The 57,671-nt window shown below is 40.1% G+C and carries 46 protein-coding genes and 1 pseudogene; 34 read left to right on the forward strand and 13 right to left on the reverse strand.

Features of this window, described 5'->3' with window-relative positions:
- Window positions 1-174 precede the first annotated feature (174 nt).
- Entirely contained in the window at window positions 175-1,554 is a 1,380-nt protein-coding gene (locus BLV99_RS07180; protein WP_092689194.1) for a WS/DGAT/MGAT family O-acyltransferase, read from the reverse strand.
- Window positions 1,555-1,733: 179 nt separating this feature from the next.
- Window positions 1,734-2,468 carry a phosphoadenylyl-sulfate reductase gene (locus BLV99_RS07185; RefSeq protein WP_092689199.1) on the reverse strand — a complete coding sequence of 245 codons (735 nt, stop codon included), beginning with the start codon at window positions 2,466-2,468 and terminating at the stop codon, window positions 1,734-1,736.
- A 200-nt stretch (window positions 2,469-2,668) separates the two neighbouring features.
- On the opposite strand from BLV99_RS07185, the gene thrH reads away from it, so the two are divergent.
- Entirely contained in the window at window positions 2,669-3,286 is a 618-nt protein-coding gene (gene thrH, locus BLV99_RS07190) for a bifunctional phosphoserine phosphatase/homoserine phosphotransferase ThrH (RefSeq protein ID WP_004648085.1), read from the forward strand.
- 74 nt (window positions 3,287-3,360) lie between these two features.
- Here the strand turns inward: thrH and BLV99_RS07195 are convergent.
- From BLV99_RS07195 to BLV99_RS07205, 3 genes and pseudogenes are all read right to left on the reverse strand, one after another.
- Window positions 3,361-4,593, reverse strand: a pseudogene (locus BLV99_RS07195) (OmpP1/FadL family transporter).
- 333 nt (window positions 4,594-4,926) lie between these two features.
- Window positions 4,927-6,177, reverse strand: coding sequence for an OmpP1/FadL family transporter (locus BLV99_RS07200; RefSeq protein ID WP_092689202.1), 1,251 nt, complete (start codon window positions 6,175-6,177; stop codon window positions 4,927-4,929).
- Between the two features lie 775 nt (window positions 6,178-6,952).
- Entirely contained in the window at window positions 6,953-7,576 is a 624-nt protein-coding gene (locus BLV99_RS07205) for a TetR/AcrR family transcriptional regulator (RefSeq protein WP_092689205.1), read from the reverse strand.
- 119 nt (window positions 7,577-7,695) lie between these two features.
- Here BLV99_RS07205 and BLV99_RS18625 point away from each other — a divergent pair, with 119 nt between their 5' ends.
- The 9 genes from BLV99_RS18625 (at window position 7,696) to BLV99_RS07245 (ending at window position 16,114) form a co-directional block, all read left to right on the forward strand.
- Window positions 7,696-8,028, forward strand: coding sequence for an NAD(P)H-dependent oxidoreductase (locus tag BLV99_RS18625; protein WP_280138271.1), 333 nt, complete (start codon window positions 7,696-7,698; stop codon window positions 8,026-8,028).
- Entirely contained in the window at window positions 7,994-8,347 is a 354-nt protein-coding gene (locus BLV99_RS18630; RefSeq protein WP_280138272.1) for an NAD(P)H-dependent oxidoreductase, read from the forward strand. Before BLV99_RS18625 ends, BLV99_RS18630 begins: the two co-directional genes overlap by 35 nt.
- A 251-nt stretch (window positions 8,348-8,598) precedes the next feature.
- The gene (locus tag BLV99_RS07215; RefSeq protein WP_092689207.1) at window positions 8,599-9,588 is read left to right on the forward strand and encodes an acyl-CoA desaturase; all 990 of its coding nucleotides are present in this window, start codon (window positions 8,599-8,601) and stop codon (window positions 9,586-9,588) included.
- A complete protein-coding gene (locus tag BLV99_RS07220) occupies window positions 9,585-10,871 on the forward strand; it encodes an NAD(P)/FAD-dependent oxidoreductase (protein WP_092689210.1) in 1,287 nt (428 codons plus the stop codon). The genes BLV99_RS07215 and BLV99_RS07220 overlap by 4 nt, the downstream gene beginning before the upstream one ends.
- Before the next feature lie 9 nt (window positions 10,872-10,880).
- Window positions 10,881-11,675, forward strand: a complete 795-nt coding sequence (locus BLV99_RS07225) for a DUF1365 domain-containing protein (RefSeq protein WP_092689213.1) — start codon at window positions 10,881-10,883, stop codon at window positions 11,673-11,675.
- The gene (locus tag BLV99_RS07230) at window positions 11,672-12,868 is read left to right on the forward strand and encodes an SAM-dependent methyltransferase (RefSeq protein WP_092689216.1); all 1,197 of its coding nucleotides are present in this window, start codon (window positions 11,672-11,674) and stop codon (window positions 12,866-12,868) included. Before BLV99_RS07225 ends, BLV99_RS07230 begins: the two co-directional genes overlap by 4 nt.
- Window positions 12,869-12,907: 39 nt before the next feature.
- Window positions 12,908-13,687 (forward strand): DUF1295 domain-containing protein, encoded by a 780-nt coding sequence (locus BLV99_RS07235; RefSeq protein ID WP_092689218.1) that lies wholly within the window; start codon window positions 12,908-12,910, stop codon window positions 13,685-13,687.
- Between the two features lie 8 nt (window positions 13,688-13,695).
- Window positions 13,696-14,745 (forward strand): SAM-dependent methyltransferase, encoded by a 1,050-nt coding sequence (locus tag BLV99_RS07240; RefSeq protein ID WP_092689223.1) that lies wholly within the window; start codon window positions 13,696-13,698, stop codon window positions 14,743-14,745.
- 46 nt (window positions 14,746-14,791) lie between these two features.
- Window positions 14,792-16,114 carry a sensor histidine kinase gene (locus BLV99_RS07245; protein ID WP_092689229.1) on the forward strand — a complete coding sequence of 441 codons (1,323 nt, stop codon included), beginning with the start codon at window positions 14,792-14,794 and terminating at the stop codon, window positions 16,112-16,114.
- A gap of 6 nt (window positions 16,115-16,120) precedes the next feature.
- Here BLV99_RS07245 and BLV99_RS07250 read toward each other — a convergent pair whose 3' ends face one another.
- From BLV99_RS07250 to BLV99_RS07260, 3 genes are read right to left on the reverse strand one after another with little or no spacing between them, the layout of a single operon-like run.
- Entirely contained in the window at window positions 16,121-16,816 is a 696-nt protein-coding gene (locus BLV99_RS07250; protein WP_092689232.1) for a response regulator transcription factor, read from the reverse strand.
- 18 nt (window positions 16,817-16,834) lie between these two features.
- Complete coding sequence (locus BLV99_RS07255; protein ID WP_086184816.1) at window positions 16,835-17,335, reverse strand: chalcone isomerase family protein; 501 nt, start codon at window positions 17,333-17,335, stop codon at window positions 16,835-16,837.
- A complete protein-coding gene (locus BLV99_RS07260; RefSeq protein WP_171259163.1) occupies window positions 17,305-17,877 on the reverse strand; it encodes a nuclear transport factor 2 family protein in 573 nt (190 codons plus the stop codon). The genes BLV99_RS07255 and BLV99_RS07260 overlap by 31 nt, the downstream gene beginning before the upstream one ends.
- Before the next feature lie 368 nt (window positions 17,878-18,245).
- Between BLV99_RS07260 and kdpA the strand changes: the two genes are divergently transcribed.
- The 5 genes from kdpA (at window position 18,246) to BLV99_RS07285 (ending at window position 26,331) form a co-directional block, all read left to right on the forward strand.
- Window positions 18,246-19,979 carry a potassium-transporting ATPase subunit KdpA gene (gene kdpA, locus BLV99_RS07265; RefSeq protein ID WP_092689238.1) on the forward strand — a complete coding sequence of 578 codons (1,734 nt, stop codon included), beginning with the start codon at window positions 18,246-18,248 and terminating at the stop codon, window positions 19,977-19,979.
- A 12-nt stretch (window positions 19,980-19,991) separates the two neighbouring features.
- Window positions 19,992-22,019 (forward strand): potassium-transporting ATPase subunit KdpB, encoded by a 2,028-nt coding sequence (gene kdpB / locus BLV99_RS07270; protein ID WP_092689241.1) that lies wholly within the window; start codon window positions 19,992-19,994, stop codon window positions 22,017-22,019.
- A 10-nt stretch (window positions 22,020-22,029) separates the two neighbouring features.
- Complete coding sequence (gene kdpC, locus BLV99_RS07275) at window positions 22,030-22,635, forward strand: potassium-transporting ATPase subunit KdpC (protein ID WP_092689248.1); 606 nt, start codon at window positions 22,030-22,032, stop codon at window positions 22,633-22,635.
- A gap of 270 nt (window positions 22,636-22,905) precedes the next feature.
- Window positions 22,906-25,590: a sensor histidine kinase gene (locus BLV99_RS07280; RefSeq protein WP_092689251.1), complete on the forward strand. Its 2,685-nt coding sequence runs from the start codon at window positions 22,906-22,908 to the stop codon at window positions 25,588-25,590.
- 6 nt (window positions 25,591-25,596) lie between these two features.
- Window positions 25,597-26,331 carry a response regulator gene (locus tag BLV99_RS07285; protein ID WP_092689462.1) on the forward strand — a complete coding sequence of 245 codons (735 nt, stop codon included), beginning with the start codon at window positions 25,597-25,599 and terminating at the stop codon, window positions 26,329-26,331.
- 151 nt (window positions 26,332-26,482) lie between these two features.
- Here BLV99_RS07285 and BLV99_RS07290 read toward each other — a convergent pair whose 3' ends face one another.
- On the reverse strand, window positions 26,483-26,905 hold the full coding sequence (locus BLV99_RS07290; RefSeq protein ID WP_004648109.1) for an Lrp/AsnC family transcriptional regulator: 423 nt from the start codon (window positions 26,903-26,905) through the stop codon (window positions 26,483-26,485).
- A 209-nt stretch (window positions 26,906-27,114) separates the two neighbouring features.
- On the opposite strand from BLV99_RS07290, the gene BLV99_RS07295 reads away from it, so the two are divergent.
- The 7 genes from BLV99_RS07295 (at window position 27,115) to BLV99_RS07325 (ending at window position 36,467) form a co-directional block, all read left to right on the forward strand.
- Window positions 27,115-28,386, forward strand: coding sequence for a Glu/Leu/Phe/Val family dehydrogenase (locus BLV99_RS07295; RefSeq protein WP_092689465.1), 1,272 nt, complete (start codon window positions 27,115-27,117; stop codon window positions 28,384-28,386).
- Between the two features lie 73 nt (window positions 28,387-28,459).
- Complete coding sequence (locus tag BLV99_RS07300; RefSeq protein ID WP_092689253.1) at window positions 28,460-29,680, forward strand: aspartate aminotransferase family protein; 1,221 nt, start codon at window positions 28,460-28,462, stop codon at window positions 29,678-29,680.
- A gap of 10 nt (window positions 29,681-29,690) precedes the next feature.
- Window positions 29,691-30,719, forward strand: coding sequence for an arginine N-succinyltransferase (gene astA / locus BLV99_RS07305; protein WP_086184809.1), 1,029 nt, complete (start codon window positions 29,691-29,693; stop codon window positions 30,717-30,719).
- Between the two features lie 2 nt (window positions 30,720-30,721).
- Window positions 30,722-32,191 (forward strand): succinylglutamate-semialdehyde dehydrogenase, encoded by a 1,470-nt coding sequence (gene astD, locus BLV99_RS07310; RefSeq protein WP_092689256.1) that lies wholly within the window; start codon window positions 30,722-30,724, stop codon window positions 32,189-32,191.
- 21 nt (window positions 32,192-32,212) lie between these two features.
- Window positions 32,213-33,553: an N-succinylarginine dihydrolase gene (astB, locus tag BLV99_RS07315; protein ID WP_092689259.1), complete on the forward strand. Its 1,341-nt coding sequence runs from the start codon at window positions 32,213-32,215 to the stop codon at window positions 33,551-33,553.
- 23 nt (window positions 33,554-33,576) lie between these two features.
- Window positions 33,577-34,551, forward strand: coding sequence for a succinylglutamate desuccinylase (astE, locus tag BLV99_RS07320; protein WP_092689262.1), 975 nt, complete (start codon window positions 33,577-33,579; stop codon window positions 34,549-34,551).
- 416 nt (window positions 34,552-34,967) lie between these two features.
- A complete protein-coding gene (locus BLV99_RS07325; protein ID WP_092689265.1) occupies window positions 34,968-36,467 on the forward strand; it encodes an amino acid permease in 1,500 nt (499 codons plus the stop codon).
- Between the two features lie 296 nt (window positions 36,468-36,763).
- On the opposite strand, the gene gorA is transcribed toward BLV99_RS07325, so the two are convergent.
- Window positions 36,764-38,116 carry a glutathione-disulfide reductase gene (gene gorA / locus BLV99_RS07330; protein WP_092689268.1) on the reverse strand — a complete coding sequence of 451 codons (1,353 nt, stop codon included), beginning with the start codon at window positions 38,114-38,116 and terminating at the stop codon, window positions 36,764-36,766.
- A 301-nt stretch (window positions 38,117-38,417) separates the two neighbouring features.
- Window positions 38,418-38,579 (reverse strand): hypothetical protein, encoded by a 162-nt coding sequence (locus tag BLV99_RS18205; protein ID WP_167356312.1) that lies wholly within the window; start codon window positions 38,577-38,579, stop codon window positions 38,418-38,420.
- 510 nt (window positions 38,580-39,089) lie between these two features.
- Here BLV99_RS18205 and BLV99_RS07335 point away from each other — a divergent pair.
- From BLV99_RS07335 to apbC, 6 genes are all read left to right on the forward strand, one after another.
- Entirely contained in the window at window positions 39,090-40,883 is a 1,794-nt protein-coding gene (locus BLV99_RS07335) for a sigma-54-dependent Fis family transcriptional regulator (protein ID WP_092689271.1), read from the forward strand.
- Between the two features lie 282 nt (window positions 40,884-41,165).
- Window positions 41,166-42,047, forward strand: a complete 882-nt coding sequence (locus BLV99_RS07340) for a transporter (protein WP_092689275.1) — start codon at window positions 41,166-41,168, stop codon at window positions 42,045-42,047.
- Window positions 42,048-42,147: 100 nt separating this feature from the next.
- Complete coding sequence (locus BLV99_RS07345) at window positions 42,148-43,602, forward strand: benzaldehyde dehydrogenase (RefSeq protein WP_092689277.1); 1,455 nt, start codon at window positions 42,148-42,150, stop codon at window positions 43,600-43,602.
- 33 nt (window positions 43,603-43,635) lie between these two features.
- On the forward strand, window positions 43,636-44,751 hold the full coding sequence (locus BLV99_RS07350; protein ID WP_092689280.1) for an NAD(P)-dependent alcohol dehydrogenase: 1,116 nt from the start codon (window positions 43,636-43,638) through the stop codon (window positions 44,749-44,751).
- Window positions 44,752-44,834: 83 nt separating this feature from the next.
- Window positions 44,835-45,209 (forward strand): cupin domain-containing protein, encoded by a 375-nt coding sequence (locus BLV99_RS07355; protein WP_086184799.1) that lies wholly within the window; start codon window positions 44,835-44,837, stop codon window positions 45,207-45,209.
- Between the two features lie 347 nt (window positions 45,210-45,556).
- A complete protein-coding gene (apbC, locus tag BLV99_RS07360) occupies window positions 45,557-46,858 on the forward strand; it encodes an iron-sulfur cluster carrier protein ApbC (RefSeq protein WP_092689283.1) in 1,302 nt (433 codons plus the stop codon).
- A 535-nt stretch (window positions 46,859-47,393) separates the two neighbouring features.
- Here the strand turns inward: apbC and BLV99_RS07365 are convergent.
- Entirely contained in the window at window positions 47,394-47,936 is a 543-nt protein-coding gene (locus BLV99_RS07365) for a DUF2062 domain-containing protein (protein WP_092689286.1), read from the reverse strand.
- A gap of 281 nt (window positions 47,937-48,217) precedes the next feature.
- Here BLV99_RS07365 and BLV99_RS07370 point away from each other — a divergent pair, with 281 nt between their 5' ends.
- From BLV99_RS07370 to BLV99_RS07395, 6 genes are all read left to right on the forward strand, one after another.
- The gene (locus tag BLV99_RS07370) at window positions 48,218-48,811 is read left to right on the forward strand and encodes a LysE family translocator (protein ID WP_086184796.1); all 594 of its coding nucleotides are present in this window, start codon (window positions 48,218-48,220) and stop codon (window positions 48,809-48,811) included.
- A 125-nt stretch (window positions 48,812-48,936) separates the two neighbouring features.
- Window positions 48,937-49,506 (forward strand): dCTP deaminase, encoded by a 570-nt coding sequence (gene dcd, locus BLV99_RS07375; RefSeq protein WP_004648130.1) that lies wholly within the window; start codon window positions 48,937-48,939, stop codon window positions 49,504-49,506.
- Window positions 49,507-49,752: 246 nt separating this feature from the next.
- A complete protein-coding gene (locus BLV99_RS07380) occupies window positions 49,753-51,213 on the forward strand; it encodes a hypothetical protein (RefSeq protein WP_092689289.1) in 1,461 nt (486 codons plus the stop codon).
- Window positions 51,214-51,222: 9 nt separating this feature from the next.
- Entirely contained in the window at window positions 51,223-51,900 is a 678-nt protein-coding gene (locus tag BLV99_RS07385; protein ID WP_086184794.1) for a hypothetical protein, read from the forward strand.
- A 30-nt stretch (window positions 51,901-51,930) separates the two neighbouring features.
- Window positions 51,931-54,210 carry a DUF6160 family protein gene (locus BLV99_RS07390; RefSeq protein ID WP_092689292.1) on the forward strand — a complete coding sequence of 760 codons (2,280 nt, stop codon included), beginning with the start codon at window positions 51,931-51,933 and terminating at the stop codon, window positions 54,208-54,210.
- 24 nt (window positions 54,211-54,234) lie between these two features.
- Window positions 54,235-55,563 (forward strand): hypothetical protein, encoded by a 1,329-nt coding sequence (locus tag BLV99_RS07395; protein WP_092689295.1) that lies wholly within the window; start codon window positions 54,235-54,237, stop codon window positions 55,561-55,563.
- Window positions 55,564-55,629: 66 nt separating this feature from the next.
- On the opposite strand, the gene BLV99_RS07400 is transcribed toward BLV99_RS07395, so the two are convergent.
- The gene (locus BLV99_RS07400; protein ID WP_092689298.1) at window positions 55,630-57,345 is read right to left on the reverse strand and encodes a proline--tRNA ligase; all 1,716 of its coding nucleotides are present in this window, start codon (window positions 57,343-57,345) and stop codon (window positions 55,630-55,632) included.
- Window positions 57,346-57,671 lie beyond the last annotated feature (326 nt).

Genomic DNA, 57,671 nt, shown 5'->3' on the forward strand with positions numbered 1-57,671 from the left:
GCAGGTTGGACATTTGATTTCTAGAGTTATTCGCATTTCTCTATTTTATCAAAATTCAACCTGCTTTGTTTCAGCATACTTTTTGAAACACCACCCGATGCCGAACTATTAAAAATTAAGGGGCTAATTTTAAGCCCCTTAATTTATTTCAGATTTATTTTTCAGAAATTGCGGTTAACTCACCGCCTGTAACTTTGGGTTTTCTTGACCTACGATTTGTTCAAATCGTTGAATTTCATCTTCTAAGTGCGCCAGTAAGTTTTGTATTTTAGGTAATGCATTTCGGCAGCCCGTTAAACCTACTTCCAATTTGTCTAAATAGCTGGTCATCGTGATATTGAGTGCTTGCCCATCTAAGACAATAGATGCAGGGTAGAGCGCATCTAGTTTTGCACCATTCCAATACAGCGGCTCGCGTGGTCCTGGTACATTAGAAATAACAATATTAAAAGCTTGGCGCTTAGGCATCATGCCTGAAACGATATTGAAGCCAGCTGCACCATAAACCAATGCACTATAGTTTAAAATCTGATTTGAGTTCATGCGCTTAAAACGCTGTTTTGCGTTTAGCACACTACGGCGAATAATTTGTAGGCGTTCTAATGGTGTTTCTTTATTGGTCCCCAAGTTGGCCAAAATCATGGTAATGCGATTGGATACCTCAGAATCATCATCACGAATCGATGCGGGAACCATTGCAATCAGTGGTTTTTTAGGTAAAGCCTGTTGAGTAATCAGGTACTCACGTAAAGCCCCTGAGCAAATAGCCAAGACCACATCATTAATGGTGACACCCAGTGCTTTAGCAATTTTGCTTAAGCGTTCCAGTTCAAACGATTGTGCTGCAAAACGACGAGAAGAACTTACTCGTTGATTTAAAATACTGCTAGGCGCTTGAAAGCTGGATACATAATCTGGATTTCGCCCCATATCTTTCATAATGGTTTGAGATAGCTCACGCAATACGGTAGGGGTGGCTTCAAATTGTTGTTTGATTCCGCCCATAATTTTTTTAAATCTGCTCGACGTTGGTTCTTTCAAGCGTTTAGCACGTGGGCCTTCAACACACCAAGGCGGCACAATACTTTTCGCGTCTGGATCCTGTGAGAGCGATTTTTCAACTAAACGCATGCCTGCAATGCCATCCACCATAGCATGGTGAATTTTAAAGTACATGGCAAAGCGATTACCCTCAATGCCTTCAATAATATTACAAGTCCAAAGTGGCTTGGCACGATCAATCAGGGCACTGTGTTCTTGTGAAATATAGGTTAATAATTCACGGATTCGACCGGGGTGTGGAAGTGCAATATGACGGAAATGATGGTCTAAATCGAATTCTTGGTCTTCATCCCAAAACAGACCATTGAGTTTATTATTAAAAGGTGGAACGGGAATTGATTTTGAACTACGAATATCTGCAACAAGATCTTGAATAAAGGTTTTAGGTGCATGATCGGGAATTTGGAATAGAAAGAGTCCACCAACATGCATCGGTTGCTGTCGCTTTTCTAGTGACAGGAAAATAAAATCAATTGGGTGTAAAGGACGCATAGCGTTGGATGCCTCACTGCAATTTTATTGGCTATTCATGTCTAAACTTTGAACAGGTTTGTTAGAATTATAAAAACCGTCTTTTTAGTATATCGCTTTTCAAATATAAAAAAACTTATTTCTGTATAATGATGAGTATAAGAAAAACCACTGATATACAGTGGTTTTTTTGAAAAAAGCTATTTTTTTAAGTTGCCGGAATGTAAGCCGCACTCTTTATGGGTTGCTTCTTCCCACCACCAGCGACCTTCACGTTCATGTTGATTTGGAAGGACGGGACGGGTACAAGGTTCACAGCCAATTGAGATGAAACCACGTTCATGCAGTGGATTATAAGGGATTTCCATCATACGAATATAGTTCCATACGTCAGCACTTGACCAGTTTGCCAAAGGATTATATTTGATCAGTTGCTTATTTGGACCTGAAAAGCCTGTATCGGCTTGAATGACTGGAATTTCATTGCGTGTGCCCGGGCTTTGATCTTTACGTTGACCTGTAATCCAGCCATCTAATGTGGCCAGTTTTTTACGTAGCGGTTTTACTTTACGAATACCACAACATTCTTGATGGCCATCTTCGAAAAAGCTAAAGAAACCTTTTTGTTTGACTAAGCTTTCGATGGCTTCAGATTCAGGAAAGCAAATTTCAATCTCAATATTATAGTGTTTACGCACCGTTTCGATAAATTGATAGGTTTCTGCATGTAAACGCCCCGTATCTAAACTAAAGACACGAAAGGGTTTACCGAGATGAGAGGCCATATCAATCAAAACGACATCTTCAGCACCTGAAAATGAAATGGCAATTTCACCTTCTTGGCTTAAAGCCAGTTCTAAAATCTCACTTGGGGATTTATCGGTATATTCAGATGCAAGGGCATCGACAAGGTCAATGGTAGGGATAATTGTCATGACAGTTCCTGGCTATAGGCTTGGACACTTAAAAACCTATATTAATTTAATTCACAATGATTTTAATAGCATTGAAATAATCTGCTTAGCAATAAAAAATAAATGCTTATGAATTAAATAGATTTAAAAAAACAGCACCTAAGAAATCATTTTTTAAGCTATGATAGCGCAAATTTTTTTCACTGGCATGAGGAGAACCCATGGAAATCGTATGTCTTGATCTTGAGGGTGTGTTAGTTCCTGAAATTTGGATTAACTTCGCAAAAAAAACCGGTATTAAAGCATTAGAAGCAACGACACGTGATATTCCAGACTACGATGTGTTGATGACTCAACGTTTGAATATCTTAAAAGAGCATGGATTAGGCTTAAATGATATTCAAGATGTCATTGCAGATATGGGACCTTTCCCGGGTGCAAAAGAGTTTGTGAAATGGGTCAGTACTCATTTTCAGCTGATTATTCTTTCAGATACATTTTATGAATTTGCTCATCCATTGATGAAACAGTTGGATTGGCCAACTATTTTTTGTCATAAATTAGAAACTGATGAAAATGGCATGATTGCAGCGTACAAACTTCGCCAACCGGATCAGAAACGTCAAGCGGTGAAAGCCTTGCATGGTTTGAACTTCCGTGTGATTGCTGCGGGTGATTCGTATAATGATACGACCATGCTGGGTGAGGCTGATCATGGTTTCTTATTTGATGCGCCTGAAAATGTGATTGCTGAATTTCCACAATTTCCATCTATTCAGGGTTATGAGGCATTAAAAGAAGCGATTCGTAATGCTTCTGTACGTGATATTCCAGCTTAATTTGATCACTAAGTTGTAATAGAGAAGGGCACCAATGGTGCCCTTTCTTATTTAATTTGAATCTTTTTAATTAATTAGAAACGGTAGCCGATTTTCATACCATAGGCAATTGCAGTGTTGTCTTCAAAACTTCCGACTACGGTGCCGCCAGTCTGCGCCTGAGCATCGCCTAGCCAAAGGTATCTTACACCCGCAGCAATAAAGTAGTTTTCTGCCGGGCTGTATTGGCCACCTAAGCCAACACTCCAGTAACCTTCAATTGGACCTAAAGTCGTTACTGGGTTACCTGCGCCAGAATCCCAGCCAACAGCAGCTGTACCAGACCATTTAGCGTTAAATTTATGGCCTAAACCTACTGTTGCAGACCATTGATCATCTGAATAATCAACAAGATTCTGCTGTTTTCCAGTTAATGCACCAGTCAACTGAGATAAATAAGCAGGTTTTACTGCAAACTGATCCCAATGTACCCAACGAATATTAGCAAAAGCTAATGTATTTTTTGCAACGCCTGATTGTAAGTCAATGTTGACTGACTGTGGCGTAGTAATTTCCGCTTTGTGATAAGTTGGAGTTACTGTTTTACCTAAAAATGCACTGGTGAATCCGGGAATATATAATGCACCATCTGTGCCGAAGCCAAAGGTTTCTGTTGTATCTAATTCATGTTTAATTTCAGAGCGATAAGTCACAGCGGCTTTTAAAGCAATTTCAGGGATAGAATATGCAAAACCTGCCAACCAGCCGTAAGCTTCGTTTTCTTTAAGGTCAATATCATAACCGCCAAGAACTTGTGGGCCTTTATACGCTGTGCCGCGTAGGGACACTTTTGCTTTTACGGTTTGATATACCGGTCCTGCATAAACATTCCAGTTTGCATTTGGCTGATACCCAATAAGTGCTGTAATGCTATTTGTTTTTACTTCAACAGAGGTGCCTTCCAATGCGCCTTTTTTAGGATTTAATGTGGCAAAAGCATTCGATTCAGATGCGTATTGAGAGTCAGCTCCAAATGGCTGATCATAAAGTAAACCTAAAGAAATTTGATCTGTTGCTTGAATTTTTATAGCAGCAGTAGGAAAGTAGTAGTCTTAGCCCATATCGCTGACAGATTTATTGCTTCCTCTAGGAGGAAGGTCTGTACCTTCAATTGTTGGGTCAATAATGGTGAAGCCTGCTTCAGCATAGTTTCCCGGTTGTAAAAAGGCTGAAATAGATTGTCCTGAACGATCAAGTCCAGCGGCAAATGTTGCTGTCGTCGGAATTAAACTAAGTAAAATTGCTGAATGAATCGCTGTAAGCTTCATGAATTCTTTTCCTTGAGCCGCTTAATCGTTATTTAAAAGTTACGGGAAAATAACATAAATAAAAAAAGAGTAAATGCTCAGCTCTGATTGGGAAATGAACTGTGTAATTCAAAAAATAAACTTGAATAGAGTAAAAGTACTAATAGTGATTTAGTATGTAAATGATTTATAAGTAAAAAAATAGAGTAATCATTTTAAAAAATGAAAGTAATATAAGGGGTTCTTTTTGATTAAATTTGAAACATATAGAAAGCTAAGTTAAAAAAACAATAGGCATAATGTAAAAAGACCATAGCAAACTATGGTCTTTTTTTAAATATTGAATGGCTTAAATTAGAATTTGTAGCCCATTTTTAGGCCGTACGCGATAGCATGGTTGTCTTCAAAATCAGCAATTGCATTTGCAGTGCCGAACATAGATGCAGGTTGTGCTGCTGCATCACCTAACCAGAAGTATTTTACACCACCAGCAATGAAAGTTTGTGGTGTTGGGCTGAATTGAGCACCTAAACCAACGTTCCAATAACCTTCAGTTGGACCTAATGTAGAAATAGGGTTGCCTGCACCAGAGTCCCAACCTACAGAGACATTACCAGCCCATTTATCATTTAGTTTGCGACCTACACCTACAGTTGCAGAAATTTGGTCATCTGTATAAGCAATTAAATCAAAGCCATTTGGTTGACCAAGAGATGGACCTGCAACACCACTAGCAACACCAAAAGCATAAGGGCGAATCGCGAAATCTTTCCAGTTTACCCAGCGTACATTTGCAAAAGCAACAGTATTTGCCATGATGCCAGTTTGTAAATCTAAATTAACAGATTGCGGTGTTGTGATATCTGTTGAGCCAGTTGCTGGTTTACCTGCTAGAGCTGGATTATTGATAATGCTAGGAACAGGATTGGCTGAAGGAATAGCACTTTCTTTAATATTAACAGAATGTTCGATTTCTGAACGGTATGTTAGGGAGGCTTTTAGGGCAATCTCTGGAATTTGGTAAGCAATACCTGCTAACCAACCAACAGCACCATCTTCATCAATATTAGCATTGTAACCACCAAAGGCGGTGGTAGTACCATATGCAGCACCACGCAACTTTACATCACCTTTAATGGTCTGGTAAGCCGCACCACCATAGATATTCCAATTTTCTGTTGGCTGGTAACCTAGAATAAGTGACAAATTTTGGGTTGTTACGTCAACTGCTGTGGCTTCGCCATTAGCATGAAATAATCCAGTTCCTGGACCAACTAATGGGTCGCTTACTGAGTATGTAGTATCTGCACCAAATGGTTGATCATAAATTAGGCCAACAGAAAAGTGGTCAGTTGCTTGAATTTTTAAAGCAGCACTTGGAAAGTAATAATCACCTGCCATGTCTGATAGTGTACCGTTACCAGAAGTAGCTCTCGCTTTACCTGAAACATTTGGGTCTAGTACAGAAATGCCTGCTTCAAAATAGTTACCTGGCTGTAAAAATGCTGCGATTGATTGACCTGAACGGTCTAAAGCTGCTGCGAATGCACCTGTCATTGGTACGGTTGCAAGGATAATGGCTGTGGTAAGTGTTTTTAATTTCATGCTGTATCTTTCCTTGAGGTACAAATTTTATTACTGAAATTGCTGTTATTTATGTTCAGTATTCATTTTTGGCAACATCGGTTTTTAAACCTGATATGATTTGTTACTCCATGTGACAAAAATAGCACAATAAAAAAAAGAGTAAATGCTCTAGAAAAACAAATAAGGATAAAAATTTATCTATTTAATATTTTTTGTTTAAAAAGTGTTAGTTTTTTTATCTTAAGTTATTGAAAATTAATTAAATAAATAAAATTTAATGCTGCTTGGTTTTGTTTTTTATTTGGTTATAAAATAATCGTTTATTGTGAGGAATAGAATGTTTATTTGTAGTTTTGATCACACTATTTAACAGTAAGTACCCTGCTGAGCTAACGATAATCTTTTAATAGATTAGATCCTGATGATTGTGGCCTTGCAGAGCAATGCTCCTCATGCAGTATCACACCATAGATATTCTCTTTTTTGCCCATTAACTGAACTGATATAAATCTGCAAATTAGGTGTTGATAGTCCTCGCTAGAATATGAAATTTTTGTACATAGCGGGCTACTTTCTACTCCAAAACAAGCGAATGCTGTCTGATTTGAATAGATTGAAATTTACTATAAATCGGGTAACACAGTATTCTGTAAATAGTTGGTTAGGTCCTAAAAACCTTGAGCAAAAAGATTTAAAAATTTAGAGGGATGAGGAGCCTTATTCCGTAAATTTCAGAATTTTTTAATAGTTTTGTCTAGCATCAAAAACTATATAGATTTGATGTCACTGCAACTTATTTCATAGCCGCGCTTATTGTTTCAATCCGATGATTTAAATTTTGAATAATGATATTGATATATTTTTCAACATCATCTTTAAAAATCATATATTGCAATGCTAAACCATAACTTAATGAAATTAACTCAGCGGTAATCGTCTCAATCTGATTTTGATCTACAGGTTGTGCTGCTGGAATGAGACAGATTAAAATTTTGGCTACTTCATCTTTATGTGTCTGCCAAACTTTTTGATATTCTAATGCAAAAGATTTATCACGCGCTGCATATAATTGAAGCTCAATTGATATTTTTAACCATTCAAAGTTATTAAAAAAATCGCTTAGCCAAACACGAAGTTTCTCAATCGAATAATCACTATTTAAGTCTTCTTTGGATATTATCGTTTGAAGTTGAAGATTTTCTTTCTCAAATTGCAGTCGCATTAATTCTAATAAAAAATCTTCTTTATTACTGAAATTTGAATAAAAAGCACCTTGAGTGTAGTTGGCATGTTTAGAAATATTTCTAATAGAAACAGCACCATAACCATGACTGGAAATTAAAGAAAATCCAGACTCAATAAGGGCTAGGCGAGTTTTAAGCTGTTTTTCATCACGTGATAGTTTTTCTGAATTCATGAAAGCAAAATAAATGAGATAACAATTGATATCTTAAATTTTATGAGATAAATTTGCTACTTATTTTTAAAATATCAGTTGTAATCTGAAAGATAAATCTTTTAATTTTAGAGATGATTATGAGCCATAGTCCATATAAACGAATAGTTGTCATCAATGGGCATCCTTCAAAAAGCAGTTTTAATGCTGCATTGGCAGATGCATATATAACTTCCGTAGCCAAGTACAACGTTCAGGTCGATTTGATTGAAGTAGGGCAATTGCATTTTGACCCTAATCTCAAAAATGGCTATGAAAAGAGAATGGAACTAGAGCCAGATTTAATTGAAGCTTGGAAAAAAATTGAGCTTGCTGATCATTTGGTCTGGGTTTTTCCTGTGTGGTGGGGTGGGCTGCCAGCAGTGACTAAAGGTTTTATTGATCGCGTATTTTTTACCGAGTACTGCCTTTAGCTATTATGAAAACAGTAATCGTATTAAAGGCCATTTAGTCAATAAAACAGCCAGAATAATTACAACATTGGATCAGCCAGGTTGGTTCTATAAATGGTATTTTACTGAACCGAGTACTCGGCAGCTGAAAAAAACAACCTTAGAGTTTTGTGGGGTAAAAAAGATTAAAACGGTGTATATCGGTTCTGTTCGCGGTTCAAGTGAACTGAAACGTGAAAAATGGTTAAGACAAATGGAAGTGTGTGCAAAGCAGGATTGCCATAATGCTCAAAGTTTTTACTTAAATAATAAGCCAGCAGCGAATAAATCAGGAAATTAAGACTGAGCTGTAAAAATGAATGCCTATTTGGAGTGTGTTAGCTTGCAGGAGTTTAGGCTATATGGCGAATGGCCAAATAGGCAATACAGTAAAGACTAAATAAATGATCTATATTTTTAACGCGCAATTGAGATCGTATCGATTTATTTCCATGACTGCGCTAAAAAAGCATCTGCTTCACATAAATTTCATGTCGACTCCATTAAACTCATTTAAACAAAATCTAATAATTTTGAAATTAGGATTAGCCGATGTTCAAAAGTCTTATGCGCTGGGTAGATAGTTGGTCTATAGCTGTTCAGGCAGAGACCATTTCATCTGAGAAAAAGAAAATTCAATGGCTGCGGATTTTCCCCTTTATTATTCTGCATATTGCTTGTCTTGGCGTATTTTGGGTGGGGGTCTCGTGGTTCGCAGTTGCCTTCATGCTGATTTTTTATTTGATTCGCATGTTCTCAATTACCGCATTTTTCCATCGTTATTTGTCACATAAGACTTTTCAGACTTCAAGGACGGTGCAATTTATTTTTGTGTTGCTTGGCACGATGAGCGCACAGCGTGGACCTTTGTGGTGGGCAGCGCATCATCGTTATCATCATCGATTTACTGATACAGAGCAAGATCCGCATTCATCTACTCATGGATTTTGGTACAGCCATGTAGGGTGGTTTTTAAATGAATATAACTTTGCCACACGCAAAGAAGTGATTAAAGATTGGTTGAAATATCCTGAACTTATTTGGCTTGACCGATTTAGCCTTATCGTTGTATTCATGACTGCGGGGGCAATTTATGCATTAGGAGAATGGTTGGCTATTGCCTATCCATTTCTTGCAACATCGGGTTTACAGTTGTTGGTCTGGGGGTTTGTCATTTCAACTGTATTACTGATTCATGCGACTTTGTGTATTAATTCACTTGCCCATCTCTACGGCAGTCGTGACTTTGAAACCCAAGATCAAAGCCGCAATAATTTATTTTTATCCATTATTACGTTAGGCGAAGGTTGGCATAACAACCATCATTTTTATGCAGGCAGTACACGCCAAGGCTTTTATTGGTGGCAAATTGATATCACTTATTACCTTTTAAAAATGATGTCTTGGTTTGGCTTGGTCTGGGGATTCAAGCCGATTCCAGCGCGGGTTTATGAGCTAAGTAAAATAGCGCAATCATCCGTAGCAGCAAAAAAATTAATTAAGACCAACACAAAGAATATTCAAACTGGGGAGTCTTCATGAAAATTGCCATTATTGGTTCGGGTATTTCTGGGTTATATGCGGCATGGAAACTTTCAAAGCAACATCAAGTGACTGTTTTTGAGAAAAATAATTATTTTGGCGGTCATACAGATACGCATGATCTAGAAATAGAGGGGCAGATGCTTGCCGTCGATAGTGGTTTTATCGTATTTAACGACTATAACTATCCACTTTTTAGCCAAATGCTTGCTGAACTTGGGGTCAACGCTCAAAGCAGTGATATGGGCTTTTCTGTGAATAATCAGGTCACGGGACTGCAATATAATCCATCGAAAAAAATATCATTACTGTGCCGACCACAGAATTTTTTGAAATCTAATTTTAGGGTAATGTTAGCCGATCTATTTAGATTTTATGCAGCAAATAAAGAAGTGATGGTCGATGATTGCGAGATCACATTAAGTATAGAAGATTATTTAGACCAAAATGGCTATTCAGAGGCCTTCCGCCAAGAGCATTTATATCCGATGTGCGGTGCACTCTGGTCATGCCCAATTGAGCAAGTGGGACAAATTCCTTATAAATTTGTGGTCAGTTTTTTTCAGCACCATCGAATGTTACAGCTCAAAGACCGACCACAATGGCAAACAGTCAAAGGCGGTTCTGCTCGCTATGTTCAAGCCATTCAGCAACAGTCACCCAACATTGTGTTTAAGCAACTTGCGGTCACCAGCGTATCACGGTTATCCGATCAGGTGATTGTTCAAACAGAGGTGGATACACAGCAGTTTGACTGGGTGATTTTTGCCAACCACGCCGATGATAGTTTAAAAAATTTAGCGGATGCGACAGCGCTTGAGCAAGATGTACTGGCAAACTTTTCTTATCAAGATAACCGAATGGTGGTACATAGCGACCTGAGTATCATGCCGAAACATAAGTCTCAATGGGCGAGCTGGCATGTGCATGTCACTAAAGCTGAATCTGATGTTGAAGCGGTATTTCAGCATGCAAAGGTTCATTATGGTTTTAGTTACTGGATGAACAAGCTGCAAAATTTATCCTGTAAAACACAAATTTTTGCCACGCTGAATCCCAATTTCCCTATTAACTCCAAGTATATTTGGGTCGAACGTGAGTATCGACATCCTGTTTTTAATGCAGCAGCCATTGCGGCGCAGGCGCGTTGGGCAGAAATTAATGGACAAAATCGTACTTCCTATTGTGGGGCTTATTGGGGTTGGGGGTTTCATGAAGATGGTGCGCGCAGTGCGGCCAAAGTGGTGGATCACTTGGCACAGTTCATAGCCGAGCCTGCTTAGGAGCATGGTATGTTGATGACCTCACTTGCGGTTGCGCCTGCCATGATTAGACATCGTCGCTATTTACCGAAGTCGCATGAATTTGACGCGAAGTTAAGTTATCTATGGTTTGACCCTGACCAGATGGATTCTATTACGCGGCAATCATGGTTGTGGTCATTGAAGCACTGGAGTGTGCTACGGCTAGATGCAGATGATTTTTTAATTGCAGAGCATGGTTCAATTCGGGAAAAAGTTAAAAAAATATTACTTAAACAAGTCAATATTATCTTGGCTTCAGATACACAAATTCGTGTGTTGGCACTACCACGCACTTTGGGTTTTTATTTTAACTCTGTAGTGTTTTATTTTATTTTGGATGCTACTGAGCAGCCCATCTTTATTTTGAGTGAAATCACCAATACCCCTTGGAATGAACGTCAGGTTTATATCCACGATTGTCGGGGTAAAGCAGTTCAGCATTCACATTTTCAAAGCTATTCGTTCGAGTTTGAAAAATCATTTCATGTCTCACCTTTTATGCCGATGGATATGGATTATCGTTGGTGCTTTAATTTTTCAGAACAGCAAAATGTCATCCATATGCAGTTGTTTCAACAGGAGGTACTGCAATTTGATGCCACAATGCGCTTTTCACTGCATCCCATCACAGTTCCTTCACAACACTATCGTTATGCTATTTCCTGTGTCTTTGAACCTTTTAAAATGATGGCGGGTATTTATTGGAACGCTTTTCGTTTATGGACGAAAAAAGTTCCATTTTATCGGCATCCCAAGAAAAACAAGGGAAATACAATATTATGAAAACACTCATTTCCAGTGAACAAGATTCGCTACCTTTGGTTTTACGTAGTTTATTGAAGTTGCGTCACGGTCAAATTATATTTCAAGGGGTCTGGAATGGTTTTGTCGGAGACAGTATTGAGTTAAGTGTTGTTGTCCGAGTTCATAATAAACAACTGATGGAGTTGATTTTTAAAAATGGTGTATTGGGTGCAGCCGAAGGCTATATTCGGGGTTATTGGAGCACGGATCATTTGGTCGAACTGATCCAAATTTTGGCGCGTAATCGAGATGTTCTCGATAAACTTAATCAAAATATTATTTCTCAAGCCAGTCAATTTTTTTTAAAGGCATGGTACAAAACCCGTAAAAACTCAATCGACGGGAGTCGAAAAAATATTGCTGATCATTATGACCTGAGTAATGAGTTCTTTAAGTTGTTTCTTGATCCATCACTGATGTATTCCAGTGCTGTATTTCAAGAGCCAAGCATGAGTTTAGAACAAGCTTCAAATTATAAAAAAGAGCTGATTTGTCAAAAATTACAGCTTAAGCCGATGGATCATTTGGTGGAAATTGGCAGTGGATGGGGTGGGTTTGCGATTTATGCAGCACAAAATTATGGCTGTAAAGTTACCACCATTACCATTTCACAAGCGCAATATGATGAAGCCGTGGCACGTGTAGAGGCTGCTGGTTTGGCGCATCGTGTCGATGTACAGTTGAAAGATTATCGTTTGCTTGAAGGGAAATTCGACAAACTGGTTTCCATTGAAATGATTGAAGCCGTGGGTGAAGCATATTTATCGACCTATTTTAAACAGTGCCACAATTTATTAAAACCGAAGGGTTTGGCTTTGATTCAGGCGATTACCATTGAAGATGCACGCTATAAAAAAGCGTTGAATACGGTGGATTATATTAAGCGTTATATTTTCCCCGGCAGTTTCATTCCGTGTGTCAGTGTCTTAACTCAAACGGCATCAGAACAACAATTACGTTTAAAACATTTAGAAGATATTGGACAAAGTTATGCACAAACTTTGCATTTTTGGCGAAAAAACTTTTTAGCTGCACGTGAACAAGTCCTTGCACTGGGTTTTGACGAAAACTTTATCCGTATGTGGGATTTTTATTTGTGCTATTGCGAAGGTGGTTTTAAGGAAGGCGTGATTAGTGATGTGCATATGTTGTTTGAGGTCAGTGCATATTAAATTTGAATCTTCTGCATGAACCTGTCAAGGAGAGTAGAAATGCTGCTGGATGTATTGTTGCTTGACGTTTTCATTATGCTGTTTTGCTGGGTCATTGTGACTTATAACCACCGTGCAGGTTTAGTCGATGTTGCATGGAGTTTTAGTATTGCCCTCAATGTCATCTGGGCAGCATGTGTGCTTGATACTGCGCCTATAGCAGTACGAATTTTCATTGGTCTTGCGAGCAGTATTTGGTTTTTACGTCTGACATGGCATTTATTGCGTCGTTATGGGCATGAAACCGAAGAAGATCGGCGTTATGCCAATATGCGCCGTGCTATGGGGGCATTCCAGCATCTTGGTTTTTTAGCTTTTTTCATGTTTCAAGCGGGTCTTGCGATTCTATTTTCATATCCGATGCTGTCGCTACTGAGTACTACACAGATGCAGTGGAATGACTGGAGCAATTGGGTACTGATGGCTGCCGCACTGATTATGCTGGTGGCATTTATGGGGGAAAGTCTGGCCGATCATCAACTGTATCGGTTTAAACAAGATCCTGCCCATCAGGGCAAAACCATGGATCAAGGTTTATGGAAATATTCACGGCATCCAAATTATTTCTTTGAATGGCTGCACTGGTTTGCCTATCCCATTTTAGGTCTTGCGGCTGGGCTGTATGTGTTATGGATTTATCCCGTATTGATGTGGTTGTTTTTGTACTACATCACCGGTATTCCGTTTAGTGAACAACAAGCATTACGGCATCGCGGTCAAAACTACCGAGATTATCAACAACGTACGTCAATGTTTATTCCTTGGCAACCTAAAGAGTAGAACAGCCTATGGATTTTATTATTCAACAGTCTCTAAGAATTGTCGAAAGTGGATTGCTTCCAGATCAAGCGATTCGTGCTGCAATACGGGGCTTAAGTAAAAAACGCTTAATACAAGAAGGACGTTATGATCCTGAACAGGGCGCCCAGCGTTATATGGACGTACTGAACATGCTCAAACACAGTGAAATTGCCATCGAAACCGATAAAGCCAATGAACAGCATTATGAGCTACCGACTGAATTTTTTCAGGCTGTGTTGGGAAAACGCTTAAAGTACAGTGCAAGTTTATTTTCCGATGCTCAAACCACGTTAGATGAAGCTGAAGACTTGGCTTTAGCGAGTTATTGTGAGCGTGCGCAATTACAAGATGGTCAACATATCCTAGAGATCGGTTGCGGTTGGGGATCTTTAAGTCTATGGATGGCGGAGCAGTATCCGAAGGCAAACATCACCGTGGTATCGAACTCTGCAACGCAACGTAAATATATTCAACAACAAGCCAAATTACGACAGTTCAACAATTTGAGTGTAATCACTTGTGATGTGAATGTGCTGGAACTTGAAAGTGGCACATTTGATCGCGTGGTGTCGGTGGAAATGTTTGAACATGTACGTAATTATCAAAAACTTTTTGAAAAAATAAATACTTGGCTGAAGCCTGAAGGATTGCTCTGGTGTCATATTTTTTGTCATCGTTTTTTACATTATCCATTTGAAATTAAGAATGAATATGATTGGATGTCAAAATATTTCTTTAGCGGTGGACTCATGCCATCGGCTTCAACTTTCTTGCATTTTCAAGATCATTTACAGTTAGAGCAGCATTGGCAGTGGTCAGGGACACAGTATGAACGGACTGCGAATGCTTGGCTGGAAAATATGGATCGGCATGAGCAACGCTTAAAACCCTTATTTGAAAAAACCTATGGTAAAGCTGCCGCAGCGTGGTGGCAACGCTGGAGGATTTTCTTTATGGCCTGTGCTGAATTGTTTGGTTTTGAGCAGGGGCAAGAATGGGTGATTGGTCACTTTTTGTTTAAGAAGAAAGTCCTATAATCTAAATTGAATTTGACATGTCGTTGGTCAGGTAAGGGATGAGTCTATGTTGAAGCTATTTAAGGGCAACCGTGCTCATCCCTTGGGGGAAGTCTTTAATCGTTACTATTGGTTGCAAATTGGACTGATTGCGTTATCGATTGTGATTGGTATTTCATGCAGTGCATGGGTGATTAAAGGCACATTGCTGAAAACGGCGCTTGAACAGGAAATGGAACATTATTGGATGCGTGTTGAGCGTAATCCAAAGGCAGATTTACCCGATACTAAAAATTTGTATGGTTACCGATGGAACGGGGTTAGACCAACTAAGTTTCAAAATATGCAGTTAAAATCAGGCATTGACCGTCATTTTATTGATGGCAAAGAGCGCATGACCGTTTATGGGGAACGCAATGGACAGCATGTACTTTTAGTTTTTGGTGAGAGTAACGTCAATAAGCTGGTTTGGTTGTTTGGTTTGGCACCATTAATGTTTAGTTTATTTATCCTTTATAGTGTGCTGTGGTGGTGGAATCGTCGTGCGCGGCGATATTTTTCTCCAATTACCCGACTGGCCAATGCTTTAGAAAATATCGACTGGGAACATCAGAATACAGAAGCGTCACCGTTTCAGGGCATCAGCACGGATGCCAACATGGAAGCGGAATATTTAAAACAAGCACTAGAGAAATATCATCAGGTGTTAAGTGAGTTTATTCGTCGTGAACGTGAGTTTAGTGGTGATGTCAGTCATGAGCTTCGGACACCGTTGACGATTTTAAAAGGCAATGTGCAACTTTGCCAAGCACGTTATGGTGATAACAAAGCTTTTACGCGTTTGGGCAATACCATTGAAGATATGCAGTTATTGGTCGATACCTTGTTGGCAATTGCACGTAATACCACCAATACACTGACCCCAGAATATCAATCACTATTCAATATCTTACAGGAATTACAAGTTGATTTAGACAGTGTGGGGCAGGTCAAAGGCATACAGATCCATCTTCAACAGCATGGGGATGAACAGATACGTCAACTTTATCCCTCGATGACTAAAATGGTGTTTGGTAATATTTTGCGTAATGCCTTAAATTATTCGCAAGGTTCAGAAATTGATATTATTTTGCAAAAAAATAAAGTGTTAATTGCCGATAACGGCATTGGCATCAATTTACCCAACGATGTGAAAGTACAGGAATTGTCGAGTCGGCAACTCAAACTAGAAACCAAAGGGCATGGTATTGGACTGCAATTGGTACAAAAATTGTGTCTGCAATTGGGCTGGCGTGTGGAGTTGTTTGATCGTCAATATTATTTAACGCTCCAGAGCGATCTTGATTTAAAGCCTTCAACGGGATTGATTGTGGTGGTGTATCTTAGTTAGTTTAAGTTAGGATAAATCGGTTTCAATTGCAATTTTTAAGCCCACCCCAGACACGGTATGAATCAGTTTCTGATTGAAAGGCTTGTCGACCATTTTGCGTAGATTATAAATATGACTGCGTAGCGCATCACTTTCGGGTTCGGCATCCCCCCATAAGGCCATGATAATTTCTTGTTTACTCATCACTTTGGGTGAGTTGCGCATTAATAATTTTAAGAGTTTAAATTGAATTGGGGGGAGTTCGATGCTTTGACCCGCACGGCTTAGACTTTGACGAGCGCTATCTAAAATGAGGTCATGAATTTGCAATTGGCTATTTGAAACCTCACCCAATGATCTTTTAATTAAAGCTCGAACACGTACTACCAGCTCATTAAAGTCGAAAGGTTTGACTAGGTAATCATCGGTGCCTGAAGCAAAACCTTTTAATTTATCGTCTAAAGTGTCGCGTGCGGTCAGCATCAGTACAGGCAGGTCTAAGCTTTGTTCTGTCCTTAACCATGCACAAAGATCGTAACCTGAGCCGTCTGGCAAATTAATATCCAATAACAGAATATGATATGGATGCTGTCTTAGTAAATTGCGTGCCGCATCTAAATTACGTGCATGATCTATGACAAAACCATGCTCTTCTAAAAACTCACACAGGGTAGAGGCGAGTTCATAATGGTCTTCGACGATGAGGATAAAATGTTTTGTCATAACAATTAATTCTGATTTTTAGTTTAAGAGTTGTTGCTTCAATTTAGCATTAAAAGGCTGTGGACCTAGCCAAATTTTAAAATATTGATTGGCTTGATCATTTTGAATATGACCTAATTTTTTTTGATTCAGTGACAGGGTTAATGTTTTCGATGGATGTGTATATAGCAAAGCGTATAAATCGCCATTTCTGACTGGTTTATAGAGCTGTGTAATATGATTCAGAGCCGAGTTCTCTTGAAAATCGGCAATATTTTTCTTTAAAAAATGCGTGGCTGCGCGTTTAAATGCCCATTCTGGAATATCTTGAGTATAAGCAAAATTCAGCTGAATACTTTGACTATCCCAAGGTTTCTTACAAGACTGGGCAAAATAGCTAGCTTGACCGACCTGTTTTTTGCCAATTAAAAGCGGTGCTGTTGCACATTGTTGTACAGGTGTGTCGAGCGTTAAGGCATTGACCGATAAACTGGTCAGGCAAATAAGGCTTAAGACGATTTTTTGAATGGTAATAACCATGAGTAAACACCTCCAACATAGGGGAGTGAACGATATAAACCATTTGCTGGATCCCAAAAATCTTGCTGGAAAATAATTTGTTGGGCAGCATTCACTTTAATTTCACTTATTCCGTGTGAAGCCATCTTTTGATGAGTGCCTAAAAATTTGAAATCGTAAGCCATATACCAATGCACATACGCTGAGTCTTGATGATAACTTGTGCTTAATAATTTGACCGTAACATTACTGACACGTTTATTCATGCCTTTGAAATGCTCAACTAAATTTTGTCGTGATGAAAATTGAGACAATGTGTCATTAATAAAAAGCTGCTCTGCATACAGCGCACTGGCTTGATTTACAAATTCGGGCGTGCCCAAGGTATTAAAAGTCGAGGTAAAACGTGTACCAATCGCTAAAGCTTGTGCGTCATTTAGCATGATGCCAGTCATATTATTCTTGGCGCTATGATAATCAGCGGAATAACTGGGGATACTTTTACATCCGGATAAACACAGTAATGCCAGCAAAGACGTTGCTATTGTTTTACGGTATTTCATGATCCTTCTCCATCTTGAATCTCATATTAATACTTTAGAGCGATGGACGTGAATGAAGTGTGAATATTTAAGCTTTGAAAAGCTGACTTGCTGCTCAAAAAATTAATACTTTAGCGTACGACCACGTTGCTATTTTGATTGAGAATTTTACGCAAATTTTACGCCTAAGATCATTTCCATGATAGAGAGTTTACGTTGTTGTTTTTCATACTACATTCTGGAATATCCCCGATGTTTAGGATGGAAATGATGGACGCTAAAAACATAGCTCATCAACACGTAAAGCAGCAAATTAGATGCTTACAATGCAAGACATTTAAAAATATAACATTGACGAACAGAGGCATTTCATCGAGAGGAGAAATGTCATGTTAGAGCTCATTCTACTTTTAGTGATTGTCACGCTTTTGGCTTTTCCGCTCGGAAAATATCTTGCTGCCATTATGCACAACCGTGCAATGAAAATTGATCCACTATTCAATTGGATCGAGAAACCAATTTATGCAATTTTGGGAACCAATCCTAAGCAAGGCATGAATGTTAAAACGTATATATTGAGTTTTGTGTTCAGCTGTATCGTCATTGGTTTTGCGGTGTGGAGCTTGTTTATGGTGCAGGCATGGTTGCCGTTCAATCCAAATCATGCACCCAATATGTCATGGGATTTGGCTTTACATAGCATGATTTCCTTTTTGACCAATACCAATCAGCAACATTATTCAGGTCAGGCACAGCTTTCTTATTTATCACAAATGGTTGCAATTGTTGGGTTACAAGTCATTACCCCAATGATGGGTTTGGCAATGGTGGTTGCAACTGTTCGTGCTTTATTTTTTGAGCGCTCAAATGATCAAACTACAGCAGCATCATCTTTATCGAATCAAAGCTTTACTGAAAAAGTTAAAAGTATCAATGTTGGAAACTATTGGGCAGATGTGATTCGTCCAACCTTTCGCTTCTTGATTCCGCTGTGTATGGTTTGGTCATTATTTTTAAACAGCCAAGGTGTACCAGCCACATTTCAGGGTGGGCCTGAAGTTCAGGTTGTTGACCAGACTGCGGAATTAAAAGTACAAAAAATCCCGCTCGGCCCCGTTGCACCGATGGTTGCCATTAAGCAACTCGGCAGTAATGGTGGCGGATGGTATGGCCCAAACAGTGCGGTGCCTTTAGAAAATCCAACGCCATTTTCTAACTTTATGGAAATGTTGGCGATCTTATTGATTCCAATCAGTGTAATTTTCATGTTGGGTTTTTTCACCAAACGTGCAAAATTTGCAGCCTTTGTTTTTGGCTCAATGTTGTTGATGTCGGTGATTTCAGCATCAAGTGCAATCTGGTCTGAAAGTCTTTCTCAAACTGCATCGCAAATTTCTGCGATGGAAGGTAAAGAAATGCGTTTTGGTGAATCATCTTCTGCGCTGTGGGCCGCATTAACCACACAAGTGAATAATGGTTCAGTCAATATGATGCATGATTCTGCATCGCCACTCACTGGATTGGTTGCGCTGTCCGATATGCTGATTAATGCCATTTGGGGAGGGATCGGTTGCGGCTTACAGCAATTCATTATCTATCTATTTTTGGCTGTGTTTATTGCAGGTTTAATGACTGGGCGTACCCCTGAGCTTTTTGGTCGAAAAATTGAAGCGGGTGAAATCAAACTGCTTGCTGTGGTGATTCTGATTCAGCCGATTGTGATTTTGGGATTGACCTCAATGGCCTTATTTTTTCCTGAACTCACAGGCAACAGTAACCCTGCATATCATGGCGTTACGCAGGTTTTATATGAATATGTTTCGGCATTTGCCAATAACGGTTCAGGTTTTGAAGGTTTAGCAGATAACACCGTATGGTGGAATGTCACCTGTAGCATTGCCTTATTGCTGGGACGTTTTCCAACTTTAATTATTCCTCTCATTATTGCGACACGTTTAGCCGCTAAACGTCAGGCACCTGAAAGTCACGGTAGCTTAAAAGTGGAAACGCCTACCTTTGCTTTAACCCTAATTGCCATTGTGGTGATGTTGACCTTATTACAATTTATGCCTGTCTTAGTTTTAGGGCCAATCGCTGATCATTTGTTCTTGGTTCAAGGCTAAGGAGTGAAATTCATGAATAATTCAGTACAGTCTGAACAAAATACTTCAACGCTTTTTCAAGCTGAAGCATGGAAAAATGCTTTTATTAAATTGCTTCCACAACATGCCATGCAAAATCCTGTTATGGCAATTGTGTGGCTCGGTACAATTATTACTTTAATCAGTACGATTTTAGGCAAAGCGAATTTTGTTTTTGGTTTGCTTGTGACCCTAATTTTATTTATTACGGTTTTATTTGCCAATTATGCAGAAGCCATTGCCGAAGCCAAAGGACGAGGTCAAGCCTCCTCACTGAGACAGGCACGTCAAAACTTAATCGCAAGACGTATTGCAAATTTACACGATACTGATGGTGTGCAAATTGCTGCGGCTGCATTAAAGCTCAATGATTTGATCGAGGTGCGTGCAGGTGAACTGATTCCTTCAGATGGTGAAATTGTTCATGGTTTTGCCACCATCAATGAAGCTGCGGTGACAGGCGAGTCTGCACCTGTATTACGTGAGGCAGGAACGGATCGTTCAGGTGTGATTGGCGGAACCAAAGTTTTAACCGATCGTATTATCGTGCAAGTGACCGCAGAAGTAGGCAATAGCTTTTTAGACCGCATGATTGCCTTAGTCGAAGGTTCAAATCGTCAAAAAACACCGAATGAAATTGCACTGGGTATTTTACTGACCGTCATGACGGTGACTTTTATCATTGTTGTGATTAGTTTGCCGATTATTGGTCATTTTCTGAATATTTCCATCAATCCGATTCTGTTGGTGGCTTTATTGGTGTGCTTGATTCCAACCACGATTGGCGGTTTATTGCCTGCTATTGGTATTGCGGGAATGAACCGTGCGTTAAAAGCCAACGTGATTGCAAAATCAGGTAAAGCAGTTGAAGTTGCAGGGGATATTGATGTTTTACTTTTAGATAAAACAGGAACCATTACCTATGGTGATCGTCAGGCGACGGCATTTTATCCATTAGCTGGTGTATCAGAATCGGAACTTCGTCAAGCTGCGGTATTGACCTCACTTGCAGATCCTACGCCTGAGGGAAAATCTGTGGTTGCACTGGCGAAAGAACAGGGCGAAAAAGTTCATGAACCTGAACAAGCTGAATTTATTCCATTTAATGCTTCAACCCGTATTTCAGGTTTGAATCTGCTCAATGGTCAGCAAATTCGTAAGGGTGCTTTGGATGCGATTTTAAAATTTACCTCACAGGATATTTCCCGTCATAGCGAACTCAGAACCCGTGTTGAGCAAGTGGCATCAAAAGGGGCAACGCCTTTAGTTGTTGCTTATGGTCAAAACCTATTGGGCGTGATTGAACTGTCAGATGTGATTAAATCGGGCATTAAAGAAAAGTTTGCTCGTTTACGTGAAATGGGGATTAAAACGGTCATGGTGACAGGAGACAATCCGCTGACTGCTGCTGCCATTGCGGCAGAAGCAGGTGTGGATGACTATATTGCCGAAGCCAGACCTGAAGATAAATTGAACTGTATTCGTACTGAACAAAACAAAGGGCATTTAGTGGCAATGGTGGGTGATGGCACCAATGATGCACCAGCACTTGCTCAGGCAGATATAGGCTTGGCGATGAACTCGGGTACGCAAGCGGCCAAAGAAGCAGGCAATATGGTGGATTTAGATTCTGATCCGACTAAATTATTGGCTGTGGTTGAAATTGGAAAACAACAATTGATTACCCGTGGTGCATTGACCACATTCTCTTTAGCCAATGATATTTCAAAATATTTTGCAATCTTACCTGCACTTTTTGTTGCAGCCATTCCACAAATGAGTGTGCTTAATGTCATGCAGTTGGGCAGTTCAGAAAGCGCCATCCTTTCTGCACTAATTTTTAATGCCATTATTATTCCATTACTCATTCCCATTGCTTTACGTGGTGTGAAATTTAAACCGTCAACATCGACACAATTATTACGCCGTAACATGCTGATTTATGGTGTCGGGGGCGTGATATTACCTTTCGTTGCAATCAAAGCCATTGATCTGGTGATCAGTCAAATATTGGTCGTTTAAGGAGCGAAACATGAATACTGTACATACAGAACATTTATTACAACCTTCATATGCCTCATTGCTTCGTGCTTCAATTGGGCTGACTATCGTCGGTTTGGGTTTATGTGGTTTTTTATATAGTGCCACGGCGACAGGACTGGGACAGCTTTTATTTCCAGCTCAAGCCAATGGCAGTTTGATTGAATTGGATGGAAAAATTTTAGGTTCCAGTTTAGTGGCGCAGCCCTTTACTGATCCGAAGTATTTTCAGGCTCGACCTTCGGCAGCCAATTATGATCCTATGGCCATGGCAGGCAGTAATATGGCGAGAACCAATCCTGAATTGACGAAAATGATTGAGCAACGTATAGCGGATATAGAGGTTAGAGAGCATATTGAGCGTAGTCAAATTCCGAGTGATTTGGTCACTGCTTCAGGCAGTGGAATTGACCCTGAAATTAGTTTGAAATCGGCCATGATTCAGGTGCAACGTGTTGCAGCGGCTAGACATTTATCTGATCAGCAGGTGATTGAGCTGATTCAGCAATATACCTTAAAGCCAACCTTTGGCGTGTTGGGGCAACAGCGTATTAATGTGCTTGAGTTAAATTTGGCTTTAGATCAGATTAGAGAGTAATTTCTGTATATTTCAAAAATTATTGGTCATATCTTTTTACGACGGAGTCCTATCATATAAAGTTTATGGTAGGGATCCGTTTATTAGTTTTGCCATGACAAATGGTTTTGCTCTTGCGTAACATCGTTACTCATCCCGAAAGAAAAGTGACATTTGAGCTCCTTCCATTAAAACTTAAACGGTACGACTCCGTCGTTCCAATAAAAATCAAGATAAATCATTAAACTATACTGGTTAAGTTGAATGGTTTTATTAATTAAAGATTAATCTATGACTGAAAATAGAAATAATAAAGTAGATGTTTTATTGCAACATGCCAAGCGCTATCAATCGGGGCGTTTAACCATCTTTTTAGGTGCTGCTCCGGGGGTCGGAAAAACCTATGCCATGCTGGTTCGAGCACGTGATTTATTTCAGCAAGGGCAAAATATTGTTATTGCTTATATCGAGACACATGGTCGTGCGGAAACCGAAGGTTTAATAGAAGGTTTACCCTGCATTCCCCGAAAAAAAATGCACTATCAAGGGCATCAACTTGAGGAAATGGATTTAGATGCTGTTTTAGAACAGAAAGCACAAATTGTTTTGGTCGATGAATTTGCCCATACCAATATGCCCGGCAGTCGGCATGAAAAACGTTGGCAAGACATTAATGAACTGCTTGATGCTGGCATAGATGTTTTTACCACCATGAATATTCAGCATTTGGAAAGCTTGAATGATGTGGTCTATCAAATTACAGGGATTCGGGTGAAAGAAACCGTACCTGATCGAGTGTTTGAACGTATTCGAGATATTCGCTTAATTGACTTGCCTGTTAATGAATTATTAGAGCGTTTAAATCAGGGCAAAGTGTATATTCCCGAGCAAGTTCAACATGCGCTACAGGGTTTTTTTAATAGTTCAAATTTAACCGCTTTACGTGAACTGGCCATGCAAACAGTTGCCAGTCATGTCGATAGCGATGTGCGTGAAAATTTTGCCTTGCAAGGGCTGACCCCGATTCCGCTCAAAAATCATTTGCTGATTATGATTAATGGTTTAGGACAATCAGAAGCTTTGGTACGGGCAGGATGCCGTCTTGCTGAAAACCGTTTAGCCACTTGGACGGTGGTTGCTTTTATGGATGATCAGTATCAGCAGCAAAAAGATAATCCACAGACCCATCAAACAGATGCACAAAGCAGGGAAATAGAACGGGCTTTGAATTTATGTCGGCAACTTGGTGGGATGACCGAAATTTTATACGGTCAGCAACATGCCAAAATACTGTCAGAATTTGCGCTTGAACGGGGTATTTCAACTTTGGTGCTGGCGCAGGCACAATCTAAAAAATATAGCTTCAACTATAAATCCAATTTAATTGCGCAGATTTTAAAACATCATCCGCATTTTGAGCTGAGTATTGTTCCGATTCAATCGAAACAAAAACCACTGCATCCTGTTACTCAAATCCGTTTATTTCTCAGCGTTAAAGAATCAATATTGGTTTTGTTCACCACAATTGTCAGTATTATCATGGCAAGTTTGGGGGAGAGATATCTAGGGATTGAAGAACTTTCCGTCATTTTTATTACTGCTGTTGTGTTTGTTGCATCTAAAACCCGCATGATTGCAGCCGCATGCTCAGCGATTATTTTCTTCCTTGCGTATAATTTTTTCTTTATTGCACCTAAATATACCTTCCAGATTTCGGCACATCAGGGGGTGATTACCGTTGTGGCATTTTTAGCTGCGGCACTGATTGCAAGTCGTTTGGCATCTCGTTTACGTGAGCAAGTGACCGCATTAAAAGCAGCCAATAGCTATAACAGCATTATGCAGGATTTAGGACAGAAGTTATCGACTGCTGTAAATAGTGAACAGGTCAATGAAATTGCAACACAAAGTTTAGAAAAAAATCTTACAGCAGATGTTCTACTCTATTGTCCTTACCAAGACTTGATGGGTAATGATCATGCTGACTCGGCACTTTCAGATAAAGAGAAAATATCGGCAGAATGGAGCATTTCTAATCAGCAACCTTCGGGGCGTTTTACCCAGACTTTGACAGAAAATGAATGGTGGTTTTTACCGCTTTTGGCATCGAAACAATGTTTGGGTGTGGTTGGCTTGAAGTTTACCCATGATATGCAAATGCTGAGTGTTGAACAAAAGCGTTTAGCGGAAACCATGATTGAATATATTGCGCAGACCATTTCACGAACCCAACTGAGCAAAGACTTGGAAATTGCCAATGTGACGTCTGAAACTGAAAAGCTACGTTCAGCCTTGTTATCTTCCGTATCGCATGATTTACGTTCACCTTTAGCTTCAATGATTGGAGCCGCAGAGACGCTAAGTCATTATCGACACGCGATGGATGAGGCAGATCAAGACAGTCTACTAGAGGCGATTCATTTGGAAGGTGAACGCTTAGATCGTTATATCCAAAATTTATTGGATATGACTCGTTTAGGACATGAAGGCTTAAGTTTGAAACGGGACTGGATTGGAATTGATGAATTGGTTGGGTCAGCCGTGCGTCGTTTAAACCGATATTTACCGAAAGTTCAGGTACGCATTAGCATGCCTGAAGAAGTGGTGAGTTTATTTGTACATGCTGCTTTAATTGAACAAGCTATTTTTAATGTCTTGGAAAATGCAGCGAAGTTTTCACCTGAAGATGAAGCCGTTGAAATTGAAGTTAAAAAGGTGAATGATGAGCAGGTACAAATTGCGATAAGTGATCAGGGTTTAGGGATACCTGAAGATGAACGTAATCGTATTTTTGATATGTTCTATACCATGCAACGTGGCGATCGTGGACAATACGGCACTGGTTTGGGATTGACCATTGTAAAAGCCATTATTGGGGCACATATGGGACAGATTTCAGCCACTGAAGCAAAAAATCAGCGCGGAACCTGTATTCGCATTGTATTGCCGATACAACATGGCATAAATGAGAAATGAATGAAAATGAATGATTTAAATATTCCAAGCAATGCCGTGAATGTATTAATCATTGATGATGAACCACAAATCCGTAAGTTTTTGGATATTGCTTTACGTGCGCAAGGCTATAAAACATTTTTGGCAGAAACTGGCCAGAGGGGACTGGAAATACTTGCCTTACAAGGTGCCGATTTGGTCATTTTGGATTTGGGTCTACCTGATTTAGATGGGCAAGAGGTTTTAACAGAGCTTCGAGTTTGGTCACAAGTCCCAGTGATTATACTTTCAGTACGTGCGGATGAGACTGAAAAAGTTGCCTTGTTGGATGCTGGGGCGAATGATTATGTGACCAAGCCTTTTAGTGTACAAGAGTTGATGGCGCGTATACGGGTCATGCTGAGGAATCAGGTTGTACAACCAACAGAATCCGCTATGTTTGATGATGGGGTATTAAAAATTGATTTTGCCCAGCGACAGGTGTTTTTATCCAACACGCTATTATCTTTAACCCGTAAAGAGTTTCAACTCTTGATGTTACTTGCTCAACATCGTGGGCAATTGATTACCCAACCCCAAATTTTAAAAGAGTTATGGGGGCCGACACATCAGCACGATACGCATTATTTACGTATTTTAGTGGCGAAATTGCGAAGTAAATTACAGGATGATGCCATTCATCCTCAATATATTGCGACGGAACCCGGTGTGGGGTTAAGATTTTTAGGTAAAGAGGCTTCTGCTGTATCAGTAAAAGAATAACCATGTTGCGTTGTCACGGCATTATCTTGAAGCATAGATGGAATGTATCAGATGAAGAATAAAAGGCAAACCTGACTCGAGATGATCAGGTCTGCTATGCACAATGCGCTAAGGCTTAATTTTTATTTCATTATTTTTATTGAATCAGAATTTATGCTTTATAGGTGGACAATAAAATACTGGTTTCGGTGTTATAAATTCCTGATATATTTCGTATTCTTTCTAATATTTTATCAAAACTTTCTAAGCTATCTGACTCTAATTCTACCAGTAGATCCCACTTGCCATTGGTCGTATGTAAAGTCTGTACTGCCGAATCTAGGCGTAATGCTTTAACAACAGCACGGGTTTGGGTGCCTTCGACCATAATATTCATCCAAGCCCGAATGGTATTTTGGTTGGCACTGGGCTTAATGCGGATGGTATAGCCCATGATGATGCCATTCATTTCCATATATTCAATTCGTTTTTGAACGGTGGCGCGTGAAACACGAATTTTATTGGCTAAATCGGTAATCGACATTCGGGCATTGTCACGCAGTAAACCAAGGATTTGGCTGTCGGTATCATTCATTTTGATTTTGTCACTTAGCAAATTGATAAAATTTATTTCATTTTAATTAAAATAACAACTTTTTTGAGTCAATTTGATTTTTCATACTATGTCTATGGACGCATACATGACATTTGGAAGCTTGTCTGGATAGATAAAGACCATGTTGTATGGTGTCACCTGTTTTTTTAATGGATTTGATCAAACGAATTTTACAAGGGAAAATATCTATGTCTTTGTCGTATGAAATGGAAAATAGCCGAGCATGGCAGACTTATCTTGCGCAGATTAATCAGGTTACTCCTTATTTAGAAGAAGATTTAATTCCTTTTGTGAATACGTTAAAGCGACCAAAACGTGCGCTTATCGTAGATGTGCCGATTGTGATGGATGATGGCTCTATTCAGCATTTTGAAGGCTACCGTGTTCAACACAATCTATCGCGTGGCCCGGGTAAAGGCGGGATTCGCTATCATCCAGATGTTGAGCTGAATGAAGTTATGGCATTGGCTGCTTGGATGACCATCAAGACCGCAGTACTGAATTTACCTTATGGTGGTGCCAAAGGTGGAGTCCGCGTCGATCCACGTAAATTGTCTCCTCGTGAGTTAGAGCGTTTGACGCGTCGCTTTACCAGCGAAATTAGCCCGATTATTGGCCCACAAACTGATATTCCAGCACCGGATGTAGGCACCAATGCTAGCATTATGGGTTGGATGATGGATACCTATTCCAGCATTAAAGGTCATACCGTAACTGGCGTAGTGACGGGTAAGCCTGTGCATTTAGGCGGGTCATTGGGTCGTGTTCGTGCGACAGGTCGTGGCGTGTTTGTGACGGGCTTAGAAGTTGCCAAAAAAATAAATTTGTCAATTGAAGGCAGCCGTGTGGCGATTCAAGGCTTTGGTAATGTCGGCAGTGAAGCGGCTTACTTATTCCATAAAGCCAATGCCAAAGTGGTTTGTGTACAAGACCATACAGGCACGATCTATAGCGAGCAAGGTTTAGATGTTAAACAGTTGCAGAATCATGTAGCACAGCATCAAGGTGTCGCAGGCTTCCCAGAAGCAAGCATGATTGATGATCAAGAATTTTGGACTATCGAGATGGATATCCTAATTCCTGCTGCTTTGGAAGGTCAGATTACCGCAGAACGTGCGCAAAATCTTACTGCGAAACTGATCTTGGAAGGTGCCAACGGCCCAACTTATCCAGAAGCTGAAGAGATTTTATTACAGCGTCAGATCAGTATTGTACCCGATGTATTGTGCAACGCTGGCGGGGTAACGGTCAGTTACTTCGAATGGGTACAGGACATGGCGAGCTATTTCTGGACGGAAGATGAAATTAATCAACGTTTGGACAAGCTCATGATGTCAGCGGTTGAAGATGTTTGGAGTAAAGCGCAGGAAAAACAATGCAGCTTGCGTACCGCAGCTTACATTTTGGCATGTGAACGCATCTTGAAAGCACGTAAAGAACGCGGAATTTTCCCGGGCTAATCGTCGCTTCGCCACTGTTAACCATTTAGTTTAAGTAAAAATAAAGCCTTATTTATGTAAGGAAGAGGATCTTATGAGCCAAAATATTCATCCGAATCGCCAAGACTTCAATCAGTATATGGTCCCTGTTTTTGCACCTGCACAATTTATTCCTGTACGAGGCGAAGGTTCTCGTCTGTGGGATCAGGCAGGTAAAGAATACATCGATTTTGCTGGTGGTATTGCCGTTAATGCTTTGGGGCATGCACATCCTGTAGCGGTTAAAGCCTTGGTTGAACAAGGGCAAAAGCTTTGGCATATTGGCAATGGCTATACCAATGAACCAGTTTTGAATTTGGCAAAACAATTGGTCGAAAGTACCTTTGCCGATAAAGTCTTTTTCTGTAATTCAGGTGCAGAAGCCAATGAAGCGGCATTGAAATTAGCGCGTAAGGTGGGCTTGCTTTCAGGTTCTGCCAATAAAAATAAAATTATCGCTTTTCAAAATGCCTTTCATGGTCGCACATTATTTACTGTGACTGCGGGTGGTCAGCCAAAATATTCACAGGATTTTGCACCACTACCTGAAGGTATCCAGCACCTGCCATTTAATGATTTAGATGCTGCACGCGCTGCCATTGACGCAGAAACTTGCGCAGTGATTGTCGAGCCGATTCAGGGCGAAGGTGGTGTGATTACAGCAACGCCTGAGTTCTTGAAAGGCTTGCGTGAACTGTGTGATCAACATGGCGCTGTACTGATTTTTGATGAAGTGCAAACAGGTGTGGGCCGTACAGGTTCATTGTATGCCTACATGAATACTGAAGTGACACCAGACATTTTAACCACAGCGAAGGCATTAGGCGGTGGTTTCCCCATTGGCGCGATGATTGCTACAGACAAATACGCCAATATGTTTGTGGTGGGTGATCACGGTACGACTTATGGCGGTAACCCGCTGGCGTCTGCGGTGGCAAGTGCGGTATTTGAGTTTATTAATACCCCTGAAGTTTTGAATGGTGTACGTACTCGTGCACAGATTTTTGCCGAAGGCTTAAATGAGCTGAATGCACGCTATGGCCTGTTTGAAGAAATCCGAGGTCAAGGCTTATTAATTGGCTGCGTACTTAAAGCTGAATATGCAGGCAAGGCCAAAGACATTGTTACCCTTGCGGGTCAGGAAGGCTTGTTGGCTTTGGTGGCTGGCCCGAATGTCGTGCGCTTTACACCGTCATTAATCATTGCTGAAGAGCAGATTAAAGAAGGCTTACAGCGCTTTGACCGTGCTTTAGCGCGTTTCGTTAACGAGAAATAGGCTTCTCGCTATGATGATTGTTAGACATGCAGAGCATAAAGACCTCGACGATATCTATATTTTGGCAGGGAAGTCAGGCATTGGCCTGACCTCTCTTCCGCAAAATAAAGAAATTTTGTCTGCCCGTATTTTACGCACCCAAAATACCTTGCAAGGCCAAGCTGCCCAAAGTGAACAGGGCTATCTTTTTGTCTTGGAAGATACCGAATTACAACGTGTGGTGGGGGTCAGCGCAATAGAGGTTTCTGTCGGTCTGACTGAGCCGTTTTATAATTATCACGTGGGCAAGCAAGTACATGCATCACAAGCGCTGAATGTCTATCAGACATTGAATACGCTGTTTCTAAGCAATGACCATACGGGTTGCAGCGAACTATGCACTTTATTTCTTGACCCTGATTTCCGCAAAAATCAGAACGGCAAATTTTTGTCCAAAATCCGCTTCCTGTTTATGGCGGCTTTTCAGGACTGCTTTAAAAATACGCTGATTGCTGAAATGCGTGGTTACTCAGATGAAAATGGGCGTTCGCCATTCTGGGATGCGCTAGGTCATCATTTCTTTGATATGGACTTTGCCACCGCAGACTATTTAAGCGGCATTGGCCAGAAAGTCTTTATTGCAGAACTGATGCCGCGTTTTCCAGTGTATATCGACCTGCTTCCTTCCGCTGCACAGCAAGTGATTGCGCAAGTGCATCCACAGACTTTGCCCGCAGCGCATGTGTTGGAAACTGAAGGGCTACGCTATCAGGGCTATGTCGATATTTTTGATGCTGGCCCGACACTGGAAGCTGAAATTAAAGATTTGCGCGCTGTTCAGAACAGCCACGTCTGTAAGGTGAAGGTGGTGCCTGAAGTACCAGAAGGAACCATCCGCTATCTGGTTGCCAATGACTGCTATCAGCATTACCGCGCCATTCTTGTCAGCAATCAGGCAGATCACGCAAGCTTACCTTTAACTGTCGCACAGGCCGAGGCCTTGGGTGTACAGGCTGGGCAGTGCGTTCGTCTGCTGCCTTTAGATATCATGGAGAAATAATAATGTCACAAGGAAATTTATATATTAACGGAGCATGGTTTCCTGCGCATGGCGCAGTATGGAACAAGCTTGATCCGGTGACTCAACAACCAATTTGGCAAGGTGCTGAAGCAACTGCGGACGAAGTCGCACAGGCTTGTCAGTCTGCACGTAACGCTTTTGCAGCATGGGCACGTCGTCCTTTGGCAGAACGCCTTGAAATTATTCAACGCTTTGCCACTTTATTGGAACAGAACAAACAGCAGTTAGCGACGGTGATTAGTCGTGAAACCAGCAAACCACTTTGGGAAACGCTCACTGAAGTTCAGGCGATGATGGGTAAAGTAGCGATTTCAATTCGTGCTTATCATGAGCGTACTGGGGAAAGCCTGACTGAAATGGCGGATGGGGCTGCATCATTGCGCCACCGCCCACATGGCGTATTGGCTGTATTTGGGCCGTACAATTTTCCGGGTCATTTACCCAATGGTCATATTGTTCCTGCCTTGATCGCAGGCAATACCGTGGTGTTTAAGCCGAGTGAGTTGACACCGTGGACGGCAGAAGAAACCGTGAAGTTATGGCAAGCCGCGGGCTTACCTGATGGTGTGTTGAACTTGGTTCAAGGTGGGCGTAGCACAGGCGAAGCCTTGGCACAATCAAGTGAAATTGATGGCTTATTGTTTACGGGCAGCGCCAATACTGGCTATCACTTACACCAGCAGTTGGCAGGTGCGCCTGAAAAGATTTTGGCCCTTGAAATGGGTGGCAATAACGCGCTGATTATCGATGAAATTACCGATATTGATGCTGTAGTGAATTTGACCATTCAATCGGCTTTTGTTTCTGCGGGACAGCGTTGTACTTGTGCACGCCGTTTAATTATTAAAAACGGTACAGAAGGCGATGCCTTTATCCAGCGTTTGCTTGAAGTGACGCGAGATCTAGTGGTCGGTCAATGGGATGCACAGCCGCAACCTTTCATGGGCGGTGTGATTTCCTTAACTGCTGCGCAACAAATTTTGCAAGCACAGCAGCGTCTGATTGATTTAGGTGCAACCCCGTTATTGTCAGTGACGCAGCCAGATGCGAATAGCAGTCTATTAAGCGCTGGAATTCTTGAAGTGACCGGTGTCAGCAATGTGCCTGATGAAGAATACTTTGGACCACTGAGCTGTATTTACCGCTATGACAGCTTTGATGAAGCACTGAAGATTGCCAACGCAACACGTTTTGGTTTGTCTATTGGCTTAGTTTCTCCAGATCGTGACTTGTTTGAGCGTTTGTTGATTGAAGCACGCGCAGGCATTGTCAACTGGAACAAACCCTTAACTGGCGCTTCAAGTGCAGCACCTTTTGGTGGCGTTGGTGCATCGGGTAACCATCGTGCAAGTGCCTTCTATGCGGCAGATTATTGTGCATGGCCAATGGCATCGCTTGAAAGTGATCAGGTGAATTTACCTGAGAAATTATCGCCAGGCATTGTGCTGTAGTTCAAGGATAGGGAGTTTAAAATGTCAGGCTATGAAATTAATTTTGATGGTTTAGTTGGGCCGACGCATCATTATGCGGGATTGTCATTCGGGAACGAAGCATCGACTAAAAACCGAAATAATGTTTCCAATCCAAAACTTGCTGCCAAGCAAGGCCTTTTAAAAATGAAGGCTTTGTCGGATATGGGCTTGAAGCAAGGCGTATTTGCACCGCAAGAACGTCCACATGTCCCGACTTTACGTAAGTTAGGCTTTCGCGGTGATGATCACAGTGTGATTGAACAGGCGATGCGTACCTCTCCTGCGTTGTTGTCTGCACTGAGTTCAGCGTCATGTATGTGGACAGCAAATGCGGCAACGGTTTCTCCTTCGGCAGACAGTGCGGATGGACGTGTACATTTTACTGCGGCCAATTTGAATAACAAATTCCATCGTTCGATTGAACATGAAACCACGTCACGTGTTATGGCTGCGATGTTTAATGATGAACGTTATTTTGCTCATCATGCTGCACTGCCACCTGTCTCATTATTTGGTGACGAAGGTGCTGCCAATCATAACCGTTTAGGCGGTGCTTATGATCAAGCCAGCGTACAAGTGTTTGTTTATGGGCAGCAATTTTTGGGTGGCGGTATTGGCCCGAAACATTATCCTGCGCGTCAGTCGCTTGAAGCCAGTGAAGCCGTTGCACGCCTACACCAGCTTAATCCTGCACAAACTGTATTTGTACAGCAGCATCCCGATGTGATTGACCAAGGTGTCTTCCACAATGATGTGATTGCGGTGAGCAACCAACAGGTCTTATTCCATCACCAGCAAGCCTTTTTAAATCAGACCGAAGCATTGTCTGAAATCCGCCAAAAGATGGCGCATTTAGAACAGGACTTTATTTCGATAGAAGTGCCTGAGCAGCGTGTCTCGGTGCAAGATGCAGTGAATACCTATTTGTTTAACAGTCAGTTGTTGACTCGTCCAGATGGCGGTATGAGCATCGTTGTACCAGAAGAATCGCGTCAAAATAAAGCGGTGTGGGACTATCTGAGTGACATGATCCAGATGGGTACACCGATTGATGACATTAAAGTCTTTGATTTGCGAGAAAGTATGCGCAATGGCGGTGGGCCAGCTTGTTTACGTCTGCGTGTTGCGGTAAATGAAGCAGAACTGCAAGCCATCAACCCGAATGTGTTGATGAATGACAATTTGTTCAATCGCTTAAATGTGTGGGTAGATCAACATTACCGTGATGCAATGACTCAGCAAGATTTGGCCGACCCAATGTTGCTGATCGAAAGCCGTACGGCATTGGATGAACTCACCCAAATCCTTGGATTGGGTTCAGTTTACCACTTCCAGCAATAGTTCAGCACACGAGTTGAAAGCGTATGATTGATTTCTTAGGTCTGGTTTTAGAAGCAAAACAACCCGCGTTATCGCGGGGAGTGCTAGACAGTTTTACATGGGAATGGCTGGCTGAAGGGGTTTTATCTTTGACCCCGAAACAGGCCTATGAAAAAGTTGTGGTGCTTTCAGCAGGTGTACATGGCAATGAAACTGCGCCAATCGAATTATTGGCACAGTTGAGTCAGGATATTTTTACGGGACAGCTGGAGCTGAAAGTTCGTTTACTGTTGATCTTAGGCAATCCTGAAGCGATTCGTTCAGGTCAACGCTATATTGAAAATGACATGAATCGCATGTTTTGCGGTGTGCAGCAGCAATTTGTGGCAACGACAGAAGCACAGCGCGTGGTAGAACTGGAGCAAATCGTGACAGATTTCTTCACGAATAGCCATGCGCAAGCGCAGCTTTACCATTATGACCTGCATACGGCTATTCGCCCATCATTGCTGCCAACCTTTGCTTTATTTCCGTATCAAACTCATGCCTATGATGCTGCGTTGCTTGCCAGCCTGAATGCGGCGGAGCTTGATGCTGTTGTGTATCACAATGCCGTAGGAAAAACCTTCACACATTTCACCAGTTCAAAATTTCAGGCGGCAAGTGCCACCTTGGAACTGGGACATGCCAAGCCTTTTGGTCAAAATGATTTATCGGCATTCTCTGCCATCGATCAGGTGTTGCGGACTGTACTGAGCGCACAAGATTTGCCAATGCGTAAGAAAAAGGCGATGCAAACCTTTCAGGTCGCGGATTCCATCATTAAAACGGAAGATGATTTTCAGCTTAATGTTACAGATTCCGCACCTAATTTTTCAGTGTTCCAGTCTGGTGCAGTGATTGCCACACAGCAGGGTAAACCTTATGTCGTGGCGCAGCAGCAGATCTGGATTTTATTTCCCAATCCTCAGGTGAAAAAAGGTCTCAGGGCAGGCCTCATTTTAACTGAAGTCAATTAATTTATTTTTAAGTGTCATATTTTAAAATGGTGAAATTATAGTTTTAGGCTGCATAGTTTTGGTTAACTTTTTAAATGGAATTAAATATATGGATATTGTTAACAATATAAATTTAATATATTCACGCGAAGATGATTCTTATATTAATCTTCAGCGGGAAGGTTTATATCGTGTTTTATTTAAGCTCATGTTTTTTAATAGAAAATAATTTTATTTTAGCATGTATGTTGCATCTTGCGACAATTATATCAGGCAACTCTAGATTTTAAGGATATGGAATCTTGTGCCTGAATAATATGCAGAATAAGTGTATTAAAAATATGTGTGGCTGAATATTGGATTGCAAAAAATCAATGATTGATTTCTGCGTAATCCCATATTTACAACCTGATGTGTTGTAAATTGGAGTAATAAACATGATGAATGGCAACAAGAACAATCGATCAAATGAAGCGCTGGAAGGTGATTTGCTGGGCGGGCATCATTATGAGTCGGTTGAAGAAGAAAAATTAGAGCGGTCACTAACGAACCGTCATATTCAGATGATCGCCATTGGCGGCGCCATTGGCACGGGTCTATTTATGGGATCGGGCAAGACACTGGCTGTGTCGGGCACCTCGATTATTTTGACCTATTTAATTATTGGCTTTTTCTTCTTCTTCGTCATGCGCGCGATGGGAGAGCTTCTGCTTTCCAATACCAACTATAAGTCTTTTGCTGATTTTGCCACGGCTTATTTAGGGCCTTGGGCAGGCTTTTTCTTAGGCTGGTCATATTGGCTAAGCTGGATTGTGACTGCAATTGCGGATGTGATTGTGATAGGTGGCTATGCCCAGTTCTGGTATCCCGATTTACCCGCATGGATACCGGCTTTTAGCTCTATTGTTATTTTAACCTTGCTGAATTTTGTTGCGGTGAAATTGTTTGGTGAAGTCGAATTCTGGTTTGCCCTGATTAAGATTCTCGCGATTATCTTGCTTCTGATGGTGGGGATTTATTTGGTTACCGTTGGTTTTGTCTCTCCAGATGGTGTTAAGGCTTCTTTGGCACATGTTGTAGATCGGCAATCCATGTTTCCCTATGGTGTCAGTGGTTTCTTAGCGGGCTTCCAGATTGCTGTTTTTGCTTTTGTCGGTATTGAATTGGTTGGGACAACGGCAGCAGAAACCAAAGATCCGCATACGGCTTTACCACGTGCGATTAACTCTATTCCTTTACGAATTTTATTGTTCTACGTTGGCGCACTGGTATGTATTATTGCGGTCACGTCTTGGGCACATATTTCACCCGATAAAAGCCCGTTCGTAGAAATGTTTACCCTCATTGGCTTGCCTGCTGCGGCCAGTATTGTCAACTTTGTTGTGGCAACTTCAGCGATGTCTTCGGCAAACAGCGGCGTCTTTGCCACCAGTCGTATGTTATATGGTTTGGCGGTTGAAAAAGATGCACCTAAAAGCTTTGGTCGCTTGTCAAAAAGCAAAGTGCCTGTCATTAGTTTGTTGTTTTCGATGTTGTGTGTGGTGATTGGTACATCCATTTTATTTGTTGTACCGAATGTGATGACGGCCTTTATTATTATTTCGGCCTTTACCTCTATTTTGTGTATTTTCACCTTTGCGATGATTATTTTGTCTTATTTGGCATATCGCAAGAAAGCACCAGAATTACATCAACAATCTGCTTATAAAATGCCGGGTGGGGTCTTTATGGCGTGGATTACCTTGGCTTTTCTGATTTTTGTGGTTGCGATTTTGGCATTAGATCATGACACCATGATTTCTTTGGCTTTTTCACCTTTGTGGTTCATCGGACTCTTTATTGCTTATCGCTACAAGAGCAAAAAATACGTGCAACGTTCATGGATTTTGACCCATGGCAAACGTATAGAACCTGAGGAATTTCACGAGAATAACTAGGGTCTGTTGAGAATTAGCAAGCATCTGTTGACCTTTATTATTTAAAAATAGCGGGAAGTAAAATTCAATGACCAAACTGAATTTACTTCCCGCTTTGACTTGTACAATGCTGACTGATCATAGTCCCCATACAAATTTCATTAAATGTATAAAACTGTTAGGATAATCCATGATGCAAAAATTGCATCTGATGTAGGCGTTAAATTTGACTGAAGACAAAACCGAAATTGTTCGAAACCAATTAAAGTGCCTAGCATCCGCTATACGAGATCAGCCATATTATGATCCAAGATAAACTAACGCATGGTGACGAATTCTTCGGCTGAAGTAGGGTGTATGGCGACTGTATCGTCAAAGTCTTTTTTGGTGGCACCCATTTTCAGGGCGACGGCAAAACCTTGCAGGATTTCATCCATTCCATAACCAATACCATGAATACCAATAATTTTTTCCTCTGTGCCAGAGCAAATCAATTTCATTTTTGACACTTGTCGATGCTGCGTGACTGCCGTATACATGGAAGTAAAAGACGAGCTATAGACTTTAATTTGATCTTGACCAAATTCGGCAATCGCTTGTTCTTCGGTTAAACCAACAGTCCCAATAGGGGGATGACTAAACACAACTGTCGGTATATTTTCGTAATTTAGATATTCTTCAGATTTGCCATTGAACAAGCGCTCTGAAAGCTTGCGACCAGCAGCAACGGCAACAGGCGTTAATTCTGCTTTTCCAGTAATATCTCCTACCGCATAAAGACCGAATTGGGTGGTATTTTGAAATTGATCAACTTGAATGTAGCCTGAATCATTCAATTGAATATTGGTGCGCTCTAATTTAAGCGCTTTCGTATTGGGCTCTCTGCCTATTGCCCAGATCAGACAATCAATTATATGCTGCGTGCCATCCTCAAGCTGTAAAAGCAAAGACTGATCTTCGAGTTTGGACACTTTAACCGGAGTCGCTTGTGTGTGAACTTGAATGTGATCACTGCGCATACTTTCTAATAATGTTTCACCTAAAAACTGGTCTAGACTGCGTAATGGCAAATTTTTACGTATAAAAAGTTGAACATCGGAACCTAAAGAATTTAAAACACCCGCGAGTTCAACCGCGATATAACCTGAGCCAATAATTGCGGTACGTTTTGGTAGTTCTTGTAACTCAAAGAAACCATTTGAATCAATGCCGTGTTCTGCACCTTCAATATTCGGGCGCGAAGGCTGCGTTCCCGTGGCAATTAAAATATGCTCTGCTGTGAATATTTCACCGTTGACTTCAATTGTTTTATGATCAATAAATGTCGCGAAGCCATGAATAACATCGACCTGATTTTTGCTCAGACCAGATTGATAAGAGGCATGAATTCTTTGAATATAAGCTTGTCTATTTTCGACGAGCTTTTTCCAGTCGAAGCTTTTCAGTTCGCTATCAAAGCCATAATCAGAACCATATTTTTGAATGGCATCCGCAATTTGAGCAGAATACCACATGACTTTTTTAGGTACACAGCCGACATTGACACATGTCCCACCCAGATCACCCACTTCAATCAAAGCACATTTTTTGCCATAAGACGCAGCACGATTCACCGATGCAATTCCGCCACTCCCTCCACCAATTGCAATGTAGTCATAGTGTTTAGACATAAAGTACCTCGTTATATTTTCAAGTTATTTTATTTGAGATGGACGCTTGATTGTAAACGCTCAAAGTAGGAATAACAGAAGTTTAACATTGGCTAAATTTAAGTCATTGCAATGTTTTGTATCCATTTCTGCCACAAGTTGTTGTTTGTTTGAAGCTGAGGATTGACCAATATCTTGTAGCGAGTGATTTGTTTAGCTCACTTTTGTGCTAAAAAAATTTACAGGGAATAATGTAGGTTTTTATCGTATAAAAGACATGGTGAAATTTGGATATGATGAACTGTTGTAAATTTATAAAATCTTAATTTAAATATGAATGATCCGCTCCTACAGCGAATATCACGCCAATAATAAATATAGAGCAGTAGATAAAAAACCACAAAATTGCGCGTTTAAATGCTTTATCTGAAATAGAGCTATCGGCATATTGCGGTGCTTTTCTTGAATTTTGCTCATTGTTCATTGTCAAATCGCTATCAGTATTGAAGATAAAATGATTATGTAGCGTTTGACTTGAGAGCTGTAGATACAAAAAATGATTAAAAAAATATAACAAATTTTTGTGTTTTGATTCATCTGTTATTGTGATCTGGATATAAATATAACAACAGGCTGTTTGCCTCAGTCATTTTTGATTGATGCACGTTATTTAATACATGAATTTGCCTTATATAAAATCAGAGAGTCAAAATACATGGGTAAATGAAATCATTGCCAAGAATTTCAATATGTACTGATCCGCTAGAATGATGTTATAAAAATATGCTAGCTTTAGCTTATAGTGATCTTGAGTTGAGATTGTGATCTTTTAATAGACTTTATATAAAACAATATCTTATTGAGATTTATAGGGTCATTTGGGTTTATGGGCAAAGTTTAAGAACTGATTCTGATGGCGCTGTGTTGCATCATGATGTCTAATTTAGACCCAGCCCTGTATTATTTAAATAATGGATTCGTTTGGGATATGATCATGGATGGTTTATCTAAATTTTCTTGGCAGGATATCAAGCATAACTTTTATAACACTGGCGAGCTTCCAGAGTCTATTGAAAAAAATTCGCCTATTATTCAAGCATGGGAGCAATCTAAACAAGCAGGGCTGAGCCCATTTTTCAAAGTGACCTCTTTACAGGGCTTTCCTTTAGACAGCTTGTCATTAGAAGATCAAAATCTAGCCACGCTGACAGAAAAGGTTTTAGACGATATATGGCAACTATTTGGACAGCAAGATGTCAGTGTTTATTTAATTAATAACCATTCAAAAATTATTGCAGAAAAGCACAATTCTTCCTTAGGTGAAAAATATCATTTTTTACAGCCGGGTCGAATTATTGAACTGTCAACTTTTGGCGCAATTGCCCCCACGTGTAGTATCCGTTCCAAACAACCTATGGTAATGGTGGGGCATCAGCATTATCTGAATGAATTTGCCGATTATTCCTGTGCTTCAGTCCCTGTTTTTAATGGCTGTGGTGATGTATTGGGGGCTTTGAATGTTACTTCTACACGAGGTTTATTGGCAACCAATTGGTTAAGACATTTACTGTATCAAAGCTATGTTTTAGAAAATAAAATTATTTTATCCAAAATAACAACCAATCAGCGTGTTTTACATTTTCAGCACTCTAAAGATCTGTTACATAATACTTATGCTGGACTGATTGTGATTGATGAATTTGGGCAGATACTTAAAGTCAACCAAATGGCATTAAAGTTGTTAAATTGTACTATTGAGCATTTATTGAAGCAGAATATTTCGGACTTCTTTGTTGCAGAGCATTTTTTCCAACATCAGAGCGAAGCATCATTTTTTATACAAAGTCATGATCATGCTTTTTTCTATGCTTATCTAGAAACAATCGTTCAGAAGTCACAGGCTATTCATAAACAGATTCAAACTTCGACGGGTGTCGATAAAGCTTTTAAAGCACTTCAAGCGGATATTCCTGTATTAATCACCGGTGAAACAGGTACGGGCAAAGATTATTTTGCACAAAACTTACATCAAAAATTGAACTCAAATTTGCCCTTTATTTCAATTAATTGTGGCGCAATTCCAGAAAACTTACTTGAAGCTGAATTATTCGGTTATGAGAGCGGGGCATTTACCGGGGCAAAAAAACAGGGTGAAAAAGGGCTGATTGAATTAGCAGATCAGGGGATTTTATTTTTAGATGAAATTGGTGATTTACCCTTACATCTGCAAGTGAAAATCTTAAGAGTATTGCAAGATCAGCATTTTTACCGTGTCGGTGGGCGTAAGCCCATTAAGTCGTCATTTCGTTTGATTTGTGCAACCAATCAAAATTTAAAAAAAATGGTGGAACAACAATCATTCCGTAGTGATTTATATTATCGCATCCGAGGTTTTGAGGTTTATTTAGAGCCGTTACGCTTACGCGCAGACAAGCAATCTATTTTGCATTCCATTTTAACCAGTTTAGAGGTTTCCGATTGGACTGTTCAGGTTGAACAGCAGTTTAAGCAATATCCATGGCCGGGAAATATTCGTGAGTTGATTCATGTGCTTAAATTATCCACTGCATTTAAAGAAGGAACGTGTTTAGAACAACTCTGTTTACCCGAATCGCAGGTGTCCTCGCCCACATTAACTGAGGATAGTATTTTGCTTCAAGCTAATTTAGAAACGGTGACTAAGCGATTAATTCTTCAGGTCTTACAAGAAGAAAAGGGCAATATTGCGCGTACTGCCAAACGGCTCAACATTTCTAGAACAACGGTATATAAATATTTAGATAGCTAATTTTTAATTTTCGCATCATCAAAAAAGTGACTGTCTGTTTATTGGACAGTCACTTTTTTATTGTGTCCATTTTATGGACATGGGGGAGTTTTTATTTTTATAAGATATTGATTAATAATATTTAAATTATTGGCATGTAAACTGCAATTATTCTATTGCTCATACTCAATGAAGAAAGACTCTGGATGGTTTTTGGCAAAGGCTCAACGGATTTAACCGCCATTAAAAGTTCAAAAAAAGAGATGAGTCATTAAGGATAATTTGAATGAAAGGAAACATATTATGCATTTTAGGAATAAAAATGCGTTACTTCTCATACTGAGTGGTTTACTCGCACAACATAGTCATGCCATTGATGTGAATGCGGGAGATTATACGGCTTTACCGAGTGGAACCAATGTTGGGGTTTTTTATTATCAACATGGTGAAATGGATGGCTATTATCAAAATGGTGATAAAACCCGTGCCGAATCTACATCTGATATTGGGATTGCACGGTTTATTCATTACACCGATATCGCAGGCTTACGAGCGACCCCGCAAGTGGTTATTCCCTTTGGATCGGTGCGTAATACCCAAATTGCTGATGCGCATTTAAACAATGCATCGGCTTTTGCAGATCCCATCATTGCTTCCGCTTTTTGGTTCATCAATCAACCTGAACAAGGTGCTTCGGGTCGTTATCTTGCAGTTACTCCGTTTATTTATTTGCCGCTTGGGCAATACGATAAAAATGATGCCGTCAATTTGGGTGAAAACCGCTTTAAATATGATTTGCAATTGGCTTGGGTACAACCGCTTTATGGCAAATTAGGCTTTGAGTTTTATCAAGATGCAATTTGGTATGGCGACAATGATGAAGCGGGCAGTGGCAATCAGACGCTGTCTCAAGATACCAGTTATCAAACACAGGTCAATTTACGTTATGACCTGAATGCCAAGCAACGGATTGCCTTGGGTTATGCCGCAAATTATGGTGGCGATCAGTCCCTTGATGGCATCTCGCTTCAACAGAATATGGAAAAACAACAAGCTCGATTTGAGTTCCAGCAAATGATTAATTCAAGAACTCAATTGAGTGCGCAGTTGGTTTCAGACACTCAGGTCGAAAGCGGATTCAAGAAAGATTTAGGACTGAACTTCCGACTTTTTTACATTTTTTAATTCAAAGCATGGTGTATGACAACACATGAGTTGTTTCAGTTTTGCGACTATGAAATTTGAACAATAAATGAATTGTCTCACTAAATTTTAAGAGGTCATGATGTCTATATTAGCAAAAGAGATTTGGGATAAAAAACTATTTAATGGTTCATGGCAGCCAGCTCAAGCAACTTATAGCGTGGTTGAAGTGGCTACAGGTCAAGAACTAGGTGAAATTGGTTATGCCTCTGGAGCAGAGGTTGTAAGTGCTGCAAAAGAAGCGAAATTGGCACAAAAACAATGGTGGTCTTTGTCTTATCAAGAACGCCAAGCTGTATTTGAACGTGCAGCTACTTTACTCACAGAAAACCAAGCAGATGTCATTGCATGGCTGGTGAAAGAAAGTGGTTCTTTACAGCTCAAAGCCGGCTTTGAAGTCAGTATTTCGATTCAAGTGCTCAAGCATTGTATTGGTTTACCTGCGGCTGAACAGGGCACATTACTGCCGACACAAAATGGCAAATTAAGCATCGCCAAACGCGTACCTTTAGGTGTGGTTGGGGTCATTTCGCCATTTAATTTTCCACTGTATTTAGCTTTACGTGCCGTTGCACCTGCCTTGGCACTGGGCAATGCAGTGGTGCTTAAACCAGATGAACGGACGGCTGTTTGCAGCGGTTATGCGATTGCGCGTATTTTTGAACTTGCAGGACTTCCAAAAGGTCTTCTACATGTCTTACCGGGTGGGGCTGAAGTCGGGGAAGCACTTACTTTAGATAAAAATATTGCCAGTATTCAGTTTACTGGCTCAACGAATGTTGGGCGTATTGTGGGTGCCAATGCCGCAAAGACTTTAAAGAAAGTGTCGCTAGAGCTAGGCGGTAAAAACTCGCTGATTATTCTAGATGATGCCGATATTGAATTGGCTGCCGAAAATATTGCGTGGGGTGCATTTTTGCATTCAGGGCAGATTTGTATGACATCTGGCAAAATTCTGATTCATCAAAAAATTTATGAGCAAGTCAAACAGCGCGTGATTGAAAAAGTGAAGAACTTTGTCGTGGGTAATCCGTGTGAAAGTCAGGTCACCATTGGCCCTCTGATTAATGCCAAACAAGCGCAGCGTGTAGAAAAACTGGTCAATGCTGCGGTTGCAGAAGGGGCAACACTGGAAATTGGTGGACATGCCGATGGCGTCTTCTTTGAGCCGACGGTTCTTTCAGATGTGACGTCAAATAATTCAATTTTCAGTGAAGAAATTTTTGGCCCTGTTGCGGTGCTCATTCCTTTTAGCACAGATGAACAGGCGATTGAGTTAGCCAATGACGGTGATTATGGGCTTTCCGCAGGCATTATTACTTCGAATGTTGGACGAGGTATGCAGCTTGGTGCGCAGCTTAAAGTTGGTTTACTACACATCAATGACCAAACCGTAAATGATGAAACAGTCAATCCATTTGGTGGTTTCGGTGCATCAGGAAATGGAACGCGTATTGGTGGTCCTGCCAATGCAGATGAATTTACCCAATGGCAATGGATGACCGTACAGGCGCAAGCGCCACATTATCCTTTTTAATCAATTGAATCACTAATTACAGGAAGTAATCGTATGAACGAAATGAAAGACATTGTTGCCGCAGTGACGGCATGTAAAGGCGCAGACTTTGAATTGCAAGCGCTAAAAATACGTCAGCCTAAAGGCGATGAAGTACTGGTGAAAGTGGTTGCCACAGGCATGTGTCATACCGACTTAATTGTCCGTGATCAATATTATCCTGTACCACTGCCTGCTGTTCTTGGGCATGAGGGGGCGGGCATTATTGAGGCAATAGGGCCGAATGTCACTGACCTTCAAGTCGGCGATCATGTGGTTTTAACCTATGGTTATTGTGGTAAATGTACGCAATGTAATACAGGCAATCCGGCCTATTGTTCAGAGTTTTTTGGCCGCAACTTTAGTGGCGCTGACCTAGAAGGGCACAGTGCAATTTGTACACATGATCATGCTGTGGTACACGATCACTTTTTTGCTCAGTCTTCTTTTGCAACCCATGCTTTAAGCCGTGAAAATAATACGGTTAAAGTCACCAAAGATGTGCCGATTGAGTTGTTGGGGCCTTTAGGCTGTGGTATTCAAACAGGTGCTGGCGCATGTATCAATGCTTTAAAAGTAACACCAGCCAGTAGCTTTGTGACATGGGGCGCGGGTGCTGTTGGCTTAAGCGCATTGCTTGCGGCAAAAGTATGTGGTGCTTCAACCATTATCGCTGTCGACATTGTCGAATCTCGTTTAGAACTGGCAAAACAATTGGGTGCAACCCATGTCATCAATAGTAAAATGCAAGATCCTGTCGCAGTCATCAAAGAAATCACGGGTGGCGGAATTAACTTTGCCCTTGAGTCAACTGGACGACCTGAAATCTTAAAACAGGGTATTGATGCACTGGGTATTTTAGGCAAAATCGCGGTTGTTGGCGCACCACCTTTAGGGACAACGGCTCAGTTTGATGTGAATGATTTATTGTTGGGCGGAAAAACCATTCTTGGCGTGGTTGAAGGCAGTGGTTCACCGAAGAAATTTATTCCAGAGTCAGTCACGCTATATCAACAAGGTAAATTTCCGTTTGATCAGCTGGTAAAGTTCTATGCTTTTGATGACATCAATCAAGCCGCTATAGACAGCCAAAAAGGGATTACCCTTAAACCGATTATTAAGATTGGCTGATTTTTGATGACCTGATCATCTCGATGTGATCAGGTCATTTCATTTTTAAAAATTTATAAATAATGAATTCATGGAACAGAAGAATGGCGGATCAACCTTTTGTGGTAAACACCAATACGATGCCGTGGGAATTTATTCCGATTCCCTTTTTAAATGATGCGCTGCCTGTCAAAACATGTTTACAGGACCCAGATACAGGCATGATGATTTGGAAATTACGTTATCCAGCAGGGTTTAGAACCGTGGAGCATTGGCATCATTGTGCGCACGGCATGTATGTATTAGAGGGGCATTTAGTCACCAGTGAGGGTGAGTTTGGGCCGGGGAGTTTTGTCTGGTTTCCAGAAGGTTCGGTGATGTTTCATGGCGCACGTAGTGATAATGATGTGTTAATGCTCTTTATTACCAATAAACCTTTTGACATTCATTTTACCGCCGAAGAAGGAATGCCTGTTTAAATAGAGGTATAGGAACGAAACAAAGCTGTGGATGTCTAGGTCTCACTACATATCTACACGTTTGGGGTATTGTTATTCAGATATTTTAGCCAAAATTTAATGGGATATTACCGCTTTATGAGGGGTATTTAACTGTAATGATCAGCAGTGAAAAATCGACTTTTGTATAAAGTATTGTTAATCAATAGGCGAAATTTTTTCAAATCTAAGTGTTTTTGCTTAAAACCAACTAATTGGGTTGGTTTTTTAGCAACATTCAGCAAGCTAGGGAGAACTTTGCTTAACCTTCGCTGCATTTAAAGCTAAACTATGACATTCAGTTGTATGTCCGTACTTGGAGTAAACGTATGTCATGGCTTTCTTCGCTTAAATCTGTTTTTTCGCCCTCGCAGGAAGTGAAGGAAGACGAAATCCAAACTGTGCTAGAAGGCTATTTATTGCCAGATTCAAACCATGCATTGAAGGATCGAATTAGCCAAGTGAATGTTGAAGGAAGAGTATTACAAATAACCATTAATACTTATCCTGCTGAAGCGGATCAACTGCAAAAAATTCATGATGATTTGGCTGATGCATTGGAAAAATGTGGCATCCAAGAACTGAATATGCACGTGATTCAGCAAAAACATGCACACGGAGAAGGTTGCTCCACGCATGATCATGGCAAAGAAGGGCATAGTTGTTCTAGTAAACCACCATCTGAAGCGGCAGCACCTCAAGCTGCAAAACTTCCACCTGCAAAACTTCCACCTGTGGTGGATGCTTCAGCTAAAACAGCCCAAGCTGAAATTAAAAAACCGCAAGATGAAGACCCAAACAATCCACCTATTCAAAAACCAGCGCCACAACAAAGAGATGTGCCTAAGCATCCACGTATTCAAAATGTCATCTTGGTTTCATCGGGAAAAGGTGGTGTAGGTAAATCGACGACAACAGTAAATCTGGCTTTGGCATTACAGAAATTGGGCTTAAAAGTGGGTGTTTTAGATGCCGATATTTATGGGCCAAGTATTCCAACCATGTTGGGAAATGCAGGCCGTACTCCTATGATCGAAGCGGAAAATTTTGTTCCGATTGAAGCTTACGGCATGGCTGTTTTATCGATTGGGCATTTAACGGGAGATAATAATACCCCCGTGGCTTGGCGTGGTCCAAAGGCAACAGGTGCATTAATGCAATTGTTTAACCAAACTTTATGGCCAGATCTAGATGTTTTAATGATTGATATGCCACCGGGGACAGGTGATATTCAATTGACACTGGCACAACGTATTCCCGTAACTGGTGCCGTCATTGTGACAACACCGCAAAATGTGGCATTAATGGATGCCATTAAAGGCATTGAACTATTTAATAAAGTTCAAATTCCAGTCATGGGTGTGGTGGAAAATATGTCGACCCATATTTGTTCAAATTGCGGTCATGAAGAGCAAATTTTCGGTACAGGTGGCGGTGACAAATTATCAGCACAGTACCAAATTCCTTTGCTTGGACGCTTACCTTTAAATGTGCAAATACGTGAAAATGCAGATGCAGGTAAACCGTCTGTGGTTGCTGGTGATGATGCGGCAGAAAGCTATCTTGCTATTGCGCAAAAAATTATAGACCAACTGCCTAAAGCGGAAAAACCTCAGAATCGAATTTTCTAAAAGACATGAAAATGCCATTTTAAGAAGCTCAACTTCGGTTGTTATGCTGAATAGCTAAGGAGTTTTGTAATAAACTCCTTAGCTATTCACAACGGAGTCTTATATTTTTAAATCAAATGCTTGGAGCTCATCTATTACTTTGGATAAGCCCAAATGAGAAGCCTCAAAATATATTTTGAGTTCGCAAGAAAGGCATCTTGCGGCGCAGTGCGCCTCACCGCAAAACTCGTCAAATACCTTTTATTGATCAATTCATCGCAGAAACCTTACTTTTTTAATCTTGCGGTGTATACACCTCATGCCTCGAACAGTTGCGGATGACGTTTACGTGTATCGAATAACATCATGAATAAAAAAGCCAATCAATTTCTTAATTGATCAGTATTACACCTTCGGTTGGGCTTTCTATGATGTGTATATCTACGTTTGTAGTTTATAAAGTGTGATGAAACAAGGACGACGAGGGAAAACGCTGAAATCTAAAATGGTTGTCATAACAGGAATAAAGAGATTTGCTTATCTAAAGCTTACTTGATTATTTGATATAACGACGACGTTTATAATGCTGAATAATGCTCCATCGCCAAAATAATCGAGTAATGACAAATAACAGAATGGCAAAAATGAATGCTTCTAACACTAAACCTAACAATAGAATTTTTGCCAAACTTAAGTCGATATGTCCATGACCAAAATGAGTAATCCAGTGGCTGATTTGGTGTAAAACACCCAAGATCATATCTTGATTAATCATATTGACCTGAAAAACCTGAGCCCCTAACCAAAAACCAATATATAAAATAGGGATGAGTGTAAAAGGATTGGTGAGCCAAGCGAGACATAAACTAATCGGTAAATTGACTTCAAAAAATAATACTGTCAAAACAATTAAAATACTATGAAAAGGCAAAGGCAACATGCCCCAAAAGGTGCCAATAAAAATGGCTTTTGAAATGGACTTTCTGTTCACATACCACAGCAAAGGATTTAAGGTACGTTGACCAAAAACCTTCATCAGCTTCATTTCTGAGATTTTAACGGGAGAAGGAAGCCATGACCGAAAGAACTGTTTTGCCATAAAAGTAGGATGCTTAAGTAATGAAATATTGTGCCTGAATAGAGCATTGAGTAACAGTTTAACTATCGGTTAATGTAGCGCATTGAGGGCTTTAAATGTGAGAGTGGAAATTTTTATTAACAAATGACGCTTAAGTTATATTGAATATATTTGTCTAAATTGCTAATTTTTATATATTTTTATGAGTGGTTTGGGTGTTTTGGATAAGGTGTAAAATTTCATATTTGCTAAGTATAATAAAGTGATTTACTCTTCGCGCACTCTATATAGAGAGGTCGCATATGATTTCATGGCTGTTCATTGGTTTGGTGGTCACTATTTTATTGACACCTGGCCCAACAAATACATTGCTTGCATCTTCTGGTATACAGGTAGGTGTGCGCCAATCATTACGACTTATTCCAGCAGAATCAATTGGTTATTTGATTTCAATCACTGTTTGGGGAATGATTATTGGTACAGTTTCAAGCCAATTCCCAATTATCCCGATATTACTCAAGCTATTAAGTGCGCTGTATATTATTTTTCTTGCGATTAAACTTTGGAAAACAGCGGATATAGAAGCCAGTTATAACCAGCCGACCATTCGTGCACGTGAATTGTTTTGTGCCACTTTACTCAATCCTAAAGCATTACTTTTTGCGTCTGCTATTTTCCCAACTACAGCTTGGCTGACCATGCAGGCTTATGTAGTGCATATGGGGCTGTTTTTACTTTTGATTGCGCCAATTGCGTTATTTTGGACGTTTATCGGTTCTATTTTAGCCTCGAATAAAGTACGTTGGTTAAATCAATCGAACTTACAAAAAACCGCATCTTTGGTGTTGATTAGTTTCTCTATTCCACTGAGTTATTCCGCTCTTTTAAGTCTTTAAAATAAGGCGATGAAAATGCACATTTGGTAAAAAATGACATCATCGCCTGATCATCATTTCCATTGCAGCCGATTTCAGTTAAAGTACAGCGCAATAATTGATTTAACTATTTTTGGATAGAAAGAATGGCAATTAAGTCTGATCGTTGGATTCGTGAAATGAGCGAAAATCACGGCATGATTGAACCGTATGCAGAAAACCAAGTTCGCTATGATGATGCGGGTGAAAAACTCATTTCTTATGGTGTTTCAAGCTATGGTTATGATGTGCGTTGCGCACGTGAATTTAAAGTATTTACCAATGTGCATTCAGTAATTGTCGACCCAAAAAACTTTGATGATAAAAGCTTTATTGATATTGAATCTGACGTGTGTATTATTCCGCCAAATTCATTTGCCTTAGCACGTACGGTCGAATATTTCCGTATTCCACGTAATGTTTTGACGGTATGCTTAGGTAAATCAACCTATGCTCGTTGCGGTATTATTGTGAACGTAACACCACTTGAACCTGAATGGGAAGGTCATGTTACTTTAGAGTTTTCAAATACAACCAACTTACCTGCACGTATTTATGCAGGTGAAGGTGTGGCGCAAATGCTATTTTTTGAATCTGATGAAGTATGTGAAACTTCATATAAAGACCGTGGTGGTAAATATCAAGGTCAAACAGGCGTGACTTTGCCGAAAGCATAAATAGTATAAAGAGTTGAATAAGCGGATCATTTTGGTCCGCTTATTTTTTGTGAGATTCATTCATCGGAAACTCCTTACATTTACCCAGTTTTTTTTGCAATTGAATAAAAATTCAGCATAATAAAAAGTTGTACAGACTTGGTCAGAATATTGTTGTCATGACAAATAAATAAAAATTTGACGTACCAAGCTTAGGACGAAATGAAAATAATGATGCGGAGCATCTGATAAAAAAGGAAGGTCGTGATGACTCAAAGTTGGAATACAGGATTGAAAAAGTCTTGTTTAGCCAGTGTAATTGCTGTTTTGATGAGCCAATCAGTTTATGCGCTTGAATCTTTGTCAGATGATCACCTTGCAGACACAACGGGTGAGGGTATGGCACTATTACCTGAAAATTTCAAAATGGTTTTTCAGGGTGCCAATGATTTATCGACCGCCTCAAGTTATGGTGTTTTAACCGATTCTTCCGCCTTACTCCAAGCATCGAAAAAAGATACTGGTTTTATACGTATTATTCCGACTGGTGAAAATTATGCCAACCTCACATTAACAGCCGCTCAAGCCGCAGCGAAAAGAACCAAAGCAGATATTTTTATTTATGGTTTAGCGCTGTCTGCGAGTAATAATAATTTAAACCAGCGTTTTAGTAATGTTGGTTTTAACTGGGGAAGTTCTATTAATCCTTGGTTATTTCGTGCAGGTACAGCAAATAATATTCAACAATTTTCGAGTAGTAATGCTGCGGGAGATATCAGTTATTTAGCTTTAGAAGCACCGTTAGCTCAAGTCACTGCAGACGAAAGCGATAATAATATTAAGTTAGGTTTCTGGTTAGATGCATTTTCGCGTAGTTGGAACTCAAGTAATGCCATTAATCCGATTACAGGCGCGCCAGTCGCAAAACCAGTCGCGGGTGATCCTAGCAATGATATTGATTTAGACAAAAATCAGCGTTTAAGATTACAGTATGTCGCAAATGGGCTAAGTTTGAGTGGTTCACAAATACGACTTTTCCAAACTATGCCATCAACAACAGCTCAACATAATCAAACTCTGGGAATGGCCAGTGTTTTACGTTTGAATACCAATGATGATCCTGCAAACCTAAAATTTACTGATGCAGGTTTAGATGCAAAAGCCATTCGCCTAAGTACAGCAACGACAAATGATGGAACATATTCGACGCCCGCATTACAACAAAATTCAGAGGCCCCTTTATTTAATGATAAAGAAGGCATGTATTTATATAGTCCGAATATTAATTTGGTTTTAGGAAATATGTATCAGCCCTTTGTATTGGGGTCTGAAGGCAATAATATTATTTTAGAAGTTACCCGTATACCAAATGTCCCTAATATTTATAAGAAAATTTATACAAATTATGATGTGCCTTATAGCAGTTTATCTGCGGCCAGTGAGTATCAAGGGTCTACTTGTAATGTCTACGTTTGTGGGTTTAATACTTCTTCACTGACCTCTGGCTCAAGCACCATTAACTATCAAGGAAATAATGCAACGCATAGTAGTATTTCTATTGGGAGTGTAACCCGTGATCCCACCACTAACTTGTTAAAAGCCAATACTGGAGCAGATGCCACAGGCGTTGTATTTAGAAGCCCTACAGGAACGGCAGTGAACTTGGGTTCTGTTGTAATAGATGGTGTGTTGATTCAACATCTTAAGTTTAAAACTACAGGTTTATAGGAAATTGAAATGTTAAATAAAATAGCTATTTCTGTTGCTTTATTACTTACTTGTACGGTTCACGCAGAATTGGTCGGTCTCGATAATGCAGAATTGTTAGATGTGACTGGGCAGGGCGGTGCAGATTTGAGTTGGACATTGTCTTTAAACCATCAATATGCGAATGATATGAGTAAAAAAGATATTTCTAATCTTGCGCTTATTAATGCAGGAAATATCACTGGTGCATATTATCAGTATGATTGTGTAGCTAATGTTTTATGTCGTTTTGCCTTCTCTCCAAATAATCATATTGAAAAAGTGAATGGTGTAGACAATAAGAAATGGTTAGTCTTTAAGCAAATCCAAGGCACGATTCAAATTGATAAATTTTCTTTAGATGGTTCTACCATTATTAATAAAGATGGTAATCCACAAACGGCGATGAACCTGACATTTTATGATGATAAGCCATTAAAAATACGTAATTTAGGTTTTTCCAGTTTAGCTGTTGAAAGTAATGGTGAAGAGGGTTATTTAAATAAAAATACCTATACCACCTATAACAATGGAAATGCAGTCCCTAGTTTTGACCAAGGTGCTGAAACAGGATTTATGGGGGTGAATGTGCATGGGAATTTGCATATGTCAGGTAATTTGAAAATCTTTAGTTATAACTGTGCAGGAACAACAAGCAGCCGTTGCTAAATAAAATTTTCAAAAAATAAGGATGTTAAAATGAAAAAAATAACAAAATTAAAGTTACTTACCGTATGTATTTTTTTAGCACAACATAGCCATGCATTAGAGCAATTAAATGATTCTTCACTGAGTACTGTTACAGGACAAGATGGAATATCCATTACTCATGAGGTGTCTAAGGTCACTGTTGATCAAGTCAATTGGATAGATTATAGCAATACTGGCAGTATGAAATTAGGGCTTCATAATGTTGAAGTGAAAGGCTTAGATAACAGTACCATTAAAAGTACCCTTGATTTTGATGTCGGAAAAACAGACCGTGGTGCGGGTATCCGAATTCAAGCCAGTATTTCACCCTTTCAAGCAACGATTGAAAAATTGATGTTACTGTGTGGAGCGGCTGACTGTACCACTGCTTCACAAAATTTAGGCTCATTAAGTCTTTCAACGATTTCGCCTTTACAGATTTATCTGCAAACTTCTGCTGGTTTGTTTAATCGTGATGAAATAGCACATTTAGATTTCCAATTGCAAAATGCCAGTATTGGTTATGGTTTAAATGGGCAATCGTTAACCTTAAAAGATTTCAATTTCAATTTTTCTGCTGATGGTTATTTGTATCTAGACCAAGATGAGGGAATTGCTTTAACCACAAAAAGTAAAGATGGTCAAACGGATCATATTGTAAATTTAGCTCGGGTAACGGACTTAACGGATGTTGATTCAAGTCGGACGGGGGCAAAAAATCCTGGTGTAAATATTGATTTACGTTATGGATCAGATCCTAGCAATCAGAAAAATATCATTCGTATGGGGGCATCGGGTGCTGTTACCAACGGTAAAGTCTTTTTTAATGCAAATCAGGCAGGTCTTGCGGAATTTAACTCTGTTAATCGGGAATCAGCAAATCTCACAGAAACCACAAAAACAGCGACAGGTTATGAGTTTGCGGGTGCTGGTGGTCTACATATGGGCGTTTCTGCCGACTTTACGCGAAAAGGAAATGCTTTATTAGGGGTTAATGATAATCCTACGACTTTAGAAATTGGACATACTGGGCATGGAAGTTATGCCGTTGAGTTCTCGAACTTATCACCTTTAACCATCCGTAATTCGACTGTTGTTTCAGACCTGAATACGCGTAATGCATATATTGATTTTGGTGATCTTTATATCAATACAGCACAAGTCAAAACCTTGAGCTTTATTGTTAATGAGAATGTCAAAAAAGTGCTTGGTGCTGCGAGTACAGATTTAAAATATGATATGGTGCCAGTAGATAAGGGGCAGAATGTCGCTTTAATTGCCATTCGTGGCATGGATTTTCAAGCAATTGCACGTAAGGCCCGTTTTATTTCTGATAACTCAATTGCTGAAATTACAAGTTCATCTGGGGAATGGGGGATTGGCTTACCTATCTTTAATTTAAATGCAAATTTAGCATTATTTGCTCAGAATTATAGCTATAACAATACGACAAAATCTGGTCTAGGTTATAATTTGGCCATGTCGACAGAAGGCTATGGTATTGATAAAAAAACCAATGCACTTAGTACAACTTCTATTATTATTGTGGATGGGGCTCAAGGTTTACATAATGAAGAAGTGAATTATTATGCTGGCTTAAGAAATATTGATTCATATTTAAAATCAGATGGGGTTATTGGTTTTGAAAATGATGGTATTTATATTAAAGCGGATAATTTATTATTTGCAGCAAAAGCCGAAATTGCAATAGGACAACTGCCAGGTTCTTTATATAACTGTCAGAGTGGTTCTAATAAGTGTGGTCAAGTTGTTCCAATCGATAATTTTGCCCGTAAAGATGATGTATTAAGTTCAATCGCTTTTAAACTCGATGGTAAAGGTGAATTATTTATTATTCCAGGGATGAATTCTTCAACAACACCTGATACTAATTTTTTAAGTCTAAAAGCAAATTTTGAATTTAATCCCTTAACGACAGCAGAAAAAAATAATCAATCTGTATTGGGGAGTTATGTGAGCTTTATTACCGATGATGTGAAAAGCAATCAGTCTATTGCTTCAACAAGTGTCAATTTAAATAAAATGCAAGGTCATGTTGGTCTTGAATCAGCAATTCAGGTCAAAAAAGATACCGTGGTTTTGGATAATAAAATAAATTTCAATCATCCATCGACATTGTTGACGAAAGCGCAAATTGATGCGGGAAATGTAGGACGTGTATTCCGAGCTGAAATGGCCATGTCTCCATCAGGTAGTATGCAAAAAGTGGCTGACTTTGCGATTACAGGTGGAGCAATGCGCAGTACTTTTGGGATTACACCTAGATAAATCATTATAATACAGGGAAATATAATGAAAAAAACAATAATAGCAAGCATGGCTGCTTCAGCTTTCAGTTTAACCACAATGACCTATGCGATGACAAGTTTGGATGATCAAGCACTATCAAAAGTGGATGGCCAAGCTTTATTGAATTTGGAATATTTGCAGGGTAGCAATCAAACTGATGCCTTAGGCGTAAATTACAACCAATCCAATATTGGATTTTATAAATTAGGTTTAAATGCTGAAATGGAGCTGAATGCGAATATTAAAAAGCTTCAGCTCGGTTGTGGCGGGAGCAATGGTGCGGGAAAATGCGATATTGATATTGATAATCTTTCATTGAGCGGATTGCCTGCAAATGCAAACTATACTTCAGATGAGCGAGCTGCGACTTCAGCAAAAATTACCAATCCCTTTATTCAGTTTGCGATCAAGAATCCAACTTCTGCTGCCAGCCGTGAGGTTTTAGGCTTTCGGGTCAGTGCTGAAAAAATTTCAGGATTAATGACTCTTGGTACTGAAAATAGTGCGACACCGAATGGTTTAAATAGTTTTAGTGGTTATATGAAAACCAAAGCGGCTTCAGGCATAGCTGTAACGGCTGAGAGAACGATGAGTTATTCTGATGTTAATCAGTCTATCAATGGAATTGTACAGGGGCGATTATTCGGTAGTAGCTCTGGAACAACATGTCAGTCTGGCTTTCTTGATCCATGTTATAACATTAATTATTCATCAAATGATTATAATTTAACTTTATCTTCTACTTCAGCTCCTTTTACCATTGGTTCTACCATTGTTTCAGGAACTCGGATGACAGATGTCATGCTTAAAGGAAGTGGAACAGTGGGGCAAATTAACTTCAGTGGAGACCTTACGGCAACAGTTGCAGGTTTTCTGAATTTAGATAAAACAGTAACAGGTAATATTACCGGTTTAAAAACGGATATTACCGTCAATCAGAGTTTGGGCTTAATTCATGCGCTGTATTTAAATAACCCTGCATCTTTATCGTTGCAGTCACAAAGTATTTTATGGTCAGGTGCTGCGGTTGGGGCGAATAAGGGTTGGTGGTTGGCGATGGAGGATGAGGTAGAGCTTGGGAGTTTAAGCCCAACCACACAGGTTGCAATTACCAATCAAGTGTTGCAGCAGACCATTGCAGGAATTAGTAAGGATTTGACAGATAATCCACGTAACTGTGGAAATTTATTAACTGGATGTGTAGGAGGGAGTTCATTGGTAGTAGGAAATGTACCAATGAATTCGACGACATTAGATTTTCCCTTAACCAATTTGACCCTGCAAGGACAAAATTTTCGACCAAACTGCTATGGTGGTGTGAAATTTTGCTAAGTCTATTCCGTGCTGAAATAGATATAAAAAAATCCCGCATAATGCGGGCTTTTTTATATTAAAGAATTATTTGGCAATTTTAGCTAAAAGTTCTTCTTTATTAATATTTACAGACTCAGCATCAGTACGACCTTTGTATTCAAAAGTGCCTGCATCCAAGCCTTTCTCACCAATCACAATACGGTGTGGAATACCAGTCAATTCTAAATCAGAGAATTTAACCCCTGGGCGTTCGTTACGATCATCCAAAATAACGTCATAACCAGCAGCTTGTAATTCTGCATATAGTGCTTCAGCAGCTTCTACCGTACGTGGTGATTTATGGGCATTCATCGGTACAATGGCAACGTCAAAAGGTGCAATAGCAGTAGGCCAAATAATACCTTTGTCATCGAAGTTTTGTTCAATAGCAGAAGCAACCACACGTGTTACCCCAATACCATAACAACCCATAGTCACAACCAGCGGTTTGCCATCTTCACCTAACACTTTACAGTTGAGTGCTTCAGAGTACTTTTGACCCAATTGGAAGATGTGACCCACTTCGATACCCCGTTTAATTTGCAGTGTGCCTTGACCATCTGGAGATGGATCGCCTTCAACCACATTACGTAAGTCATAAACTTCAGTAAATTGCGCGTCGCGTTCCCAGTTTACGCCAGTCGCATGTTTGTCTGCTTGGTTTGCTCCAGCAACGAAGTCTGAAAGTACCGATGCTGCACGGTCAACGATCACCGTTAAGCCTTGTTCAACTAAACCTTGTGGGCCAATGAAGCCAGTCACTAAACCAAGTGCAGCAATTTGTTCTTCTGTTGCAAAAGTGAGAGGTGAGGCAATTACAGCATGTTTTTCAGCTTTAATTTCGTTTAATTCGTGGTCGCCGCGAAGGAATAAAGCAACCACAGGTACATGACCTTTTTCATCTGCTACGCCTTGAACCAAGAGTGCTTTTACTGAATCTTTTGCATCTGATTTTAGGAATGCAGAGACATCAGCAATGGTTTTTTGATTTGGTGTATCGACCAGTGTTAATTCTTGCGTTGCTGCTGCACGTGTGCCAACCAGAACTGCTTCAGCCATTTCGACATTAGCTGCATAATCAGATTCTGTTGAGAACGCAATATCATCTTCACCACTTGAAGCTAAGACATGGAACTCATGTGAACCAGAACCACCAATTGAACCTGTATCCGCTTGTACTGGGCGGAAGTTCAAACCTAAACGAGTAAAGATACGGCAATAGGTATCGTACATCACGTCATAGGTTTCTTGTAATGATGCTTGATCGACATGGAATGAGTAAGCATCTTTCATGATGAATTCGCGTGAGCGCATAACACCAAAACGTGGACGAATTTCATCGCGGAATTTGGTTTGAATTTGGTAGAAGTTGATCGGAAGTTGTTTGTAACTTTTCAGCTCATTACGCGCAAGATCGGTAATCACTTCTTCATGCGTAGGGCCAAGGACAAAGTCATTGTTATGACGGTCTTTAAAACGTAGTAGTTCTGGACCATATTGCACAAAACGACCTGATTCTTCCCAAAGGCTTGACGGTTGAGTCACTGGCATGAAGACTTCAAGTGATCCTGCACGGTTCATTTCTTCACGTACAATCGCTTCCACTTTATTTAGCACACGTACGCCCATCGGCAACCAAGTGTATAAACCCGAAGCCAATTTACGAATCATTCCCGCACGTAACATGAGCTGATGTGAAATAACTTCAGCATCGTTTGGGGTTTCTCTTAACGTAGCAAACAAAAAGCGACTCGCGCGCATGAAAACTGTCCTAAAAATATAAGCATGAAAGCCAGATTATACGATAAAAAAATGAGGTGAACATTTCATAATGTCGCCTAGCTGCAAATTAACTCGTGAAACACGCTGTGAAATTGAGGCACTATTGACGTTTTTGAGGTTATCTCAGTGAATAGAGAGCATAGGCATAACCGCTAAAGATGGGGTATTTAGATGTCATTACATCACTAATGACAGCATGTGCTTAGGGTGCTTTTTTTAATATCTTCACTTTAATCTAATGTCAGTGAAATCATCCCTATCAGTATGGCACTGCTGGTCATTTAAATAGGGTGTAAACGGATTTT

This window comes from Acinetobacter kyonggiensis (assembly GCF_900107285.1).
GTDB classification, from domain to species: Bacteria; Pseudomonadota; Gammaproteobacteria; order Pseudomonadales; family Moraxellaceae; genus Acinetobacter; species Acinetobacter kyonggiensis.

Excerpts from the sequence above, each read along its gene's own strand:
- gorA (WP_092689268.1), bottom strand. The coding sequence starts at position 38,116 with ATGTCTAAACACTATGACTACATTGCAATTGGTGGAGGGAGTGGCGGA.
- BLV99_RS07225 (WP_092689213.1), top strand. The coding sequence starts at position 10,881 with ATGTTGATGACCTCACTTGCGGTTGCGCCTGCCATGATTAGACATCGT.
- BLV99_RS07235 (WP_092689218.1), top strand. The coding sequence starts at position 12,908 with ATGCTGCTGGATGTATTGTTGCTTGACGTTTTCATTATGCTGTTTTGC.
- kdpA (WP_092689238.1), top strand. The coding sequence starts at position 18,246 with ATGTTAGAGCTCATTCTACTTTTAGTGATTGTCACGCTTTTGGCTTTT.
- BLV99_RS07340 (WP_092689275.1), top strand. The coding sequence starts at position 41,166 with ATGCATTTTAGGAATAAAAATGCGTTACTTCTCATACTGAGTGGTTTA.
- BLV99_RS07260 (WP_171259163.1), bottom strand. The coding sequence starts at position 17,877 with ATGAAATACCGTAAAACAATAGCAACGTCTTTGCTGGCATTACTGTGT.
- BLV99_RS07200 (WP_092689202.1), bottom strand. The coding sequence starts at position 6,177 with ATGAAATTAAAAACACTTACCACAGCCATTATCCTTGCAACCGTACCA.
- BLV99_RS07380 (WP_092689289.1), top strand. The coding sequence starts at position 49,753 with ATGACTCAAAGTTGGAATACAGGATTGAAAAAGTCTTGTTTAGCCAGT.
- BLV99_RS18205 (WP_167356312.1), bottom strand. The coding sequence starts at position 38,579 with ATGAACAATGAGCAAAATTCAAGAAAAGCACCGCAATATGCCGATAGC.
- thrH (WP_004648085.1), top strand. The coding sequence starts at position 2,669 with ATGGAAATCGTATGTCTTGATCTTGAGGGTGTGTTAGTTCCTGAAATT.
- BLV99_RS07250 (WP_092689232.1), bottom strand. The coding sequence starts at position 16,816 with ATGACAAAACATTTTATCCTCATCGTCGAAGACCATTATGAACTCGCC.
- BLV99_RS07295 (WP_092689465.1), top strand. The coding sequence starts at position 27,115 with ATGTCTTTGTCGTATGAAATGGAAAATAGCCGAGCATGGCAGACTTAT.
- BLV99_RS07285 (WP_092689462.1), top strand. The coding sequence starts at position 25,597 with ATGAATGATTTAAATATTCCAAGCAATGCCGTGAATGTATTAATCATT.
- BLV99_RS07215 (WP_092689207.1), top strand. The coding sequence starts at position 8,599 with ATGTTCAAAAGTCTTATGCGCTGGGTAGATAGTTGGTCTATAGCTGTT.
- BLV99_RS07300 (WP_092689253.1), top strand. The coding sequence starts at position 28,460 with ATGAGCCAAAATATTCATCCGAATCGCCAAGACTTCAATCAGTATATG.
- BLV99_RS07230 (WP_092689216.1), top strand. The coding sequence starts at position 11,672 with ATGAAAACACTCATTTCCAGTGAACAAGATTCGCTACCTTTGGTTTTA.
- BLV99_RS07400 (WP_092689298.1), bottom strand. The coding sequence starts at position 57,345 with ATGCGCGCGAGTCGCTTTTTGTTTGCTACGTTAAGAGAAACCCCAAAC.
- BLV99_RS07180 (WP_092689194.1), bottom strand. The coding sequence starts at position 1,554 with ATGCGTCCTTTACACCCAATTGATTTTATTTTCCTGTCACTAGAAAAG.
- astA (WP_086184809.1), top strand. The coding sequence starts at position 29,691 with ATGATGATTGTTAGACATGCAGAGCATAAAGACCTCGACGATATCTAT.
- BLV99_RS07395 (WP_092689295.1), top strand. The coding sequence starts at position 54,235 with ATGAAAAAAACAATAATAGCAAGCATGGCTGCTTCAGCTTTCAGTTTA.
- BLV99_RS07350 (WP_092689280.1), top strand. The coding sequence starts at position 43,636 with ATGAACGAAATGAAAGACATTGTTGCCGCAGTGACGGCATGTAAAGGC.
- BLV99_RS07385 (WP_086184794.1), top strand. The coding sequence starts at position 51,223 with ATGTTAAATAAAATAGCTATTTCTGTTGCTTTATTACTTACTTGTACG.
- dcd (WP_004648130.1), top strand. The coding sequence starts at position 48,937 with ATGGCAATTAAGTCTGATCGTTGGATTCGTGAAATGAGCGAAAATCAC.
- apbC (WP_092689283.1), top strand. The coding sequence starts at position 45,557 with ATGTCATGGCTTTCTTCGCTTAAATCTGTTTTTTCGCCCTCGCAGGAA.
- BLV99_RS07325 (WP_092689265.1), top strand. The coding sequence starts at position 34,968 with ATGATGAATGGCAACAAGAACAATCGATCAAATGAAGCGCTGGAAGGT.
- BLV99_RS07255 (WP_086184816.1), bottom strand. The coding sequence starts at position 17,335 with ATGGTTATTACCATTCAAAAAATCGTCTTAAGCCTTATTTGCCTGACC.
- BLV99_RS07240 (WP_092689223.1), top strand. The coding sequence starts at position 13,696 with ATGGATTTTATTATTCAACAGTCTCTAAGAATTGTCGAAAGTGGATTG.
- BLV99_RS07290 (WP_004648109.1), bottom strand. The coding sequence starts at position 26,905 with ATGAATGATACCGACAGCCAAATCCTTGGTTTACTGCGTGACAATGCC.
- astD (WP_092689256.1), top strand. The coding sequence starts at position 30,722 with ATGTCACAAGGAAATTTATATATTAACGGAGCATGGTTTCCTGCGCAT.
- kdpC (WP_092689248.1), top strand. The coding sequence starts at position 22,030 with ATGAATACTGTACATACAGAACATTTATTACAACCTTCATATGCCTCA.
- BLV99_RS07245 (WP_092689229.1), top strand. The coding sequence starts at position 14,792 with ATGTTGAAGCTATTTAAGGGCAACCGTGCTCATCCCTTGGGGGAAGTC.
- astB (WP_092689259.1), top strand. The coding sequence starts at position 32,213 with ATGTCAGGCTATGAAATTAATTTTGATGGTTTAGTTGGGCCGACGCAT.
- BLV99_RS07370 (WP_086184796.1), top strand. The coding sequence starts at position 48,218 with ATGATTTCATGGCTGTTCATTGGTTTGGTGGTCACTATTTTATTGACA.
- BLV99_RS07280 (WP_092689251.1), top strand. The coding sequence starts at position 22,906 with ATGACTGAAAATAGAAATAATAAAGTAGATGTTTTATTGCAACATGCC.
- astE (WP_092689262.1), top strand. The coding sequence starts at position 33,577 with ATGATTGATTTCTTAGGTCTGGTTTTAGAAGCAAAACAACCCGCGTTA.
- BLV99_RS07335 (WP_092689271.1), top strand. The coding sequence starts at position 39,090 with ATGGATGGTTTATCTAAATTTTCTTGGCAGGATATCAAGCATAACTTT.
- BLV99_RS07220 (WP_092689210.1), top strand. The coding sequence starts at position 9,585 with ATGAAAATTGCCATTATTGGTTCGGGTATTTCTGGGTTATATGCGGCA.
- kdpB (WP_092689241.1), top strand. The coding sequence starts at position 19,992 with ATGAATAATTCAGTACAGTCTGAACAAAATACTTCAACGCTTTTTCAA.
- BLV99_RS07390 (WP_092689292.1), top strand. The coding sequence starts at position 51,931 with ATGAAAAAAATAACAAAATTAAAGTTACTTACCGTATGTATTTTTTTA.
- BLV99_RS07365 (WP_092689286.1), bottom strand. The coding sequence starts at position 47,936 with ATGGCAAAACAGTTCTTTCGGTCATGGCTTCCTTCTCCCGTTAAAATC.
- BLV99_RS07345 (WP_092689277.1), top strand. The coding sequence starts at position 42,148 with ATGTCTATATTAGCAAAAGAGATTTGGGATAAAAAACTATTTAATGGT.
- BLV99_RS07355 (WP_086184799.1), top strand. The coding sequence starts at position 44,835 with ATGGCGGATCAACCTTTTGTGGTAAACACCAATACGATGCCGTGGGAA.
- BLV99_RS18625 (WP_280138271.1), top strand. The coding sequence starts at position 7,696 with ATGAGCCATAGTCCATATAAACGAATAGTTGTCATCAATGGGCATCCT.
- BLV99_RS07185 (WP_092689199.1), bottom strand. The coding sequence starts at position 2,468 with ATGACAATTATCCCTACCATTGACCTTGTCGATGCCCTTGCATCTGAA.
- BLV99_RS07205 (WP_092689205.1), bottom strand. The coding sequence starts at position 7,576 with ATGAATTCAGAAAAACTATCACGTGATGAAAAACAGCTTAAAACTCGC.